At 27.8% G+C, this 57,671-nt stretch carries 47 protein-coding genes (2 of these 47 cut by a window edge); 40 read left to right on the forward strand and 7 right to left on the reverse strand.

All coding sequences use genetic code 11. The annotated features are described in order from the left end of the window. Positions 1 to 854, reverse strand: the 5' portion of a protein-coding gene (locus tag KGF46_RS05075; protein ID WP_227861829.1) for a GGDEF domain-containing protein. Its footprint begins 322 nt before the window's first position; only the first 854 of its 1,176 coding nucleotides appear in the window; it begins with the start codon at positions 852 to 854; the stop codon falls past the left edge of the window. Positions 855 to 1,198: 344 nt separating this feature from the next. Between KGF46_RS05075 and KGF46_RS05080 the strand changes: the two genes are divergently transcribed. The 20 genes from KGF46_RS05080 to KGF46_RS05175 all read left to right on the forward strand — a co-directional run bounded on the left by KGF46_RS05080 (position 1,199) and on the right by KGF46_RS05175 (position 26,907). After that, the gene (locus KGF46_RS05080; protein ID WP_227828859.1) at positions 1,199 to 2,563 is read left to right on the forward strand and encodes a hypothetical protein; all 1,365 of its coding nucleotides are present in this window, start codon (positions 1,199 to 1,201) and stop codon (positions 2,561 to 2,563) included. Between the two features lie 21 nt (positions 2,564 to 2,584). Then, on the forward strand, positions 2,585 to 3,076 hold the full coding sequence (locus KGF46_RS05085; protein ID WP_227828858.1) for a zinc ribbon domain-containing protein: 492 nt from the start codon (positions 2,585 to 2,587) through the stop codon (positions 3,074 to 3,076). A gap of 257 nt (positions 3,077 to 3,333) precedes the next feature. Beyond that, positions 3,334 to 4,005, forward strand: coding sequence for an N-acetylmannosamine-6-phosphate 2-epimerase (locus KGF46_RS05090; RefSeq protein WP_227854522.1), 672 nt, complete (start codon positions 3,334 to 3,336; stop codon positions 4,003 to 4,005). A 69-nt stretch (positions 4,006 to 4,074) separates the two neighbouring features. Beyond that, complete coding sequence (locus KGF46_RS05095) at positions 4,075 to 4,956, forward strand: N-acetylneuraminate lyase (RefSeq protein WP_413840264.1); 882 nt, start codon at positions 4,075 to 4,077, stop codon at positions 4,954 to 4,956. Between the two features lie 33 nt (positions 4,957 to 4,989). Then, positions 4,990 to 6,492 (forward strand): sodium:solute symporter, encoded by a 1,503-nt coding sequence (locus KGF46_RS05100; RefSeq protein ID WP_227828856.1) that lies wholly within the window; start codon positions 4,990 to 4,992, stop codon positions 6,490 to 6,492. Between the two features lie 157 nt (positions 6,493 to 6,649). Beyond that, entirely contained in the window at positions 6,650 to 7,102 is a 453-nt protein-coding gene (locus KGF46_RS05105; RefSeq protein ID WP_227828855.1) for a YhcH/YjgK/YiaL family protein, read from the forward strand. A 162-nt stretch (positions 7,103 to 7,264) separates the two neighbouring features. After that, positions 7,265 to 8,068, forward strand: coding sequence for a sialate O-acetylesterase (locus KGF46_RS05110; RefSeq protein ID WP_227854523.1), 804 nt, complete (start codon positions 7,265 to 7,267; stop codon positions 8,066 to 8,068). Between the two features lie 56 nt (positions 8,069 to 8,124). Continuing rightward, entirely contained in the window at positions 8,125 to 9,012 is an 888-nt protein-coding gene (locus KGF46_RS05115) for an ROK family protein (protein WP_227861830.1), read from the forward strand. An 18-nt stretch (positions 9,013 to 9,030) separates the two neighbouring features. Continuing rightward, positions 9,031 to 9,879, forward strand: a complete 849-nt coding sequence (locus KGF46_RS05120) for a MurR/RpiR family transcriptional regulator (protein WP_227482491.1) — start codon at positions 9,031 to 9,033, stop codon at positions 9,877 to 9,879. Between the two features lie 62 nt (positions 9,880 to 9,941). Next, positions 9,942 to 10,631 (forward strand): Crp/Fnr family transcriptional regulator, encoded by a 690-nt coding sequence (locus KGF46_RS05125; protein ID WP_227840630.1) that lies wholly within the window; start codon positions 9,942 to 9,944, stop codon positions 10,629 to 10,631. A 185-nt stretch (positions 10,632 to 10,816) separates the two neighbouring features. Next, positions 10,817 to 13,456 carry a diguanylate cyclase gene (locus tag KGF46_RS05130; RefSeq protein WP_227861831.1) on the forward strand — a complete coding sequence of 880 codons (2,640 nt, stop codon included), beginning with the start codon at positions 10,817 to 10,819 and terminating at the stop codon, positions 13,454 to 13,456. Between the two features lie 108 nt (positions 13,457 to 13,564). Next, positions 13,565 to 16,441: an EAL domain-containing protein gene (locus KGF46_RS05135; protein WP_227861832.1), complete on the forward strand. Its 2,877-nt coding sequence runs from the start codon at positions 13,565 to 13,567 to the stop codon at positions 16,439 to 16,441. A gap of 172 nt (positions 16,442 to 16,613) precedes the next feature. Beyond that, positions 16,614 to 17,621, forward strand: a complete 1,008-nt coding sequence (gene asrA / locus KGF46_RS05140; RefSeq protein ID WP_227828849.1) for an anaerobic sulfite reductase subunit AsrA — start codon at positions 16,614 to 16,616, stop codon at positions 17,619 to 17,621. Further along, positions 17,622 to 18,413 carry an anaerobic sulfite reductase subunit AsrB gene (asrB, locus tag KGF46_RS05145; RefSeq protein WP_227828848.1) on the forward strand — a complete coding sequence of 264 codons (792 nt, stop codon included), beginning with the start codon at positions 17,622 to 17,624 and terminating at the stop codon, positions 18,411 to 18,413. Positions 18,414 to 18,425: 12 nt separating this feature from the next. Then, the gene (gene asrC / locus KGF46_RS05150; protein ID WP_227854526.1) at positions 18,426 to 19,397 is read left to right on the forward strand and encodes a sulfite reductase subunit C; all 972 of its coding nucleotides are present in this window, start codon (positions 18,426 to 18,428) and stop codon (positions 19,395 to 19,397) included. A 56-nt stretch (positions 19,398 to 19,453) separates the two neighbouring features. Then, entirely contained in the window at positions 19,454 to 20,239 is a 786-nt protein-coding gene (locus KGF46_RS05155; RefSeq protein WP_227861833.1) for a formate/nitrite transporter family protein, read from the forward strand. Between the two features lie 264 nt (positions 20,240 to 20,503). Further along, a complete protein-coding gene (locus KGF46_RS05160; RefSeq protein WP_227861834.1) occupies positions 20,504 to 22,522 on the forward strand; it encodes an FUSC family protein in 2,019 nt (672 codons plus the stop codon). A 225-nt stretch (positions 22,523 to 22,747) separates the two neighbouring features. Continuing rightward, entirely contained in the window at positions 22,748 to 23,605 is an 858-nt protein-coding gene (locus KGF46_RS05165; RefSeq protein WP_227861471.1) for an alpha/beta hydrolase, read from the forward strand. A 97-nt stretch (positions 23,606 to 23,702) separates the two neighbouring features. After that, positions 23,703 to 24,572 (forward strand): radical SAM protein, encoded by an 870-nt coding sequence (locus KGF46_RS05170; RefSeq protein ID WP_227841054.1) that lies wholly within the window; start codon positions 23,703 to 23,705, stop codon positions 24,570 to 24,572. Positions 24,573 to 24,906: 334 nt separating this feature from the next. Beyond that, positions 24,907 to 26,907: an FAD-dependent oxidoreductase gene (locus tag KGF46_RS05175; RefSeq protein ID WP_227850072.1), complete on the forward strand. Its 2,001-nt coding sequence runs from the start codon at positions 24,907 to 24,909 to the stop codon at positions 26,905 to 26,907. A gap of 225 nt (positions 26,908 to 27,132) precedes the next feature. Here KGF46_RS05175 and KGF46_RS05180 read toward each other — a convergent pair whose 3' ends face one another. Then, positions 27,133 to 27,765, reverse strand: coding sequence for a CatB-related O-acetyltransferase (locus KGF46_RS05180; RefSeq protein ID WP_227842331.1), 633 nt, complete (start codon positions 27,763 to 27,765; stop codon positions 27,133 to 27,135). A gap of 412 nt (positions 27,766 to 28,177) precedes the next feature. Here KGF46_RS05180 and eis point away from each other — a divergent pair, with 412 nt between their 5' ends. Continuing rightward, positions 28,178 to 29,389, forward strand: coding sequence for an enhanced intracellular survival protein Eis (eis, locus tag KGF46_RS05185; RefSeq protein ID WP_227828840.1), 1,212 nt, complete (start codon positions 28,178 to 28,180; stop codon positions 29,387 to 29,389). Positions 29,390 to 29,467: 78 nt separating this feature from the next. Here the strand turns inward: eis and KGF46_RS05190 are convergent, their stop codons facing one another. After that, entirely contained in the window at positions 29,468 to 30,376 is a 909-nt protein-coding gene (locus KGF46_RS05190) for a LysR family transcriptional regulator (RefSeq protein ID WP_227828839.1), read from the reverse strand. A gap of 496 nt (positions 30,377 to 30,872) precedes the next feature. Here KGF46_RS05190 and aroD point away from each other — a divergent pair, with 496 nt between their 5' ends. From aroD to KGF46_RS05240, 10 genes are all read left to right on the forward strand, one after another. Continuing rightward, complete coding sequence (gene aroD / locus KGF46_RS05195) at positions 30,873 to 31,640, forward strand: type I 3-dehydroquinate dehydratase (RefSeq protein ID WP_227856407.1); 768 nt, start codon at positions 30,873 to 30,875, stop codon at positions 31,638 to 31,640. Between the two features lie 225 nt (positions 31,641 to 31,865). Then, a complete protein-coding gene (locus KGF46_RS05200; RefSeq protein WP_227828837.1) occupies positions 31,866 to 32,432 on the forward strand; it encodes a beta-class carbonic anhydrase in 567 nt (188 codons plus the stop codon). Positions 32,433 to 32,741: 309 nt separating this feature from the next. Next, complete coding sequence (locus tag KGF46_RS05205) at positions 32,742 to 33,203, forward strand: MarR family winged helix-turn-helix transcriptional regulator (RefSeq protein ID WP_227841331.1); 462 nt, start codon at positions 32,742 to 32,744, stop codon at positions 33,201 to 33,203. A 67-nt stretch (positions 33,204 to 33,270) separates the two neighbouring features. Further along, complete coding sequence (locus KGF46_RS05210) at positions 33,271 to 35,517, forward strand: ABC transporter ATP-binding protein (protein ID WP_227861835.1); 2,247 nt, start codon at positions 33,271 to 33,273, stop codon at positions 35,515 to 35,517. Next, a complete protein-coding gene (locus KGF46_RS05215; RefSeq protein ID WP_227434881.1) occupies positions 35,510 to 37,342 on the forward strand; it encodes an ABC transporter ATP-binding protein in 1,833 nt (610 codons plus the stop codon). The genes KGF46_RS05210 and KGF46_RS05215 overlap by 8 nt, the downstream gene beginning before the upstream one ends. A gap of 652 nt (positions 37,343 to 37,994) precedes the next feature. Continuing rightward, on the forward strand, positions 37,995 to 39,266 hold the full coding sequence (gene hflX / locus KGF46_RS05220; RefSeq protein WP_413840276.1) for an HflX GTPase family protein: 1,272 nt from the start codon (positions 37,995 to 37,997) through the stop codon (positions 39,264 to 39,266). A 232-nt stretch (positions 39,267 to 39,498) separates the two neighbouring features. After that, on the forward strand, positions 39,499 to 40,038 hold the full coding sequence (locus KGF46_RS05225) for a flavodoxin domain-containing protein (RefSeq protein WP_227842339.1): 540 nt from the start codon (positions 39,499 to 39,501) through the stop codon (positions 40,036 to 40,038). A gap of 209 nt (positions 40,039 to 40,247) precedes the next feature. Then, entirely contained in the window at positions 40,248 to 41,612 is a 1,365-nt protein-coding gene (locus KGF46_RS05230) for an aldehyde dehydrogenase (protein WP_227828832.1), read from the forward strand. Between the two features lie 146 nt (positions 41,613 to 41,758). After that, complete coding sequence (locus tag KGF46_RS05235; protein WP_227828831.1) at positions 41,759 to 42,925, forward strand: AI-2E family transporter; 1,167 nt, start codon at positions 41,759 to 41,761, stop codon at positions 42,923 to 42,925. Between the two features lie 98 nt (positions 42,926 to 43,023). After that, positions 43,024 to 43,806: an alpha/beta hydrolase gene (locus tag KGF46_RS05240; protein ID WP_227856405.1), complete on the forward strand. Its 783-nt coding sequence runs from the start codon at positions 43,024 to 43,026 to the stop codon at positions 43,804 to 43,806. 121 nt (positions 43,807 to 43,927) lie between these two features. Here the strand turns inward: KGF46_RS05240 and KGF46_RS05245 are convergent, their stop codons facing one another. Next, positions 43,928 to 44,581 carry a TetR/AcrR family transcriptional regulator gene (locus KGF46_RS05245; protein WP_227828829.1) on the reverse strand — a complete coding sequence of 218 codons (654 nt, stop codon included), beginning with the start codon at positions 44,579 to 44,581 and terminating at the stop codon, positions 43,928 to 43,930. Positions 44,582 to 44,604: 23 nt separating this feature from the next. Further along, positions 44,605 to 45,969 (reverse strand): sodium:solute symporter family protein, encoded by a 1,365-nt coding sequence (locus KGF46_RS05250; protein WP_227828828.1) that lies wholly within the window; start codon positions 45,967 to 45,969, stop codon positions 44,605 to 44,607. A 674-nt stretch (positions 45,970 to 46,643) separates the two neighbouring features. Between KGF46_RS05250 and KGF46_RS05255 the strand changes: the two genes are divergently transcribed. The 7 genes from KGF46_RS05255 (at position 46,644) to KGF46_RS05285 (ending at position 54,103) form a co-directional block, all read left to right on the forward strand. Continuing rightward, positions 46,644 to 48,074, forward strand: coding sequence for an MFS transporter (locus tag KGF46_RS05255; protein WP_227828827.1), 1,431 nt, complete (start codon positions 46,644 to 46,646; stop codon positions 48,072 to 48,074). A gap of 99 nt (positions 48,075 to 48,173) precedes the next feature. Further along, positions 48,174 to 49,277, forward strand: a complete 1,104-nt coding sequence (hisC, locus tag KGF46_RS05260; RefSeq protein WP_227842343.1) for a histidinol-phosphate transaminase — start codon at positions 48,174 to 48,176, stop codon at positions 49,275 to 49,277. 32 nt (positions 49,278 to 49,309) lie between these two features. After that, on the forward strand, positions 49,310 to 49,528 hold the full coding sequence (locus KGF46_RS05265) for an indolepyruvate ferredoxin oxidoreductase subunit alpha (protein ID WP_227828825.1): 219 nt from the start codon (positions 49,310 to 49,312) through the stop codon (positions 49,526 to 49,528). Positions 49,529 to 49,544: 16 nt separating this feature from the next. Further along, positions 49,545 to 50,594: a 3-methyl-2-oxobutanoate dehydrogenase subunit VorB gene (gene vorB / locus KGF46_RS05270; protein WP_227434866.1), complete on the forward strand. Its 1,050-nt coding sequence runs from the start codon at positions 49,545 to 49,547 to the stop codon at positions 50,592 to 50,594. Between the two features lies 1 nt (position 50,595). Beyond that, positions 50,596 to 51,336, forward strand: coding sequence for a thiamine pyrophosphate-dependent enzyme (locus KGF46_RS05275; protein WP_227842348.1), 741 nt, complete (start codon positions 50,596 to 50,598; stop codon positions 51,334 to 51,336). 2 nt (positions 51,337 to 51,338) lie between these two features. Continuing rightward, positions 51,339 to 51,878 carry a 2-oxoacid:acceptor oxidoreductase family protein gene (locus KGF46_RS05280; protein WP_227828823.1) on the forward strand — a complete coding sequence of 180 codons (540 nt, stop codon included), beginning with the start codon at positions 51,339 to 51,341 and terminating at the stop codon, positions 51,876 to 51,878. A gap of 125 nt (positions 51,879 to 52,003) precedes the next feature. Continuing rightward, on the forward strand, positions 52,004 to 54,103 hold the full coding sequence (locus KGF46_RS05285) for an acetate--CoA ligase family protein (RefSeq protein ID WP_227861836.1): 2,100 nt from the start codon (positions 52,004 to 52,006) through the stop codon (positions 54,101 to 54,103). A 269-nt stretch (positions 54,104 to 54,372) separates the two neighbouring features. Here the strand turns inward: KGF46_RS05285 and KGF46_RS05290 are convergent, their stop codons facing one another. Next, positions 54,373 to 54,888 carry a ferritin gene (locus KGF46_RS05290; protein ID WP_227842351.1) on the reverse strand — a complete coding sequence of 172 codons (516 nt, stop codon included), beginning with the start codon at positions 54,886 to 54,888 and terminating at the stop codon, positions 54,373 to 54,375. Positions 54,889 to 54,987: 99 nt separating this feature from the next. Beyond that, positions 54,988 to 56,199, reverse strand: a complete 1,212-nt coding sequence (locus KGF46_RS05295) for an ROK family transcriptional regulator (RefSeq protein ID WP_227828820.1) — start codon at positions 56,197 to 56,199, stop codon at positions 54,988 to 54,990. Positions 56,200 to 56,445: 246 nt separating this feature from the next. Here KGF46_RS05295 and KGF46_RS05300 point away from each other — a divergent pair, with 246 nt between their 5' ends. Continuing rightward, entirely contained in the window at positions 56,446 to 56,784 is a 339-nt protein-coding gene (locus tag KGF46_RS05300; protein WP_413926878.1) for a hypothetical protein, read from the forward strand. Positions 56,785 to 57,342: 558 nt separating this feature from the next. Continuing rightward, positions 57,343 to 57,671: the start of a cell wall-binding repeat-containing protein gene (locus tag KGF46_RS05305; protein ID WP_227828819.1), read on the forward strand. The gene runs 1,114 nt beyond the window's last position; only the first 329 of its 1,443 coding nucleotides appear in the window; its start codon is at positions 57,343 to 57,345; the stop codon falls past the right edge of the window.

Below are 57,671 nucleotides of genomic sequence, written 5' to 3' on the forward strand. Positions count from 1 at the left end.
AAACAGTAGTCACCTTTTTGATGTCCGTAAGTGTCATTAAATTGTTTAAAATAATCTATATCTATCATCATCCCTGTTATAGGCTCTTGATTTGAATGGGTACTTAATTTTTTTTGAAGAACATCTTCTAGATACCTACGATTATTCATTTTAGTTAGGTCATCGGTCATAACCTTAAGATTTAATAAATTATTCATATGAGAGATTTCTTCGTATTGTTGATGGATTAGCATTTTATCATAATAAGTAAATACACGACTTCTATATAACATTGTAGAAACAAAAATAGCAAGTGATGTTATAAAAAATGTGTTTACAATATTACTGAACTCATTACCTGATACAGTTTGAATTCCTGGTAAGAGTAGATTAAGAAATAAAAAACATCCTCCAAAAACTACTATTGATTGACCTAATTTTAATACTGAAAAAGCAGCAGCTGTTAACATTATATAACTGAATACACTCAAATCATTTCCACCTAACTGGTCAAGCAAAGTAATTACACAACCCCATAAGCAGAAAAAAGTTACATAAATCACCCATAAGTTTATATAACAAGTGCAATGTTCCTTTTTTTTATTCCAAAGATAAGAAAAAACAAACATAAAAATTAAAGAGATACAAAGTAGTATTATATACATACAAAAATACCATTGACGTCTTGGGGTGGCAAAAGGGCCACCATCTCTAGCTGATATTGATATCATCATAATTAGTTGAGATATTATTATTATGATACAAATAATTTTGCCTGTATGATAAAGATAATTGCAAAGTTCTCGTTCAACATTTTCTTTGTGTTTTTTATCTAGAGGGAATCCAAAGAATTTTTTGAATTTTTCTAAGTTCATATAAGCCTCCATTAAAAATAAAACATAAAAATAAGTATTCCTTTTCTTTTCTTAGATACTCGGAATACTTTGTTTACAATTTAATTATAGCAAAATATGATATATGTAACAATCTAAATTTATAATAGGTGATATTTATTAGTTAATATTAAATAAAGTTTTGTATTAGTATCTTATTATAATTAAGATGAGTAAGTTATTTATTTTTGAATATTAGACAATTATAATGAAATACTAATATAAGACAAACAAAATAGATAAATATATCCAATTAAGGTATAATTAAGTTTTATATGATATAGTTATAATTGATAATTGATAATGGTAAAATTTGGAGGGAAAAAATGGATGAAAAAAAAATAGATAACATGAATTATTCATATAGCAACTATTCTAAAAAAACAGGTAAGCCAACTAGAAAAATAAAAAATAATAACCTTACACTCGAAACTAAAGAAGATAAAATTTGCTCTAGTTGCAACAAAGAAAATAATCCTAAAGATAATTACTGTAAATTTTGTGGAAATGAACTTTATGAAATAGTATCCTTAAAGTCAAGCGAAACAAAACTTGACTTAAAATCTAAAATAAAAGAACACTCATATCACGCAAATACAAGAGGGATATTTTTAACGACCTTTTCAACTATATTTATATTGCTTGTTATTTCATTAATATTTAAGGCTATAATTACTGTTCAATTTAATGATATCAGTTACATGATAAATCCAGCACATATAATTTTAGCTCTTAATCTAGGACAAATTAGCGTATCTATGTCTACTATGATGGGCTCTGGATTTATAAGTGCAAATATAGGCTTGTTAATATTACTTATAATTCCTGTTTTAGGATTAATTATATCAAATTTAATTTTTATGAGAAAAAGATGTAAGGATTCAAAAACTACACTAGCCAATTCTCTTGGAGTTGGAATTTTATATGGATTAATTTTAGCTATTTTATGTACTTTTACTAATGTTAAAACTAGCTCACATAGTATGCTAGAATATGGATATGCTTTAGAGTATAGTTACGAATTTTTTAGTGCACTACTAAATGGATTTGTATTAGGATTTATATGTACATATATAACTAATTATAGAAAAAGCTATGAAAAAGAAAATATATATATGTCCCTTTTTTCAAATGCTATTAAAATATTCATATTAGGATATGTTTTAGTGTTAGCAATACTTTTTGTATTAACTATATCTGATAGTAGTTATTTAAATGAATTGAATATGAGTGGATATTCAAGTGGCATTGATTTATTTGCTATATTGCCACAAATTGCGAGCTATATGTGGGCTTTTGCAAATGGAATTTCAGTAACAATAATAAATTCAACATTGTCAATGTTTAGCTTAGGTTCATCATCTTTATTTGGAGATACTAAATTAATGTTTTATGCAATGGGGGCTTTGTCTGCATTAATAATTTTATTAAATGGATATAAGTTAAGATTTAAATATGAAACACATAGTATTAAACCTGTAATAATATTTAGTATATATTATGCATTTTTAATGGGTATGTTAGCTTTGTTTAGCACATTTATACTTGATAGTAATATTAATTTCTTTAATACAACTAGTTATGGAACAACTCTAGTTATGCAATTTAAAGTGTTCTCGACTATTATAATTTCATTTATATACAGTTTTGTGATATCTTTAATAGGATATAAACTAAACTCAGCTGATTAAATATGATTGGAGGAAACTTCTGTGGAAGAAAATAATAAAAAGACAGTGGATGATAAATTTTCTAAGGTTAAAAAAAGATTTGGCAATGGAAAATTTAAGATTGAATTATATAAAGAAAAATCAAAGATAAATAGAGAAATTGATGATATTCAAGAAAAGAAGAGTAAGCTCTTTTTAGAAATGGGAATGTTGACTTATCAAAAAATTAGAGAAAATTCTATTGATGATGAGTGTTTTGATAAATTCTGTGATGAGTTATTAGAACTTGATAAGATAATTTATGAAAAAAATATGGAAATCAATGATATGGAAATTGCAGAAAGCAATGTAACTTGTGAATGTGGCTATGTTGGAAATATAAATGACAAATATTGCGCTGAATGTGGTAGAAAATTTGAATTAGATAATGATTGTGATGATTTTATAGTTTGTGGCTATTGTGAAAGTGAGATAGATTCAGAATCTGAGTTTTGTCCATGTTGTGGTAGAAAAATTATTATGGATTTAGAATAATATTGGGAAACCTATGTATTGTATACATGGGTTTTTTTATTGAAATCATTTGTATCTATATAGGAATGAAAATAAAAACCAAAAAAATGAAATAAATTTTCTTAAAACTATAAAATACAAGGAAATACTTGGAATAAATCTATAAAAAAATAGAATTGATAAAAAAATATGAAAAAATATTGCAAAGAAAAAGTTTTCATGTTATTATTAATACATAAATTAAGAAAATAAATTTCAGAAACGAGGTAATCAAAAAAATGCTAGATAAGGTAAAGGGAAGACTAATAGTATCATGCCAAGCTTTAGAAAATGAACCTCTTCATAGTTCTTTTATAATGAGTAGAATGGCTAGAGCTGCTCAGGAAGGTGGAGCAGTTGGAATTAGAGCTCAAGGAGTTGATGATATTATTGAAATAAAAAAAGTTACTGGACTTCCTGTCATAGGTATTATAAAGAGAAATTACGAAGATTCAGATATATATATAACACCAACTAAAAAAGAAGTAGATGAGCTTTTAACAACAGGATGTGAAATGATAGCACTGGATGCTACTAATAGAGTTAGACCAAACAACGAAGATTTGAAAGAAATTATAAATTATATAAAAGAAAATAATGTTTTAGTAATGGCTGACATTTCAAATTATGATGAAGCTGTTAAGGCACAAGAATACGGTGTAGATTGCGTTTCAACTACATTATCTGGGTATACTCCATATACAGAAACTTTAGATGGTCCAGATTTTGTACTGATGGAAAGACTGGTTAAAGATTTAAAAATACCTGTAATAGCAGAAGGAAAAGTAAATACTCCACAAGATTTAAAAAAAGTATTTGAACTTGGAGTTCATTCATCAGTTGTAGGTTCGGCAATAACAAGACCACAATTGATAACAGAAAAATTTGTTAAAGCAATCGAAATTAATTAAAAATTAATTTATAAATTAAAAATTTATTATATTTAACTATATTTGAAAATTAAAATTGGAGGTAAAGATATGAGAACAACAGATATGAAAGGAATTTATTCAGCATTATTAGTTTCATTTGATAAGGAAGGAAATATAAACGAAAAAGGGTTAAGACAAATAATTAGACATAATATAGATGTTTGTAAAATAGATGGTCTTTATGTAGGTGGAAGTACAGGAGAAAACTTCATGCTTTCAACTGATGAAAAGAAAAAAATATTTGAAATAGCTAAAGATGAAGTGAAAGAAGAAATAAAGTTAATAGCTCAAGTTGGTTCAGTTAATTTAAAAGAAGCTGTAGAACTTGCTAAATTTACAACTGATTTAGGATATGATGCTATAAGTGCTGTTACACCTTTTTACTATAAATTCGATTTTGAAGAAATAAAACATTATTACAATACAATAATAAATTCTGTAGATAATAGATTAATAATATACTCTATACCATTTTTAACTGGTGTTGATATGAGTTTAGATCAATTTGGAGAATTATTTGAAAATGAAAAAATAATAGGTGTTAAGTTTACAGCAGCAGATTTCTACTTATTAGAAAGAATGAGAAAAACATTCCCAAATAAATTAATATTTGCAGGTTTCGATGAAATGATGTTACCAGCTACAGTTTTAGGTGTAGATGGAGCAATTGGTTCTACATTCAATGTAAACGGTGTCAGAGCTAGACAAATATTTGAACTAACTAAGAATGAAAAAATATCAGAAGCACTTGAAGTACAACATGTGACAAATGATTTAATAACAGATATATTAGGAAATGGTCTATATCAAACAATTAAATTACTACTTGAAGAACAAGGTGTTGAAGCTGGATATTGCAGACAACCTATGAAAGAAGCAACTGATGAAATGAAATCAAGAGCGAAAGAAATATACAGAAAGTATTTTTAATAAAAATACTTTTAGTATGGGAGGATTAGTCAAATGGTAGGATTTACTTGGATAGATTTTGCAATACTAGTAGTTTACTTATTGGCAGTTTTATTTGCAGGATTGTTATTTTCAAAGAAGGAAATGAAAGGAAAAGAGTTCTTCAAAGGTGATGGAACTATTCCATGGTGGGTTACATCAGTGTCAATATTTGCCACATTATTAAGCCCAATATCATTTTTATCACTAGCAGGTAATTCTTATGGTGGAACATGGATTTTATGGTTTGCACAATTAGGTATGTTTATAGCTATACCTTTAACAATAAAATTCTTCTTGCCACTATATAGTAGGTTAGAAATAGACACTGCATATGAGTACTTAGAAATGAGATATGAAAGTAAAGGTCTTAGAGTGCTTGGAGCTTTAATGTTTATAATATACCAAATAGGACGTATGTCTATAATAATGTATCTACCATCAGTAGTTTTAGCAGGTCTTACAGGAATACCTGTAAATGTGTTAATAATAGTTATGGGTGTAATAGCAATAATTTATTCATATACAGGTGGATTAAAAGCTGTTTTATGGACTGACTTTATACAAGGTATGGTACTAATAGTAGGTGTTACAGGTACGCTATTCTATCTAATATCAAGTATAAATGGTGGATTTGGAACAGTGATGGATACTCTTACAAGTGGTCATAAATTCTTAGCAACAAATGAAGTTATGTTTGATAAAAATATACTATCTACAAGTGCATTTATAATATTTGTTGGAGCTGGTCTTAATACTTTTTCATCATATGTATCAAGTCAAGATATAGTTCAAAGATTTACTACAACAACTGATATAAAACAACTTAACAAAATGACATATGGAAATGGTGTTTTATCAATGGGACTTGCAACAGTATTTTATCTAATTGGAACTTGTTTATTTATATACTATACTCAAAACCCAGATTTAGCTCAAACAGTTCAACAAGACCAAGTATTTGCATCATATATAGCTTATGAATTACCAGTAGGTATAACAGGAATACTACTTGCAGCAATATATGCAGCATCTCAATCAACTTTATCAACAGGACTTAATTCAGTTGCTACAAGTTGGACTTTAGATATACAAACTATTATAACAAAAGATATGAGTATGGAAAGACAAACTAAGGTAGCACAATATATATCATTGGGAGTAGGTATACTTTCTATAGTTGTTGCAATAATCTTAGCAAATGGAGAGATAAAGTCAGCATATGAATGGTTCAATAGTTTTATGGGTCTAGTTTTAGGAGTTTTAGCAGGAATATTTGTACTTGGTGCGTTTTGTAAAAGAGCAACTAAAATGGGAGCATATGTTGGATTTGCAGTATCAGCAATTTTAGTTGTTTATCTAAAATACAGAGTACCAGAAGTAACTTCTTGGGCTTATTCTCTAATAACAATAACTACTTCTGTAGTAGTAGGAACAGTATTTAGTGCAATAGAATCTAAAGTTAAAGCAAAAGTATATTTACCAAAAGCTGAAACTACAGTTTATTATGAAAAATAATATAGAATTTAAATAAGAAATTATCTTATAGAGTGACTAGATTAGAGTGATTAGATATATAAATAATCTAGTTACTCTATAAGAATGTATAAAGAACTTTATATGTAAAAAATTTGAAAGTAGAATGTATTTAAAATTATATAGGGAGATAGTGCTTATGATATTTGGAAGTATAAATCATAGTAAGACATATTCAACATTACATGAAGATTTGCTTAAGTGTTTTGAATATGCTAAAGAAAATTCATTGATAGATTACGAAAAAGGGACTCATACAATAGATGGTGATGACATCTTTGTAAATATCGTTGAGTATAAAACTTGTGAAAAAGAAGAAAGATTCTGGGAAGCTCATAAGAAATATATAGATGTACACTTGATGCTAGATGGATGTGAAAGAATAGATTTGAATTTTATAGAAAATCTAGAGCAAAAGACATATGAGGAAGATGGTGACTTTCTACCTCTTGATGGACAAAATAATGGATATGTTGAACTTAGAAAAGGTGATTTCCTAGTATGTTATCCAGAAGATGCACATATGACAGCAATAAAAGTTTCAGAAAAAGAAAATATCAAAAAAGCTATTTTTAAGGTTTTGGTTAGATAATGAAAATTTATATAACCGCTAAGGCTGAAAATAGTGATTTAACTTTCAGCGATTAGTGAGATTTCGTAAATTTTAGTTAGATTACTATTTTCAGCCTTAGTTTTTTATAGGAAAGTTTAAATAGACATTAAAAAGTTTAGAATTGTATAGAGGAGTTAATTTATGGATAATATAGATGTATTTTTATTAATAGGACAAAGTAATGCTAGAGGTTTGGGAAATCCAAAAGACAGTGTTATTCCAAATGAGAATTGTTTTGAATACTTAAGTACTGACGAGATTATAAACATGAGATGTGAATTAGAGACTTCTGAAGGGGATGGGACTATAGCACCTGCATTTTCAAATGAGTGGAATAGACTTACTGGTAATAAAGTTTGTTTTATACACAATGCAAAGGATGGGTCAAGAATAAAAAATTGGAATCATGATAATAACTGGTTTTTAGATGATACTATAGAAAAGTTTAATGCAGGGTGTAATACTTTAAGCAAGGATTATAAAATATCAAATAAATATGCTATTTGGATTCAAGGTGAAAGTGATGCAAAATATGGTAGTGGTGTTTTATACTATAAAGAGAGTCTAAAAAAAATTGCATATAGACTTAAGGAAGAATGTATGATTGATAAAATGTTTGTTAGTTTAACTGGTTATTGGCTTGGAGAAGATGAATATTTTGTTAGAACAAGACGAATTGCAGCAGCGCAAGAATTTGCTTGTAATGAGTGTGACATATTAAGTATAGGAAGTAAAATTGCTATGAAATTTCATGATCAAGGTCTAACTATTGATGATGTACATTATAGTCAAGAAGGTCTTAATATGTTAGGAGAAGATTTATGTAAGAATATTTATAAATATCATATAACTGAGGAAAAAATTATATTAAAGGATACCATAGATTTATCAGAAGCGAGAAAATATATCTATGAGTTAGAAAAAATAAATAAAAAATTCATGTAATATAAAGTTTTAATTAGTAATATTGGTTATAAAAATAATTTGTATGGAGATATGTTATGAAAAATTACGTTTGTATAGATATTGGAGGTACTTCAATAAAATATGGATTTATTAGAGAAGATGGGTTAATAATCGATAAATCAAGTTTAGATACTGAAGCAAAAGAAAAAGGTGGACCAGGAATATTATCTAAAATAAAGAAAATAGTTAAAAAATATATGAAAGAAAATAATATTGATGGGATATGTATATCAACTGCAGGTATGGTTGACCCAATTGAAGGTAAGATAGTATTTGCGTTAGAAGAATTAATTCCAAACTATAAAGGTATGGAATTAAAGAAAGAGATAGAAAAAGAATTTAATATAAAATGTGAAGTTGAAAATGATGTTAATTGTGCTGGTCTTGGTGAAATGTGGCTTGGAGCAGGTAAGGAAGCAACTTCTTCTATCTGTATGACAATAGGTACTGGTATTGGTGGTTGTGTTATAATAAATAATAAGCTTATAAATGGATTTAGTAATAGTGCTGGTGAAGTAGGATATATGAATATGAATGGAAGTACTTTTCAAGAGTTGGCATCAACTAGTAGCTTGGTAAAAAAATTAGCAAAAATAAAAAATATGGATGAAAATGACCTAAATGGGAAAATAATTTTTGATTTAGCAAAGAATAATGACGAAGATTGTTTAAAAGAATTGGATAATATGATAAAATCATTAGCAATTGGTATTGCAAATATATGTTATGTAATAAATCCAGAAGTTGTAATTTTAGGTGGCGGAATAATGGCACAAGAAGAATTTCTAAAACCTAAAATAGATAGAGCGTTAAAGGAGATTCTTATAGAAAGAGTTTATAAAAATACTAATATAGAATTTGCAAAGAGACAAAATGATGCAGGTATGCTTGGGGCATTATATAATTTTTTAAACAAAATATAGAGAATAGAAGGTTTTTTAATGAGTATTTTAGAACAATTAGAATCACCAACTTTTAAAGTCACAAAGTCAGATAAATTACTGATAGCTTATATAAAAGAAAATATAGAGGATGTATTTTATAAACCAATATCACAAATTGCTAAAGAGAGTAATATTGGTGAAGCAACTATAACTAGATTTGTTAAAAAAATGAAGTTTAATGGGTTGCAAGACTTTAAAGTTACTTTAGCACAAGAAATATCAAGTAGTAATAAAAAAAATATTATAAATAAGAATATACAAAATGATGAGCCAGCTTTAGATACAGCCAAGAAACTTTTAAACTCAAATATAACTACTTTAGAGAATACTGTTGAGATAATCAATAGTGTAGATGTTCATGATTGTGCAAGACTTATAATAAATGCTAAAAAAGTTTACTTTATAGGTATTGGATATTCAGGAATAATAGCACAAGATTCAAACTATAAGTTTATGAGAATTGGACTTAATTGTGTAAGTTTTGATAGTAGTCATACTATGATAATGATGTCTTCTATAATGGAAGAAGGAGATTTAATAGTTGCAATTTCTCATTCTGGCGAAACTGAAGAAATTATAAAAACTGTAAAACTTGCGAGAGCTAATAATGCTAAAATTATATCTATTACTGAAAATAAAAATTCTGAATTGAAGGATATTTCAGATGTGCACTTATCTTATGTATCAGGGGAAACTGTATTGGAAACAGGTTCAATATCTTCTAAATTAGCACAATTTTTTATTATTGATTTAGTATATACACAGGTAGTAAAAGAGCTTTCAAATGAAGCTATTGAAAGAAAAATCAAGACTACAAATGCTATAAAACTGTTTAAAAATGAATAAAATCAGATATTTGTAATACTTTATGTGGTTTTCTTAAAAATTTAGTAATGGGGAGATTTTACATGTCTAAATTAAAAGACTATGATATTGACAAAGTAATGCTTTTTAATAATTTATGTAGTGAAACTAAGAATCAACTTAAAGAAAAAGCTAAACTAAAAAGATTACAAAGAAAAGAAATTTTATTTTATGAAAAAGAACAATTAGACAGGGTATATGTACTTTTAGATGGGAAAGTATCTATTTTTAAGATAAGCGAAAATGGCGAGAGAAAGGTGATTTTTATATTAAATAATGGAGAAATTATAAATGACATTACCTTTGATTTTACTAAGAATTCTGCTGTTGGATGTGAGGCATTTGAAAATTCAATTGTGTTTTATTATAGTATTGAAGAATTTACAGAAATTATGAAAAATGATTTTCAGCTTACAAAAGATATTATTTCTTATATGGAGAGAAGGACAAGACGTTTATATAGACAGTTAAAAAATTCAATATCTATAAAAGTAGACAAGAAATTAGCAGCAAAATTATATAGATTAAGTAAAGAATTTGGAGTTTGTTGTGGAGAATGGACATTATTAAATGTAAATCTTACAGTTACATACTTAGCAGATATGCTTGGTTGTAAAAGAGAGACAGTTTCTAGAATGATAAAAGTATTGCAAAAAGAAGAACTTATAAAGATTGATAATAAAGGTTTTTATGTAAAAGAGAGCGAGCTATCAAAATACTTTAAAAATAATTAATTATAATTAAATAAAGGTATTATTAAGAGAATCTATGTATAGATTCTTTTTTATTTATCTAAAATGGTAATATTTACCTTAAGTTTATTGAAACAGCTGAGTTCTGATAGTATAATTAATTTAATATGAACAGTAAATATACAGATGTTGACACAGCTTCTATGCGCAGAAAGGGATGTATCAAAATGAAAAATAAAAAATTCATAGGTTATGCTTTAGGTTTGATTTTTATATGTGTATTTGTGATGTTTTCTCTTTGGGATTTTACCTATAATGTTAATTCACTAGTAGAAAAAAGCAAAAAGATGCATTTAGAAGAGTTATCATTGCAAAGTTCAAATACTATAAATGTTAAGCTTAATTCACTAACAAAGTTTATAAATAGTATTTCTAAAGTTATTTCAGAGTCAGAGGGTATGAAGAAAGAAGATATAATGAAATTATTAAATGATGTATCAAAGGAATCTGATTTTGAAAAAATCTACATTGCATATCCAGATGGTACAGCCTATACAGGTGATGGAAAGGTCTATAATATATCGCAACATAGCTATTTTAAGAAGGCAATGAAAGGGGAAAGCAATATTTCAGAAATCATAAAATCATCTGTTAACAATGAAAATAGTTTTATAGTAGCGTCTCCTATGTACAAAAATGGTGAAGTGATTGGAGTTCTGTATGGTTCTTATTATACAAGTAAATTAAGTGAATTTATAGATGTGACTAGTTTTAATGGAGAAGGGAGTACATATATATTTGAAAAGTCAGGAAATCTTGTCTTAAAATCTACTCCAGGAAAAACTGATGATGCCATAGATAATGTTAGTGGTTTTTTTGATTTTATTTATATTGGAGAAAATTACAGTTATAAAAACTTTATTGAAGATATATCAAATGAGAAAAGTGGATTTTTAGAATATAAATTTGAAGGAAAAGAGGAATATGCCACGTATACTCCAGTTGGTATAAATGATTGGTATGTATTGTCTTTTATTCCAAAGACTTTAATAGTGAAAGAGATTTCTAAGATAAATAAACTTGCAATTATATTAACAACTAAAAACTTCATAGCACTTTCAGTTTTGATTTTAATTGTATTTTATAAAGAGAAAAAATCCAAAGGAAAGCTTGTAAAAGCAAATTTAGAGATATCTTCACTAACTAACAATATACCAGGTGGTGTTTTTAAATGTAGTGTAGGTGAAAAATATGAATTTGTGTTTTTAAGTGATGGATTTATTGACCTGTTTGAATATACTAAAGAAGAGATAAAATCTATGTTTAATAATAATTTTTATGATGTAATTTATAAAGATGATGTAGATAGAGTGAAAAGGGAATTTGCACTTCAAATATTAGAATCAAAAGTAGTTGAAATAGAGTATCGAATGATTACTAAGAGTGGTAATTTTGTGTGGGTTGTAAATAAGTGTGAGCTAATAAAAGATTCTGATGGAAAAGAGTATTTCTACTGTGTGTTGGTTGATGTAACAGATTTAAAAAGAGCAGAAGAAGAACTTAAGATTAATGAAGAAAGGCTTAGAATAGCCTTATCCAAGACATCTAACATAGTATTTGACTATTATGTGCATACAAAATCTATACATATCTCTAGTGATATCTCTTTAATATATGGAGTACAAAAAAATATTGAAAATGGTATAGAATATTTTATAGATTCTGGGATAATACATCCTGACTTTGTTGATGTGTTTAAAGAATCTTTTAACAAAATAGAAAAAGGTGAAGAAAGTGTAGTATCTGTAATAAAAACAAAACTAGTCAATGGGAAATATATATGGAATAGAATGACTCTAACTAATCTATTTAATGGAGCAGAAATTCCAATTAGAGCGATAGGTCTATTAGAAGATATAAATGAGCAAAAAAAAGCTGAAATGCAATATAATCAAGAAGAACAATATAGAAAAGCTATGTTGTCTGAAGCAATTGCTATATATGAAATTAATTTTTCTCAAGATAAATTTATATCAAGCAATATAAAGCCTAATAATAATTTAGGTTTAAGAACTACTGGAAAATATTCTGAAGTAATGGAGGATATTGTTGACGATATAGTTTTTATTTCAGATAGGGAAAACTTTAAAAAAGTATTTTATTATGAAAATATCTTAGATTCATATAATAAGGGAGTAAATGAGTTAAAGTTAGAGTATCGAAGATATGACAATGATGGTAAGATTTTGTGGGAACTTTGTACAATGCATTTACTTAAAGACCCACAAAGTAATAAACTTAAAGGATTTGCGTACATTAAAGATATAGATAAACAGAAAAAAGAAGAGATTGAGCTTAAATTTAAAGCTGAACGTGATATATTAACAGGAATTTATAATAAAGGTACAACTGAAACTCTAATAAAGAGGTTTTTAAGTTTAGACAAGGCTAAAGAAAGTAGTCATGCATTTTTTATTATTGATTTAGATGATTTCAAAGCCATTAATGATAATTTAGGACATGTCTTTGGTGATAAAGTTTTAGTTGAAGTCTCAAAAAAATTGACTTCTATTTTTAGAGAAGATGATATAATTGGACGTATTGGTGGAGATGAATTTGTAGTTTTCATAAAAAATATGAAGAATATGAAATTTATTGAAAACAAAGCGATTGAGTTATGTAATGCATTTAGAAATTATTATACTGGAGTAAATAAGTCATATAAAGTTTCTTGTAGTATTGGAATATCTATTATGCCAAATCATGGAACAACTTTTATTGAATTATATGAAAAAGCAGATAAAGCTCTTTATTATTCAAAAAAACAAGGAAAAGATAGATTTATTATATTTAATGACTCTATTTAAAGTTTAAATGCAAATGGAGGGTTTAAATATTTAAATAGAAAGAATATTAAGTTAAATAAGAATACTTTAACTATCTTGATATGATTTAGTTATAAATGGAGGAATACTATGAATGGAAAATATAGATTTACTATTACTATGGTTATTTTTTTACTTATATTAAATACATCATTTGTTTTAGCCGCTTCTGAGAAAGAAAAAGTGAGAGTTGGATATTGGCCTAGTTATGGAATTTCTATTACAAAAGATGGTCAGTTATATGGATATACATATGATTATATGAATGAAATAGCTAAAATAAATAATTGGAAATTAGAATATATACCTTGTGGATGGGGTCAAGGTCTAGAAATGCTTAAAGAGGGACAAATTGATATATTTGGAGCATTGCAAAAGGATGAAGAACGTGAAAAATACTATGATTATACGAATTTAAATTTTGGATATGAATATGGAGCATTGTATGTGAACTCCAAAAACAATACAATATCTTATAATAATCTAAAAGAGATTGATGGAAAAGTAGTAGGTACAGTTTCAGATAATCATTTTAAAAGTGTATTTGATGAATACTGTAAAAAAAATAAAATATCTGTAAAATATAAGTACATAGAAGGTGCAGAAGAACTTCAAAGAGAACTTGAAAAAGGAACCATTGATATGATACTTACAGGAAGCATTAGAGATATACCAAATACAAAGGTAGTATTACGTTTTTCATCAGAGCCTGTCTATTATGCAACAACTAAGGGAAACAAAAAAATACTAGATGGTTTGAATTATGCATTAAATGAGATTAAGCGAGAAGATATATATTATGATGGTAATTTATTTAATAAACATTATAAAGATACTGCAATAGCCACAGAAGTATTTACTTTGGAGGAAAAAGAATATATAAAGAAACATCCTATAATAAAAGTTGTATCAGGCCCTGATACATCACCACTATCTTTTTATGATAAAAATACAAATTCCTACAAAGGTATATCAATAGATATATTAAAATCAATTTCAAATAACTCAGGTTTAAAGTTTGAGTATATAAAGGTAGATAATTTTTCTGAAGGTTTAAAAATGGTTGAAAATGGTGAGGTAGATATCTGTGCAAATATGTTTATGTCACGGAGTACTGAGTTAGAGCATAATATTGTATTTACTGATGGATACCTTGAAACTACTATGTTAGGTTTGGCAAAAAATGATATTAGAATGAATGAAAAAACTAAGGTAGCAATGATTAAATGGACAGGTATAGAATCATTCGTAAAAGAATATTATCCAAATCAAGAAGTAAGTTTTTATCCAAATGCTAGTAAATGTATTGAAGCTGTCAAGAAAGAAGAATGTGATGTATTTATAGGAAGCAACTATATACTAAATAATATAATTAATACTGAAGAATTTGATGAGCTTATGTTTATGCCAATAAAAAATCAAGTCGTGGATATTGGAATAGGGGTTTCTGGAAAAGCAAATCCTGCATTGTTGTCAATACTCAACAAATCTATTAATAGAGTTACAGAAGAAGAGGTTGCAATTGCAATTACAGGTAGTACAAAGTACTTAGAACATAAGGTCACTCTATTAGATTTTATACAGCATAATATTATGGCATTTGTTTTAATAATATCATTTCTTATATTTATAGTTTTTGGAATATTTATTGTAAATTATAAGATACAAATGAATAAATTAAAAAAGATAGCATATGTTGATGAAGTAACAGGCATAAGGAGTTTACTAAAATTTAAAATTGATGCTAACAAGCTTTTTGAGAAATATGGAACAGATAACTTTGTTATATATTATATCAATATAGATAAATTTAAATATATAAATGATATGTTTGGTTTTGAATTTGGAGATAATATTTTAAAATACATAGCAAAAAAAATAGGTGAAAATGTTTTTAAGGATGAAATATATGCAAGGTTATCAGACGATAGATTTATTGTAATGACTAAAAAAAGTAATATAGAAAATTTAAGAAAAAGAGCAAATGATTTTTTTGAGATTGTCAATAATGATAAAAAAAATACATTTAAAATAGATATAATACTTAAATGTGGAGCATATTTAATTGATAAAGAAGATGTAAATATTGATGTAATGATTGATAGAGCTAAGATAGCTTGCCAAACAATAGAAACCAATTATAAAAGTAAAGTTGCTTTTTATGATGATAAAATAAGGATTTCTATACTTCATGAAAAAGAAATTGAAAATAATATGGATAATGCACTTTTAAATAAAGAATTTGTAGTTTATTTGCAACCTAAAATTAACCTTATAACAGAGGAGGTTGTAGGTGCAGAGGCTCTTGTTCGTTGGATTCATCCAATTAAAGGAACTATACCACCTAATGATTTTATTCCACTATTTGAGAAAAATGGATTTATAGAAAAACTTGATTTGTATGTTTGGGATAATATATTTAGTACAATGTCAAAATGGATAAAAAATGGAATAAAGCCACAACCAATTTCTATAAATGTATCAAGAATTCATTTAAATAATAGAAATATAGTAACTAGTTTAAAATCTTTAATAAATAAGCATAATATACCAGCACATCTAATAGAACTTGAGTTAACAGAAAGTTTATTTTTGTCAAATATAAGTATGATTTTAGATATTTTAAATGATTTACATGATATTGGATTTATCGTATCTATGGACGATTTTGGAAGTGGATATTCTTCGCTCAGTCTTTTGAAAAAATTGCCAATTGATGTATTGAAGATTGATAGAGAATTCTTAAATGAGACAATTACATCTGTACGTGGAGAAAAGGTTATAAAGAATATAATTACATTAGGTAAGGATTTAGATATGCTAATTGTAGCTGAAGGAATAGAAACTGAAGGTCAATTAAATTTATTAAAAAATGCAGGTTGTGATATTGGACAAGGATTTTACTTTGCAAGACCTATGGATATAGAAGCTTTTGAAAAGCTTGTATTTAAAAGAATAGATTTTTAATTTAAAGTTATAAATAATAAAAAAATATTACTAGAGCTGAATAAGCTATAGTAATATTTTTTTTATTATTTTTAAAACTGTGATAATTATCACAGAAGTATCTAAAAGAAAGTGTTAAGATTTAAACAAGATAATAAGCAAGCAAAACTAAAATATAAGAAAGGTGATAAAAATGAAATTAAAATTAGATTCATCCAAATTCAATGAAGGTCTGAATTCCCTAAAAAAAGACTACAAAATATTTGCACCAGTCATAATGCCATTTAAAGGTACTTTTTCAGATACTGACATGATAAGATACAAGGAAGTAAGCACTTTTGAAGAAATGGAATTTGCTCAAAAATCAAACTTTTCACCAAAAGAAGTAGTGCTTCCTATCAATCAAGTCTTATTTTACTTTACTGAAAAAGAATTTAAGGAAAGCGATTTAGACAATAAAAAGATTTTAATTTTTCTAAGAGCTTGTGACATAAATGGAATAAAGAGACTCGATGAAATATATTTAAATAATGGAGAAGAAAAAGATTATTTTTATAAACATATTAGAGAAAAAATAAAATTTGCACTTGTAGGATGTAAAGAGAGTTTTAGAAATTGTTTTTGTGTAAGTATGGATTCTAATAAAACTGATAACTATTCACTTGGATTGAATATAGAAGGAGAAAAATTGTACTTAGATATAAAAGACAATGAATTTGAAGTGTTTAATGGAGAGCCAGCAGAATTTGATGTTAGTCATGTAACGGAAAATTTAATTTCTGTAGATGTACCAGAAAATATTGATTCTAATGAGATGATAGGAAATCCAATATGGGATGAATATGACACAAGATGTATTGGATGTGGAAGATGTAATTTTGTATGTCCGACATGCTCATGCTTTACAATGCAGGATATTTTTTATAAGGAAAATGAAAATGTAGGAGAAAGAAGAAGAGTTTGGGCTTCATGTCAAGTAGATGGATATACAGATATAGCAGGTGGAAATTCTTTCAGAAAAAAACAAGGAGAAAGAATGAGATTTAAAACTATGCATAAAATAAATGATTTCAAAAAAAGATTTGGATATAACATGTGTGTTGGGTGTGGAAGATGTGATGATGCCTGTCCACAATATATATCATTTTCAAAATGTATAGAAAAAATAAATGATTTAGTAACTAGTAAGGAGGAGATATAAATGAACTCATATATACCAGTAAGTGCAAAAATACTAGATATAGTTAAACATACTGATAAAGAATGGACATTTAAAGTGAATTGCAATACAAAAGGGGTACTGCCTGGAAAATTCTATGAAATATCTATACCTAAATATGGTGAAAGTCCAATATCAGTATCAGGATATGGAGAAGATTATATTGACTTTACAATAAGAAATGTAGGTAAAGTTACTAGTGAACTATTCAATTATAAAGAAGGGGATTCGTTTTTTATAAGAGGACCTTATGGAAATGGATTTGATGTATCTTTATATGAAGGAAGAGAAATCGTAGTAGTAGCAGGAGGGAGTGCATTAGCTCCTGTAAGAGGAATAGTTGAATATTTTTATAACAACAAAGATAAGTGTGAAAAGTTTAAATTAATAGTAGGATTCAAATCACCAAAAGATGTCCTATTTGCAGACGACTTAAAAAGATGGAATGAAAAACTAGATGTTTTAGTTACTGTGGATGGAGCGGATGATGGCTATAGTGGAAATGTAGGGTTAGTAACAAAGTATATCCCAGATTTAGATATAAAAGATATAAATAATACTTCTGCAATTGTAGTTGGTCCTCCAATGATGATGAAATTTACAGTAGGAGAGTTTTTAAAAAGAGATTTAGACGAAAAAAATATTTGGGTTTCTTATGAAAGAAAAATGTGTTGTGGAATAGGAAAATGTGGACACTGTAAGATGGATGATACTTATATATGTTTAGATGGACCAGTATTTGATTATTCATATGCTAAAAATCTTATTGATTAGGGGGTGGAGTTTGTGATAAGAGATTTAAATACTAAAAAAGTAATGAAAAATGCTTACAGAATTACAAAAACAAAATATAAAACTTCTTTAAGAGTTAGAGTACCAGGAGGTCTTATTGACCCTGAAAGTTTAATCACAGTTTCTAAGATTGCAAATGAATATGGTAATGGTCAGATACACATAACTACAAGACAGGGATTTGAAATCTTAGGAATAGATATGGAAGACATGGAAGAAATAAACAATATCATACAACCTGTTATTGAAAAGATGAATATAAATCAAAATGAGAAAAATGCAGGTTATCCAGCAGCAGGTACGAGAAATATAGCTGCCTGTATAGGTAATAAAGTCTGTCCAAAAGCGCAGTATAATACAACTGAATTTGCAAAAAAAATAGAAAAAGCAATCTTTCCAAATGACTTACATTTTAAAGTAGCCTTAACTGGATGTCAAAATGACTGTATAAAAGCTAGAATGAATGATTTTGGAATTATAGGAATGACATTGCCACTATATGAAAAAGATAGATGTGTGAATTGTGGAGCGTGTGTAAAAAAATGTTCAAAATTATCTGTTGGGGCGTTAAAAACAGAAAATAATAAAGTAGTAAGAGATGGAGATAAGTGCATAGGTTGTGGAGAATGTGTACTGAATTGCCCAACAAATGCATGGACTAGAGATGAAAAAAAATACTATAGATTAGCTATAATGGGTAGAACAGGGAAGAAAAATCCAAGACTAGCAGAAGATTTTCTTTTATGGGCAGATGAAGACAACATAATAAAAATAATACTTAATACTTACAAATATGTAGAAAAGTATATAGATAAAGACGCACCAGGAGGGAAAGAGCATATAGGATATATAATTGACAGGACTGGATTCATGGAATTTAAAAAATGGGCACTTGAAGGTGTACAATTTGAAGAAATAACTAAAGTACATGAAAATATATACTGGAGTGGAGTTAAATATCTATAATTAATAAAAACATATATTTAAATAAATTATAAATTTAATAGAAGGAAGAGGGAATTATGCATAAAGAAACTTTGGATAAATTAACTAATGCAGCTATAAATAAAATAAATTTATTAAATACAAGTAAGATAAAATATTTAGTGTCTTCTGCTTTTGCAGGACTTTATGTAGGTATTGGTATACTTTTGATATTTACTATTGGAGGAATTTTGACAGATGCAGGTTCTCCTATGACAAAGATAATGATGGGATTATCGTTTGCAGTAGCACTTAGTTTAGTTGTAATGACAGGAACAGAATTGTTTACTGGAAATAATATGGTAATGTCTGCAGGTATGCTAAATAAAGGGGTAAGTATAAAAGATACTTCTAAAATATGGATATACAGTTGGGTAGGAAATTTAATAGGAGCTTTGATTTTAGGTATAATGTTTGTAGGAACTGGTTTAGTAGATAAAGGTCCTGTAGAAGAATTTTTTGCAACTACAGCAGCAGCCAAAGCATCTATGCCGTTTATGTCTCTTTTCTTTAGAGGAGTTTTGTGTAATATTTTAGTTTGTGTCTCAGTTTTATGTTCATTTAGAACTAATAACGATAGTGCAAAAATAATTATGATATTCCTATGTTTATTTGCTTTCATAACAACAGGGCTTGAACATAGTGTGGCAAATATGACAATCTATAGTGTTTCATTATTTTCTCCAACAATTCAAACAGTTAGTATTGGAGGAGCTATTTATAATTTAGTAGCTGTAACACTTGGAAACATTGTTGGAGGAGCTTTATTTATGGGACTTGGTACTTATATACTAGGTAAAGAAAAAATTAAACAAGTTTGCTAAATAAATCTTACAACGCTCTCAATAAGTACAAATATCGTATTATTGAGAGCGTTGTTTTTAATTTCTAAAAAAATATTTGAAAGAAAAAAAGTATGATAGCATATGAATATATATGATGTATGTGATTATAAAGTTCGTTAAATTATGAATTAAAATTAGTATTATAAATAAAAAAGTTAGAATCCTCACGTAGAAAAGACGATTTTGAATACGATAATAAGTGTGATAAAATTGACTTTGTTGAAATTTTGAAGGAGGTATTTGATGACAAAAAAATTAATAATATCAAAAACTAAATTGTTTATTTTTATAATAGCATTTATATCTGCATTTATAGCTTTATTTGGAAGTAAAAATACACTTATAGGTGTGGCTATAGTAACAGCTATGCTAATGCTTTTGGAAAGGGATTTAACTATTTCTCCAATTAAAAATTTACTAAAGTACTTGATAATAAATGTAATGTTAGGAGTATTATCGTTTTTTGCAGTACAAAATATGTATTTAGGAATTTTATTAAATTTTATAGCATTATTTATAATAGGATATTTATTTAGTTATGACTTGAAAAGGGCTGTATATGTACCTTTTGGTCTTATGTATATATTTATGATAAGTATACCTGTAGGATTAAGTGAATTTCCTATAAGATTATCAGCTTTAGCTAGTGGTTCACTTGTCATAATGATTGCTCAATTTGTTATGAATAGAAATAGAATGAAAAAAATTGGTGACAAAGAATTAATATCTATATGTGATGAGTTGTTGGAAAAAATAAATCTTTTAAAAAATATTATGAACAATGATAATTCTGTAAGTAAGTCTAATATGAGAAAAATAGATAGTTGTAATCACACAATAAATTCTATATCAAAAGGTCTTAAAATGGTTATATTTGATAATAGAAAAGATGACTTTTTTATTAGTATTAAAGGAATGGATATAATAAATATCTTATTTTCATTAGAAAGAATAAGTTTAATCTTAGATAGATATAAAGCAGATACTAAGGAATTTGAGGATGAAGACATAAAAAATATTCTAGAAGAAAGTAGTACAAATGGTAAAGAAGATGTTTTAGTTGTAGTATCTAAAGAAGTAAATTATATCAAGATGTGCTTAGAAAATAAAGATAATATAACTGATAAAGAAATACTTGGATTTAGAGATTATGTTATCGCTCAAGATACTAAAAATATAAATTTGAAAGAAATTTACAGTGTTTTAGAAAATCTATACGAATTTTTATTAGAGTACAAAAAAGTAAAATCAAAAGAAGAAAAAAGAGTTGAAAGAAAAATAAAGATACCACATGAATTTAAAAGAATATCAATATATAAGCAACATTTTAATTTAAAATCTATAAGATTTTCTTATGCAATAAAAATCGCTTTGGCTACAGCAATATCAGGTTTTATTATGGATTATTTTCACTTAAAAGATGGAAGATGGATAATGTTAACTGTATTTTCATTAACACAACCTTATGCAGAGAATTGTTTGCAGAAATCCAGAAAAAGAATAGAAGGTACACTAGTAGGAGCGGTAATATTTATTGTTTCATTTTCAATAATAAAAGATAACACATTAAGGTCATTAATTGTACTTTTAGCAGGATACATAAACTCATATGTAGTTGATTATAGAAAATTGATAGTGTGTGTAACTGTTTCAGCTCTTGGTTCCGCAGCAGTTATGGGAGACCCTAATGTTTTAACTATGAGTAGAATTTCATATGTGGTATTAGGTGCAATTATTGCATTAATAATAAATAAATTTGTTTTACCATATGATGCAAAAATGGGGTATCAGCATGTTATAGATGTGTATAAAGGTATAGTTAAAAATATAATTAATGAAGCTAATAAATCTATTGAAAACTCAACCAATGTTCATTATATAAAGAATCTATTATTAGTGCCATCACTTATTGAAGATAGACTTATGTTGATAAATACTATATACAAAGATGAACATCAAGATGATTTCTTAGAAAATCAACAATTACTAATAAGTAATATGTACAATTTATATATAAATGTCAAAAAGAATAATATTAGAGATGAAGATATAGAAAGAATATTGAGAGATACTAGTTATATTTCAAATTATGATGCTGATAAATATGATGAAGGAAGAAGTGTAATTTTAGATAGTATTGAAAATACAGTAAGCTTGGGCGATAAAATAATTTGTCTCAATTTACTTCAAACTTTAAATGGTGTAAAAGAGATGTATAGAATAAGTAATACCAGTAAAATGTTAGTGCAAGAAGTTGCATAATTTTCTAATCTAATTAAATTATATAATAAGTCATAGCTTTAAAGCAAAGTATATGACTTTTTCTTTTATACAATGTTAAAAGAAAATAGTATATTAAAAACAAAAAACATATATTTATGAATTTTGTGTGAAAAAGGTTAAAATATTGATTTTTTTCATTAGTTGAAAAAACAATTTACTTAGGATAAACTATAATAGTATTCAAATATTATGGGGGTTAGATTTATGAGTAAAGATGTAAAGGTAAAGCGCGATAAGAAATATGATACATTTAGTATAACTATGGAACTTGAAAGACCTTTACTTTATGATGAGGTTGAAAACGAAGATGATAAAAATGATAATAGAAAATTTAATATAAAAAAGAAAATATTCATGGGAATAGGTATACTGTTTGTATTGATTCTGCTTAGTTTTTTCATATGGATAAACAAAACATATGAACCTCAAAAACTAGCAAAAGAAGCATTAGTTAGTAATAGTAAAGTCGAGGTAACTATAAATGAAAATATTTCATTTACACCTAAGGGTAGAAAAGTTTCTAAAGGTCTAATTTTTTATCCAGGAGCTAAAGTAGAAATTGAATCATATGCACCACTTGCAAGAAAAATAGCAGAAAGTGGATATGAAGTGGTAATTGTAAAAATGCCACTTAATCTAGCTATACTTGGAACTAATAAAGCACAGAAAGTTATGGATTCTTACAGTAATATAGAACATTGGGTAATAGGAGGGCACTCATTAGGCGGAGTTGTTGCATCTAATTTTGCACGTGACAATAAATTAATTGATGGAGTTGTGTTTTTATCTTCTTATCCAATGGGCAATGAACTAAGACAGTTAGGCAAAAAGGTTATATCTATATGGGGAAGTAAAGATGGAGTAGTTAATTTTAAAAACCTTATAGAAGCAAAAGAAAAACTTCCTGATGATACAACTTATGTTGAAATTGAAGGGGGAAATCATGCACAATTTGGAGATTATGGAAAACAAAAGGGCGACAATGGTGCTATTATAAGTCAAGAAAAACAGCTTAAGATTACTGCAAATAGTATTATTAAATTTTTAAATAATATATCTTAAACAAAAGCTTGAAGTTTATAATATATATAAAGTATTATTTTAAGTAGATATTATTAATATAATAAAACTAAGATTGGATTACAAGGGGGATTTTAATATGGAATATGATATGCCACTTTATAGACCACCAAGTGAGGCTTATAGTCTTATAATACAAGTCACACTAGGATGTTCTCATAATAAATGTACATTTTGTAGTATGTACAAATCAAAGAAATTTAAAATAAAACCATTAGAAGTAATAAAAAATGAAATTGATATATTTAGAAGACATTATAAAAATGTAGATAGAATATTTTTAGCAGATGGAGATGCATTGATAATACCAATGGAAAAATTAAGAGATATAATATTATATATAAAAGAAGTTTTTCCAGAGTGTGAAAGAATTACTCTATATGGCTCTCCTAAGTCTATAGAGAAAAAAACTGATGATGAACTTAAAGAGTTAAAAGAACTTGGTGTTAAGATGATTTATCTAGGGCTTGAAAGTGGAAATGATGAGGTATTAGAAGATATTAAAAAAGGATTTAATAGCGAACAACTGATAAAAGTTGGTAGAAAAGTTAAGAAAAATGGTATTAAATTATCAGCTACTGTAATAGCAGGTCTTGGAGGAACTAAAAAAACACATCAACATGGAGTTGATACAGGAAAAATGTTAGGAGCAATTTCCCCAGATTATGTAGGTGTATTGAGTTTAATGGTAGAACCTAATACTGAACTTTACGATTTACTTCAATCTGGTGAATTTAAAGTATTGGAAGATAAGGCTGTGCTACAAGAAATTAAAGAAATGATAAAAAATATAGATACCAATGAAAAAGTTGTATTTAGAAGTAATCATGCGTCAAATTATGTTAACTTAAAAGGAATATTACCTGAGGATAAACAACGTCTGATTGATGAGATAGATTATTATCTAAGTAACTTAAAATTAAAAAGAGAAGAATATAGAAGACTGTAAAATTTAAATATCATTAATATATATGTATAGATGTAAAATATTTAAATTATCTAGATTTTAAGTGGGGTGTCTCAGAATGAACTTTTTAGTTCATGAGGCACTCTTTTTTGTATGAAATCAAATATATTTTCATCATTTCAACAATGAAAAGGAGACTTATCTCTATTTTGAGACAGCTCCTTTTTTGTTAAGGAATATAATTATGAAATCATAGAAAAAATCTATCAATAATGATAAAAATATGCACTGGATTAATAGATTTCCACGCATTATAATAGAGACATAAATTTAAATTACAAAAACTATAAACATAAAAACGTGTGGAGGAATAGAAATGAAAATATATCAAAATATCTTTGAACCATTAACTATAAAAAGGATGAATGTAAAAAATAGAATAGTTATGCCACCGATGGGAACAAACTTTGGTGGAGAAAGTGGAGAATTTAAAGATGAGCACATTAAATATTATGAACAAAGAGCTAAAGGTGGAACTGGACTTATAATTGTAGAAAATGCTTGTGTAGATTTTCCTTTAGGTTCTAATGGAACTACACAAATAAGAATAGACCATGACAGATACATACCTGCCTTATATAAGTTAACTGAGAATTTACATAAACATGGTGCATGTGTAGCTATACAAATTAATCATTCAGGTGCTTCAGCTATGCCAGAGAGAATAAATGGATTAACTCCAGTATCTTCTTCTAATATACCTTCAAAAAATGGAGGAACAATACCCAGAGAATTAAAGAAAGAAGAAATACTAAATATAGCTAAAAAATATGGTAAGGCAGCAAAAAGAGCTCAAATAGCTGGTTTTGACGCCGTAGAGATACACGCTGGGCACTCATATCTAATAAGTCAATTTTTATCCCCAATTTACAATAAGCGTACAGATGAATTTGGTGGAAGTCTTGAAAACAGAGCGAGATTTGCAAAACTAGTAATTGATAAAGTTAGAGACGAAGTGGGAGCATTATTTCCTATATCTTTAAGGGTAAGTGCTGATGAATTTATAGAAGGAGGAAATACTTTAAATGATACCTTAAAGCTTCTTGAATATTTAAATGAAGAAGTAGATATATATAATGTATCAGCAGCATTAAATGATTCTATACAATTTCAAATCGATACAATGACATTAGAAGATGGTTGGCGTTCATATATGTCTAAAGCAGTTAAAAAAAGATTTGGAAAAGCAACAATAATAACTGGAAATATAAGAAACCCAGAAATAGCATCAAAAATACTTAAAAATAATGAAGCGGATTTTATAGGTATGGGAAGAGGGCTTATAGCTGACCCTAATTGGGTTGAAAAAGTGCAAAATGGAAAAGAAGATTCAATAAGAAAGTGTATTTCATGCAATATAGGATGTGCAGGTAATAGAATTGGAGCAAATAGACCTATAAGATGTACAGTAAATCCAGACTTAATAAATGGAGAAGAATATAAACAGAGAAAAGTAAATAAGACAACAAATGTAGTTGTTGTAGGTGGAGGAACGGCTGGTCTTGAAGCAGCAGCCACAGCAGCAGAGGTGGGATGTAATGTATTTTTATTAGAAGAAAAAGCAGATATAGGAGGGCTTGCTGAGACAATATCAACTTTTCCAGATAAAAGTAGAATAAATGATTTTCCAAAGTATTTAAAACAGAGAGTTAAAAAATTAAAAAATTTAATTGTTTTTAAAAATACAAAAGCTGATATTAAATTTATAGAAAATTTAAAACCCGATATAATTATAAATGCTACAGGTTCAAAACCATTACTTCCACCAATAACTGGTTTGTTGGATAGGATAGACCAAGAAAATGGAAAGGTGAGTTCAATATTTAGGCTATTTAATGATATAGAAGATTTTCAAACAAAAGACTTAGAAAATAAGAAAGTAGTAGTTGTGGGTGGTGGAGCTGTTGGATTAGATGTTGTAGAATTTTTCTCGGAAAATAAGGCTAGAACTTCTATAGTTGAGATGTTACCAGTGGTAGGAAAAGATTTAGACCCTATAACAAAGGTTACAATGATGAAGATGTTAAAAGATTATAATGTTGATGTTTATACAAATACAGCATTATTGGAAGTTGAGGATGATAATTTTAAAGTTAAGAAGGATAAAGAAGAGTTATTGCTAGATTTTGATTATGGATTTATATGTTTAGGAATGAAATCTAATAATCCAATTTTGAATGATTTAAAGAAACATTTTGAAGCTAAAAATGTGGAAGTTATAAATATAGGAGATAGTAAAATAGCTAGAAGAATAATAGATGGAGTTAGAGAAGGAAGAAATATAATAACAACTTTAGAAAAGTTAAATCTTCTATGATAATAGATAAAAAAGACAATTTTAGAAAAGTCAAATCTTTTGTAGAGAATAAATAATAAAAATAAAGTAATCTTAGAAAAGTTAATTCATCTTTGTTTTATAACTTTAGTACTATTTTTAATTTTAACTATATCAAAGAGTACTATTGGTAATATAGTAGATTTAAGGGAATTCCTAAAAAGATTTCCCTTAAATCTCGTTTTAAGATAAATTAGTCATAAAATATTAAACTAATTTATCAATAGCTCCTGATTGAATATGTTGAATATTTGATTGGATTTTTTCATATGACCAATCCCACCACTTAATTTTTAATAATTTTGAAATTATATCATCGTTAAATCTTTTCTTTATAATTTTTGCAGGTATTCCACCAACAATAGAATATGGAGGGACATCATTAGTAACTACAGCTCCTGTTCCAATAATTGCACCATCACCAATTTTTACACCTGACATAATTACAGCATCATAGCCTATCCATACATCATTTCCAATTACAATATCACCCTTATTGTCCCAAGCATCTGTTATATGATTTATGTCTAAACCCCAGTCTTCATAAAAGATTGGAAATGTATAAGTAGAGAGTGATTTCATTGTGTGGTTTCCACTAGTCATTAGAAACTTTGCTTTACATGCAATTGAACAAAATTTTCCGATTATTAATTTGTCATTGTTTATAGGATACTGATATAGTACATTATTTTTTTCAAAATCTCTTGGGTCATTATAAAAGTCGTTATATATTGTATAATCTCCAACTTTTATATTGTCTCTTGTAATCACATTTTTAAGATATACAGTTTGATAATCGTTACTTCTTGGATATATTTTATCTGAATTTGGAATAGTCATGTTTAAATCTCTCCTTTATATTATGTTATTTTCCTGACTATCCCATTATTACAATACATCTCTTCATAGAATCACTCCTTACATATTACTTATTTATAGTTTATTATTTTATTTTCAATAAAATATTTTTAACTAAGTCGTATTTTATGATAATTGTCTATTTATTTGATTATATCAAAGTGATAAAAAATTACAAGTATTTAAGATATAATAAATAGAAAGTATTTTTTATTAAGTTAAATAACGTTATTATTGAATTAAACTTTAATTTTCAATAGTGATTTGACTAGAATATATTGGGTATGATAGAATTATGCTTATATAAATATTTATGTAGTATTTATGTAAATTTATTATCTATATTATATAAATAGATAGTATTTATATGTATTTATTTTTAGGAGGTTTTATTATGAGTCGACTAGAGAGACTCGAAATGAAGAAAGTAGAAACTAAGCATTTACAACAATTCAATCAATTGTTACGTTATGTATTTCAAGTGACAAACCATGATTTACAACAAGTAGGTTGGGAGGAAAGAGAAATAACCCTTGCTAAACTACCTGTATTAAGACAAGCAGATGTATTTGGTTGGTTTGATGAGGATAAATTAGTATCTCAAATAGCTGTTTATCCATTTAAAATCAATATATTTGGTCAAGAATACGATATGGGTGGTCTTACTGGTGTTGGAACATATCCAGAATATTCTAATTTAGGTCTTATGGATAAATTGATGCGACAAGCATTAACAGATATGAGAGAAAGAAAACAATCTATATCTTATTTATTTCCATACTCAATTCCATATTATCGTCGTAAGGGATGGGAAATAATATCAGATAAGATATCTTTTGAAATTAAAGATACTCAGTTACCAAAACCTAAAGTGGTATCAGGAGAAGTTGAGCGTGTAAGTATAGAACACGAAGATGTCAGAAATGTTTATGAACGCTTTTCTAAAAAGAGCCATGCGTCTATGATTAGAAGTGAGTTAGCATGGGAAGAATACTGGCGTTGGGATTTAGATGACTTAACATGTGCAATTTATTATGATAAAAACCATGAAGCACAAGGTTATGTGTTATATTGGATTTCTGATGAAATATTCTATATTAAAGAAATGGTATTTGTAGAAGAAGAGGCACGTACAGGATTATGGAATTTTATAAGTGCTCACTTTTCAATGATAAATAAAGTGGTTGGGAATACATATACAGATGAACCATTGGCATTTTTACTTGAAGATGGAGATATAGAAGAAAATATAAAACCATACTTTATGGGTAGAATTGTTGATATAGAACAATTTATAAACCAGTATCCATTTAAAGAACAGGAAAATGAAGTAAAGTTAGTCTTTCAATTAGAAGACCCTTTATTAGATTGGAATACAGGAGTGTTTACATTAAATGTTTCTAAAGAGGGTAAAGGTATGTTAATTGATGGTGGTGATAAGTATGACTTGAAACTTGACATACAAACACTTACAACTATGTTGCTTAGTTACAAAAGACCAACTTATCTTCATAGAATAAAAAGAATTATTTGTGATAAAGAAGTAGCAGATTTATTAGAAAATCTTATTGAACGTGAAAATCCATATTTCTCAGATTATTTCTAATAAACTTTAATAAGTTTTAAAATATATCTGGGATTGTACAGAGTATTTACTTTGAAACAATCCCTTTTTAACGTATTTTTATTCCATTTTATCAATTAGATTATTGTTTTTACTATAATTAATAATAAAGTTTTTAAAACTATTAACAGCAGGAGTTAAATATTTATTTTTCATTGTAGCTAAATATATGTATCTTTCATGTATAGGATTTGTTATTGATAAAACCTTTACATTAAAATATTTAAGAGCAAAAATATTGGGAACGACTGCTATACCGTAGTTAATAGAAACTAAACCTGCAACAGCTGTATCTTCTTCTGTTTCACATATAATTTGTGGCTTTACATCAACTTTTTCAAAGAGATTATCAATAATTGGTCTAACTCCACTATCTTCACTAAAGAATATAAAAGGGTAATCCTTTGTATCTTTTAAGTCTACACTATCATTTGAGGCCAGAGGGTGGCTATATGGTACTATTACAACCAATTCCTCCTGAAGTATAGATGTAAAATCTATGTTGGGTTCATTTGGAACAAAAGAGCAAAATGCTAAATCAAACTTTTCATCTTTTAAACCCTGGATAATCTTTTTAGTGGTACCTTGGCCAAATGAAAATGAAATATTTTTATTTAACTCTTTTTCTAAAAACTTACCAAGTATATCTGGAATGAAGTAAGCTCCCAATGTATAAATAAATCCTAAGTCTATAACACCTTTTGATATACTGGTATATTCTCTAAGCTTTTTTTCTCCTCTTTCTAATTCACCCAATGCTTTATCAACATAAGTTAAAAAAAACTTACCATATTTAGTCAAACGAACATTTCTACCTTGTTTTTCAAATAAAAAGGTTCCCAGCTCTTTTTCAAGAGCAGATATAGCATGACTTAAGCTTGGTTGAGTTATAGACAATTGTGTAGCTGCTTTTGTATAGTGTTCAACTTTGGCTAAAACTCTAAAGTAATGCAAATGATTTAGGTTCATTGATATTCAATCCCTTCATAAGTAATGAAATTCGAGTTATTTCTACATAATTATACCATATTATACCATAATTCATAGATTAATTCTATTAATATTAAGAATAATATGCATTATATTAATAATACTTAAATAATATAATGAAATTACAAGAAAGAGTGTAAAAAAATTAAATGTAAGTATATTTAACCTTTATGGTTATATAGATTATAAAAAAATATATAGTACTGAATTTTTTAAACACTTAAAAATTTAAATATATTAATGGATTTGAAATTACTATAAGTTGAGTAATACAAACTTTTAAAATATAGATATAGCAAAAATACATGTGATTAAATGATTTACATACTATAAGAATTGTTACTTTAAGGATAAAATGAAATATTACTGTAGAATTAGTATTGTTATGACTTATAGTATTTTTACGATATAATAATACTGTGAAATAAAATGAATATAAAATCTGATAAAACTTCTATATTTGTGGAGGAGAAATATGAAAAATATAGTACAAGTAAAAAATATTAGAATAGGAGAAGGTATACCTAAAATCTGTGTACCAATAGTTGGAAAAACTAAAGAAGAAATTATTGAAGAAGTTAATGACTTAAAGGGAATTTGTTTGGATGTTGTAGAATGGCGTGTTGATTTCTTTAAGAATGTAGAAAATATTCAACAAGTTAAAGAGGTTCTTAACGAATTAAGAAAATATATGCCAGATATACCTCTATTATTTACATTTAGAAGTATAAAAGAAGGTGGAAAAAAATTAATATCAAAAGATTATTATACTATTTTAAATAAGGAAATTTCTAATACAGGATTAATAGACTTAATAGATGTAGAGCTATTTATGGGAGATGAAATTGTAAATGAAATAGTCGAGTTTGCTCATAAAAAAGAAGTAAAAGTAGTCATGTCAAATCATGATTTTAATAAAACTCCCAAAAAAGAAGAAATTATATGTCGTTTATGCAAAATGCAAAAACTAGGAGCAGACTTACCTAAAATAGCTGTTATGCCACAAAATGAAAGAGATGTTCTAGTGTTGCTTACAGCTACAAATGAAATGGTTCAAGTTTATGCAGATAGACCAATAATAACTATGTCTATGGCAGGAATGGGAGTTATAAGTCGTTTGTGTGGAGAAATATTTGGCTCTTCATTGACTTTTGGAGCAGCTAAAAAGGTTTCTGCACCAGGGCAAATATCAGTTGAAGAACTAAATTCAATACTATACATATTACATAAAAGTATTAATTAATTTAAAAGTATTGATTATATATGATGAAGGTTTATGATGTACTATAAAATATGATTTTGTAGATTTAGTAGGTAATATTATTAATATAACTAATATGTGAAATTATGGAAAAATAATAATTTTATAAAAATAATTGATAAATATAAATTAAATTATATATGTATATATTGTAGTCCAATAGTGATATAATAATATAAAAAATTTTTATAGAGAGTGAGATTACATATGCGAAAACTTGAAGAGATATTAGAGTATAATAAATCATTTGTGGAAAATAAAGAATATGAACAGTATGCAACATCAAAACATCCAAATAAAAAAATAGTAGTCTTATCTTGTATGGATACAAGATTAACTGAACTTTTACCTAAAGCTATGAATCTTAAAAATGGAGATGTTAAACTAATAAAAAATGCAGGTGCTACTATAATGCATCCATTTGGAAGTATTATGAGAAGTATTTTAGTTGCAATTTATGAATTTGATGTGGATGAAGTTATGGTTGTAGGACACCATGGATGTGGTATGTGCAATGTGGATACGGATAAATTACTAAATAAAATCTTAGATAGAGGAATATCAAATGACGTAATACTTACACTTCGTAGTGCCGGAATTGATACAAAACAATGGTTACATGGATTTGATTCAGCAGAAGATTCTGTAAAAGATAGTATTAATTTAATAAAAAATCATCCTTTAATTCCAGAAGGAATTATTGTGCATGGTTTGATTATATCACCAGAAACTGGAAAAATAGATGTTGTTGTAAATGGATATGAGGATAAATAATATACTGTTATAATATATAAGTAATATATTATTAAATAAGAAGTTGTTTCAAAATTTATTTTATTTTGAGACAACTTTTTTTATTGATAAATTTATGAAAAGGTTTATCTTAAGGTTTTTAATGAAAAATATAAGTAGTTAGCTAATTAAAAAACTTACTATTATTTATTAAAATCATAATCAATTAATAAAAAAATATTTAATAAATGAAATTTATATGAATTTTTTATAAATATATTGAAAAAATGCATATGTTATAGTAAAATAATCATTAGCCGACTAAGTAATATAAAAATAAGGAGGGTAAGTATGAATAGTAATTCTGAAGAAAAATTAAATGATGTTTTTTTGCAATTGATGCGAATATATTTTATAAGAACTCATTTTTATTTTGATAAATTAGGTTTGTACCATGGTCAGCCACAAATACTATTTTCTCTTAAGATGAAAAATGGCCAAAGTCAAAAAGAATTAGCAGATAAAAGAAAAGTAAAAGCATCTACAACTACAGTTATGGTAAAGAGAATGGAAAAAGCTGGGCTTGTAGAAAGAAAACAAGATGAAAAGGACCAAAGAATTTCTAGGATTTTTTTAACAGATAAAGGTCTAGAAGTATGTAACAAAGTAGAGGAATTTAACAAAGAATTAGAAAGAGAATTCTTCTTAGGGTTTAGTGAAGAAGAAAAGATAGTACTTAGAAGACTCCTAATGCAAGTTAGAGACAATTTGAAAGCAGGATGTCATAAACATGAGCATGAAAAATATTTTTAAGGTTTAAAACAATGTTTTTCAATTTAATGCTATTAGACTAATTAATATTACAGAGGGGAAGAAGTGTATGTTTAAATTAATTAAATATTTAAAGAAGTCAGCCTTATCAATAGTAGTAATAGTATGCTTATTGGTGGTTCAAGCAGTATGTGACCTTTCTTTACCAAAATATACATCTAATATAGTAAATATAGGTATACAGCAAGGTGGAGTAGAAAACTCTGTTCCATCTATAATTAGAAAAAGTGAACTAGATAAGATTACTTTATTTATGGATAAAGATAATAAGGATAAAGTATTAGATAATTACACTTTACTGAATAAGGAAGATTACAGCAAGTATAAAGATAAGTATCCAAATTTAAAAGACGAATCTCTTTATGAGTTAAATACTAAAGACAAAGATACTATAGATGAGTTAAATAGTATTTTTGGTAAATCTATTTTAATTGTATCAGGTCTTGAAGGAGATAGTAAAGAAGTAAAAGCAATGAAATCTCAGATAATGAGTCAACTTCCTACACAAGGGACTCAAGGTGGAGAAGTTGATATATTTAAAGTGTTATCAATGATGCCAATAGAACAACTAGACAAATTAACTAAAGAGATGAGCAAAAGCTTTGAAAGTATGCCAGAAAGTATGATAACACAAAGTTCAGTATCATATGTAAAAGCAGAATATGAAAAAATAGGTATTGATACAGAAAATATGCAAAATAATTATATCTTACTTACTGGTGCAAAAATGCTTGGTATAGCTATGATTAGTATGGTAGCTACAATTACAGTTGGATTTTTAGCAGCAAGAGTAGCAGCAAGTGTAGGAAGAAATTTAAGAAGTGGAGTTTTTAGAAAAGTTATGTCATTTTCAAATAGTGAAATGAATGAGTTTTCTACAGCATCACTAATCACTCGTAGTACAAATGATATTCAACAGATACAAATGTTGATGGTTATGCTACTTAGAATAGTTTTTTATGCTCCAATAATGGCTATAGGAGGAATAATAAAAGTTTTAAATACTAATACTTCAATGGCTTGGATTATAGCAGTTGCAGTAGTAGCTATTTTATCTTTAATAATTGTATTATTCTCAGTTGTTATGCCTAAGTTTAAATTGGTTCAAAAGCTTGTTGATAAGTTAAACTTAGTAAGCCGTGAGATAATTACAGGTATTCCAGTTATCAGAGCTTTTAGTACTGAAAAACATGAAGAAAAAAGATTTGATGAAGCAAATAAAAATTTAACTAAAACAAATCTTTTTGTAAATAGAGTTATGACATGTATGATGCCTGCTATGATGCTTATAATGAACCTTATTACAGTTCTTATAGTTTGGAGAGGTGCATATAGTGTTGATTCTGGAGCAATGCAAGTTGGAGATATGATGGCATTTATACAATACACAATGCAGATAATAATGTCATTCTTGATGATATCAATGATATCTATTATGCTTCCAAGAGCGTCTGTTTCAGCTACACGTATAGATGAAGTATTGGTATCAGATATAAGTATCAAAGACCCAGAAAAATCAAAAGTACAAGAATTTAAAGAAGATAAAAAAGGTCTTGTTGAATTCAAAAATGTTTCATTCATGTATCCAGATGCAGAAGAAGCTATATTGACAGATATATCCTTTACAGCAAAACCAGGAGAAACAACTGCATTTATAGGAAGCACTGGTAGTGGGAAGTCTACTCTTATAAATTTAATTCCTCGTTTCTTTGATGTTACTGAGGGGGAAATATTATTTGGTGGAGTTAATATAAAAAATGTTTCTCAACATGATTTAAGAGAAAAAATTGGATATGTACCTCAAAAAGGAGTATTGTTCTCTGGTACTATAGAATCCAACTTGAAATATGGTAGAAAAGACGCAACAAATGAAGAAATGAGAGCTGCAGCTGAAATAGCTCAAGCTACAGAATTCATTGATTCTAAACCAGAAGCTTTTAAAACTGAAATTTCTCAAGGTGGAACAAATGTCTCTGGAGGTCAAAAACAAAGACTTTCTATTGCAAGAGCAATAGCAAAAAATCCAGAAGTTTATATATTTGATGATAGTTTTTCGGCTCTTGACTTAAAAACTGATGCAGCTCTTCGTAAAGCTTTAAAATCACAAACTGCTGAGAGTACAGTATTAATAGTTGCACAAAGAATTAGTACCATCTTGCATGCAGAACAAATAGTTGTTTTAAATGAAGGAAAAATAGTTGGAATAGGAACACATAAAGAGCTTCTAAAAAATTGCGAAGTTTATGAGCAAATAGCTTTATCACAACTTTCAAAGGAGGAGCTAGCTAATGAGTAGAATGGGAAAAGGTCCTATGGGAAAATCTATAGGAGCAGGACAAAAAGCAAATGACTTTAAAGGGACCATGCGAAAACTAATTGCATACTTATCTAAATTTAAAATATCAATAATTTTGGTAATTGTATTTGCTATTGGTAGTGCATCGTTTTCTATAGTAGGTCCAAAAATTTTAGGTAAGGCAACTACAAAGATATTTGAAGGATTAGTGAGCAAAGTTTCTGGAGGCAATGTAGGTATAGATTTTGATGCAATTGGAAAAATTTTAGCATTATTACTTTGCCTTTACTTGGTAAGTGCACTATTCTCTTTTATACAAGGATTCATAATGAGTGGAATTTCTCAAAAAGTATCCTATAATTTAAGACAAGAGATTTCAGTAAAACTAGATAGATTGCCAATGAAGTATTTTGACACTAAAACACATGGTGAAATACTATCAAGAATTACAAATGATATAGATACTCTAAATCAAAGTTTAAATCAAAGTATGACACAACTTATAACATCAGTAACAACTATGATAGGTGTTTTGATAATGATGCTATCTATAAGTGGTATTATGACATTAGTGGCAATTTTAATATTACCAATATCAATGTTTGTAATTTCAAGAATAGTAAAGAAATCACAAAAATACTTTAGATCTCAACAAGAATATTTAGGGAATGTAAATGGGCAAGTTGAGGAAACTTATAGTGGTCAAACAATAGTAAAAGCATTTAATCGTGAAGAAGAAGCAATTAATGAATTTGATAAATTAAATGATAGTTTGTATAATTCAGCATGGAAATCTCAATTTTTGTCAGGGATAATGCAACCACTTATGATGTTTATTGGAAACTTAGGGTATGTAATGGTATCAATCTTAGGAGGTTGGCTTGCAATCAAGAAGACAATTGAGGTTGGAGATATACAGTCATTTATACAATATGTAAGAAACTTTACACAACCAATGACTCAGATTGCACAGGTTGCTAACTTACTACAGTCAACAGCAGCAGCTTCTGAAAGAGTATTTGAGTTTTTAGAAGAGGAAGAAGAAGACCAAGTTGTTGAAAATGCAGTTTCAATAGATGGTTTAGAAGGTAAGATTGATTTTGAAAATGTCAATTTTGGATATAATTCAAATAAGACTATAATAAATGATTTCTCAGTAAATGTTAAACCTGGTCAAAAAGTTGCTATTGTTGGACCTACAGGAGCAGGTAAAACTACTATAGTTAAGCTTTTAATGAGATTTTATGATGTTAATAGTGGTTCAATACTAATTGATGGTCATAATATTAAAGATTTCAATCGTAGTGAGCTTAGAGAAATGTTTGGTATGGTTCTTCAAGATACATGGTTATTTAGTGGCTCGATTATGGAAAACATAAGATATGGTAAACTAAATGCTACAGATGAAGAAGTTATAGAAGCAGCTAAATCTGCACATGTTCATAGATTTATCAAAACATTGCCAGATGGATACAACATGAAATTAAATGAAGAAGCAAGTAATGTTTCTCAAGGTCAAAAACAATTATTGACTATAGCTCGTGCCATTTTAGCAGACCCTAAAATCTTAATATTGGATGAAGCTACAAGTTCTGTTGATACTAGAACAGAAGTATTAATTCAAAAAGCTATGGATAATCTTATGGAAGGTAGAACAAGCTTTGTTATAGCACATAGATTATCAACTATACGTGATGCTGATATGATTCTTGTTATGAATGAAGGAGATATAGTTGAACAAGGAAACCATGAGGAACTTCTAAAGAAAGGTGGATTCTATGCTAATCTTTACAATTCTCAATTTGAAGAAGACGAAGCAATGTAGTAAGAATTTACTTTAAAATATTAGTATCGTTATGAGATAAATATAGAATAAACTAGGTAGATAAGATTATATTTTGTAAGATATAATCTTATCTATTTTTTATGTATTTACAAAGTATGTATTTTGTTATAATATATAGTAAGGAAAATGTTGGAGGTGATTATCAAAATGTATATTTAATCGTATTCTTTAAATTTTATTAATAATAAAATTTAATTTTAATAGTTAACAATTATGTAAAGTTGTGTATTTTAGTTACTTTTATTAGTTGTGTAAAAAACTACTTAAATTTAAGAATTGGGTTAAATATAATATAATAATCACATATTAGTCAACTAGATTGGCATATTTTTAATATATATTTAGAATTTTAATCCTTCTTATAATGTAAGTAGCTTGTTTTGTATTACTTAGATTTATAAGGAGTTTTTTTATTCAAAAAACTACATAATATAATTGAGGAGAGGTGTTTTAAAGTGATTTTTTATATAAGATTAAGAAAATAACGCACGATTATGGTTATTATAATATTAAATTAGAAGTATAATTTAAGGATAAAATTAAACAAGCAAATTCTTAACGAATTTAATTATAGAGCCATAATCTCGTGCTATATATTAAATAAAAAATAGTATATAAGGAGAATATGGATATGGCAAAAAAAGGAATAATAGTAGGACTAAATATAAATAATAAATCTGAGGATTTTAATGAACTAGTGATTGAGCTTGAAAACTTATGTTTAGCATGTAATATTGATGTTGTAGGAAGTATAACTCAAAATGCAAAGCAGGTTAATAGAGCATATTATATTGGTACAGGTAAAGTTGAAGAATTATTAAATTTAATAGAGCAAGAAAAAGCGGATATAGTTGTATTTTATAATGAGCTTTCTACATCACAGCTTAAAAACCTTGAAGAAAAATTTAACTGTGAAATTATAGATAGAACAGCATTAATACTTGATATATTTGCACAAAGGGCAAAAACTAGAGAAGCCAAGCTTCAAGTGGAAGTAGCAAGCTTAAGATATATGTTACCAAGACTTATAGGCTCAAATGAAAATTTAGGGCGTCAAAGTGGTGGAGTAGGTACTAAAAATAGAGGTTCTGGTGAAAAGAAATTAGAGCTTGATCGTAGAAGAATAGAAGAAAAGATAACTTCTCTAAACAGGGAATTAGATGATTTAAAATTCCAACGAGAAACTCAAAGAAATATGAGAAAAAAATCGAATCTTCCAAATGTAGCTTTAGTTGGATATACAAATGCTGGAAAATCTTCAATAATGAATGAATTAGTTGATATATTTAAAAACTCTGAAGAAAAGAAAGTATTTGAAAAAAACATGCTATTTGCGACATTAGAAACTTCTATTAGAAACATAGTTCTTCCAGATAATAAAGAATTTTTATTGTCTGATACAGTTGGATTTGTAAGTAATCTACCACATGATTTAGTAAAAGCATTTAGGTCAACATTAGAAGAAGCATGCGAAGCAGATGTGTTATTACATGTTATTGATGTTTCAAATCCAAGCTATAAAAATCATATTAAAGTAACAGAAGATACTTTAAAGCAAATTGGTGCAAATGATATCCCTATAATAAATGTTTACAATAAAATTGATTTAGTTCAGGAAGAATTATTAAATGATATTGTAGATGATATAGGCAAGGAAGGGATATTTGTTTCAGCCAAAAAAAATATAAATATAGACAAAATGATAAAATGTATTTGTGATAGTATATTTAAAGATTATGTAAGATGTAAGCTTTTGATTCCGTACAGTGAAGGGCATGTAGCTTCTTATTTTAATAATAATACAAGTGTCATAAATACAGAATATATGGAAGAGGGAACTCTTTTAGATGTAGAATGTAGTAATATAGAATATAACAAGTATAAAAAGTATGTTTTAGAATAAACTTTGTAAAAGGTATTGTAATCTAGAATTTACTTAAAGCAGTTAATTTAGAGTTAAGTTGTAAAATTATTATAAATTATAATTTGTATAAAGCGGTATAGCTATCTAAGCTATACCGCTTTATTATATATAATAAAAAATAAGATTATTGACATAAAAGTAATTAATTAATATAATATAAGGTAACTAGTTACTGATTATAGCTACTATCAATATTAAGGAGATAATTGACATGAAAAATACAGTGATAATTTATAAAAGTAAGTATGGTTCAACAAAAAAATATGCTAAATGGCTTTCAGAATCATTAGCTTGTGATATTTTTGAAATTAAGGATATTAATCTAGAAAAGATTATAGATTACAATACAATTATTTTAGGAGGAGGTCTTTATGCTTGCAATATAGCAGGAATTTCTTTTTTTAAAAAGCATTATGAGAAATTAGCAGGTAAAAATCTAATTGTTTTTGGTGTAGGAGCATCTCCATATGATGATTCAGTGATAAGAAAATTGAAAGAAGTTAATTTTAAGGATAAGTTGAATAATATTCCTTGTTTTTATTGTCGTGGTGAATGGGATGAAACAAAAATGTCATGGCTTGATACTACTCTTTGTAGTTTTCTTAAAAAGTCAATAGCTAAAAAACAACATCAGGGTTTTAATCCAATAGAAGCTCCTTTATTATTGGGAGAAGATTTTGATTGGTGTGATAAAAAGTATCTAAATCCAATACTTGATTATGTGGATAAACTTCAAAACACAAATTTATAACTATATTGTAGTTTATAGAGTAGTTAATTCTTAAAAATACAATTTCTTTATTAGTTCTCCTGTATCTAAAAGGGGGGGCTTTTTTTATTTGTAAATTTATGTTATATTGATAAGAATTTATTATTGTATAAAAATGATATTAATAGAAATTTAAACAATTTGTTTTAAAAATAGAGTAGTCTAAATTCTTAAAGAGGGGGTTTTAAATAGTGGATATAAATAAGCTAGTAATGATGCAAAGGGAATACTATAATACAGGTAAAACAAGAGATGTATCATTTCGTTTAGAACAGTTAAAAAGGCTAAAGTCAGCTATATTACAAAATGAAGATAAAATACTTGTGGCATTAAAACAGGATTTAAATAAATCAAATTTTGAAGGATTTATGACAGAAGTAGGTATTTTATATAGTGAGTTGAATTTTGCTATAAAAAATATAAAAAAATGGAGCAAAACGAAAAGAGTTCGTTCAAGTATGGTCAATTTTCCATCTATATCTAAGATTATTCCTCAACCTTATGGTGTCACACTTATAATGTCACCTTGGAATTATCCATTTCAATTAGCTCTTATACCATTAGTTTGGTCATTAGCAGCAGGAAATTGTGCAATAATAAAACTTTCTGAGTACTCTGTATCAACTTCACATATAATTAAAGATATACTTGAAAGTATATTTTCAAAAGAATATATTGCAGTAGTTCAAGGTGACCAAGAAGAAAGCGAAAAAGTACTTTTAGAAAAATTCGATTATATATTTTTTACAGGAAGTACTGCTGTAGGTAAAGTAGTTATGAAAGCAGCATCAAAGCATTTAACTCCTATAACTTTAGAGCTAGGAGGAAAAAGCCCTTGTATTATATTAGAAGATGCAGATATAAATCTTACTGCAAAAAGATTGACATGGGGAAAACTAATAAATGCAGGACAAACTTGTGTAGCTCCAGATTATATTTTAGTACATGAGAATAAAAAAGATGAGTTAATAGAGAAAATAAAATATTATATTGAACAGTATTTTGGAGAGAATCCATGTGATAATGAACAATTTCCTAAAATCATAAATGAAAAACATTTTAAACGTATAATATCCCTTATTGATATGGAAAAGGTAGTATATGGTGGTAATTATAATAACCATACATTAAAAATAGACCCAACTATAATAGGTGATGTTAGTTGGGATGATGATATAATGAAGGAGGAAATATTTGGACCAGTATTTCCTGTTTTGACATATAAAAACTTAGAAGAAGCTATACAAGAAGTTATACAAAGACCAAATCCACTAGCTCTTTATATATTTACAAAAAATAAGTATCTGGAAAATAAAGTTTTAGAAATGATTCCAGCAGGAGGATGTTGTGTAAATGATACAGTTATCCATATAGCTACTAATTACTTACCATTTGGGGGTGTTGGTGAAAGTGGTATGGGCTCATATCATGGTAAAGCAGGATTTGATACATTTACTCATTATAAAAGTGTATTAAAAAAATTAAATTTAGATATTCCTATTAGATATGCACCATATAATGATAAATTAATTAAAATTCTTAAAAAAATGATGTAAACTATATTGTAGAAAAAATACAAATCAAATTAAAAATATATATTTTGATTATATTTTATCAAATTAAAAATTTTAATTTGGCATATTTGTTATAAAAGTAGTAATTTTGTGATAAAATTTAATTATATAGAAATAAGGAGGAACAAATGAAAATTAATTGGAATACAAAGTACACGACAATAGCAATTTATACGTTTATAATAGCTGCTTGTAGTATTATATTCTATCTTGTATCATCACAAATTGATGTATTCTCTAACAATTTAGATATTATGTTTACAACATTACAGCCATTTATAATAGGGTTTGCTATTGCATATCTTCTGAATTTTATTCTGAAATTTTATGAAGAAAGGCTTTTTATCAAAAGTGAAAAATTAAAAAAACTAAAACAAAAATCAAAAAGAGGATTGGGCCTTTTATTAACATATGCAACAGCTGCATTGATACTCTACTTATTTATGCAATTCGTATTACCTCAAGTAATTGAGAGTATTGTTGGATTAGCAAATGATATACCTATGTATGTAAACAACGCAACTAAGCTTCTTGATAAATTAATGACTGATTTAAATCTTGATGAACAATACTTTAATTTAGCAGTAGATAAATGGAATGAATTTGTCACATACATTATAAAATTTGTAACAGACTTAATACCAATATTAGGAAACATGTTGAAGAATATAGCTTCTAGCATATGGAATATTGTACTAGGATTGATTGTTTCAGTATATTTACTAATTGATAAAGAAAAATTCTATGGATTAAGTAAAAAAATAACTTATGCACTTTTTACAGAAACACAAGCTGCTAAAATTCTAGAATTAACTCACAGAAGTAACTATACATTTGGTAGATTTTTAGGTGGTAAGATATTAGATTCATTTATTATAGGTATTTTGACATTTGTAATACTTACAGTAGTAAAAATGCCATATGCATTATTAATATCAGTAATAATTGGTATTACAAATATTATTCCATTCTTTGGACCACTGTTTGGAGCAATACCATCTACAATAATAGTAATGTTTGTTTCTCCAATACAAGCACTATGGTTATTGTTAATTATATTAATAATACAACAAATAGATGGAAATATTATAGGACCTAAAATACTTGGAGACTCAATTGGGATATCTGCATTTTGGATTTTATTCTCATTGTTGGTTGCAGGTAAATTATTAGGCTTTGTTGGAATGGTAATAGGAGTTCCTCTATTTGCAGTAATTTATTCTATAATTAAAGATGTTATTGAGGGTAAATTAGATAAAAAGGGGTTACCAACAGATACTTCTGATTATATGTAGTTGAAAATATATAAATTAATAAAATATTTAAAGCACTGAGACAGCTAAAATCTTGGTGCTTTTTAGATAATAAATTCATTATAGAAGAGGTGTTTTTTGTGGCATTTATAGAATGTAAATTTAAATCAAAATATACAGGAGGAGAAACTGATATAATCGTAGTTTTACCTGTAGCAAATGGAAAAGAACTTTTTACTGGTAAAGAAATATATGATTTTGAAGGTAAGTTTAAAACTTTGTACTTATTTCATGGGCTGGAAGATGACCAAAGTTCATGGATTAGATACACTAATGTAGAACATTATGCCAAAAGTAAAAATATAGCTTTAGTAATACCAAGAGTAGAAACTAGTTTTTACACAGATATGGTGTATGGACATAAATATTTCACCTTTGTAAGTGAAGAGCTACCTAAATTTGTTAGAGCTATATTTCCTTTATCAGATAAGAGAGAAGATAATTTTGTAGCTGGGATGTCTATGGGAGGATATGGGGCTTTAAAATTAGCACTTTCAAAACCAAATGAATTTTCAGCTGTAGCAAGTTTTTCTGGTTCACCTGATATGATTCACGAGTTGGAAAATCAGCAAATAGAAACAAATGCTGATATTCTATTCCATGACTTTGGAAAACCAAAAGATGCTAGAAATAGTGAGAATGATTTACTTTACATACTTAAGAATCTTAAAGAGAGTAATAAAGATATTCCCAAAATTTATCAATTTTGTGGTGATAGGGATTTTTTATATAAGAATAACCAAACCTTTAAAAAATATGCAGAATCTTTAGATGTTGATATTGTATATGAAGAGTGTGTTGGTGGTCATGAATGGCGTCTATGGGATTTGTGGATAAAAAAATTTATAGATGTAATTGGATAAGTACTTTATTGTCATTAGGGCAAAACACTATAAAATATTTTTAAACGTAATAAAGACTGAAATATTAAAATGCAATTATGATTTCAAAATTTCAGTCTCTAAAAAGTTCAATAAAATTTTATTAAGTTCTTATGCGAGTTATTATTGGAGTAAAATTATCAACTATATCTATATAGTATTTACTTAATTCCTCTAAAATATCTTCGCATAAATCAGTGCTGTGACCAAGGTTAATTAGAAACTGTTTTGTAAAATATTTTATTACAGATTGAGAAGATATATCATATTTATGTGAAGTATAGACCCTAATTATCTCTGGTTTCATAGCGAGTATACCAATACAAGAAAGTATCAATTCGTCATGTTCTATAGATTCTTTTTCATTAACATATCTTTTCATGACCATTTCAGTTACACTTCGTTGATAGCTTAAAATAGCTTCCTCATAAGCTATATCTAAATAAAAGTTTCTATACGCTTCATTTTTTAAAAGAAAACAAAGGTCAGCATTCATAGCAAGAAAGAACATCATCATTGTACCTTCTTCATGATAATTATAGATTAAAGATTGCATTTCATTCCTTATATCTTCATATATTATAGCTCCGATTTCACTTTTACTTGAGAAATAATAACTTATTAAGCCTAAATTTATATTGGCTCTTTCTGCAATTTGCCTAGTTGTTGTCTTGTGATAACCTTGTTCAAAAAATAATTCTCTAGCAGCACTTATAATACTAGCTTTTGTTTCCTTACCTTTTTCTGATTTTGACATATTTACTGTGTATACCTTTCTTTTCAATCTTTTTTTGAAAATTTGCTAACTATAAGTATCGTAACCGAACCACCTATTATAGGTACTAGGATTCTGTCAAAGACAGTGAGGATGCCAATCATATTTAAAAATGCTAATATTGCACTTACTATAACAGCACAGATAGCTCCTTTTTTTGTAGCACCTTTCCAGGAAAGACCAATGACAAATGGTGCAAATATTACGCCTGTACATAATGGTGCTGGCCAAAACAATAGTTCTAATAAACTGTCAAACTTGAGTGCTATAACTGCTCCTATTATAGCTGTTAAAGCTGAGGCAATTTGAGAGTATTTAAGAGTATTTTTTAAATCATTAAACTCTATATTAGGATGCAATAATTTATTATAAATATCTCTCGATATTATGGCACTCATTGAGGTCATTAATGAGTCAGCTGTAGACATTATGGCAGCTAATATAGCAGCTAAGAATAATACCGAAATTAAAGGAGGTAGAGTTGTTGATATCATTTGAGGTAAAACCTGAACAGATGATATGTTTGGAAATAAACTACCACCAATAGCTCCAATTATGCCTATAGGGAAAGCAAGAAATAATAGTATAAATCCTGCAATAACACTGCTTTTAACTGCATTTTTAGCATTATCAGCACATTGGTATCTCAAAAAACTTTCATAAGAAAATATTGAGCCTAAAACCAATGGTAAAACTGTATACATAAAATCACTAAGCGACTTATTTCCTGGGAAGAATGGTTCTTTTACCATTGATTGTAACATAAGTAAAGGGTTGTCGCCAACTAATTTTAAGCTTATATAAGCCACTATTGGCAAAAATACTACACAAATAGCTAGTTGAATAAATGCTGATACTGCAACTCCCCACATTCCTGATGCATAAGTATATATAATGATTACTATGACTCCTACAATTACAGCTATATCATAAGGAATACCAAATGCAGTAGATACAGAACCAAAAGATATTAATTGACTGCCCATAATAGCTAATATTGATATTGGTGTTACAAGACATTGATAAGCTCTTAAGAATATACTATGACCATATCTAGTTTCAATATAGTCAGCAGGTGTTATATCACAGGATAAGCTTCTTAATTTTCCTGCAAAAAATGCATTTACAAAACAAGCTAAAGCCGCACCTATAGTAGAGTACATACCAACCCATAGTCCTCTTTCGGCTCCCCATTGAACTCCACCAACCAAACATCCTCCCCCAAAAGATGTAGCAGCAATAGTTGCAGCAAGTATGGGTAAAGGAAGATTTCTACCCGCAATTAGGAAATCGGATGCTGTTTTAACTTTTTTAGAAAAATAAAAACCAATCCATATGTACACTGCACACGTAGCAATTAAAAGTAACATAATTTTTTCTCCTTATATAATATTTTTTAAATAAAATTTATAAAATATATTTTAAATATATTTTATATAAAAGTAAGACAATATTGATTTTAACTGGCTTTGGATTAGTGTAGCTACAATAATTTAACATATGATGTTATGTAAAAGTTAGATAAAATAAGAAAATTGAAAATTCTGAAATTAAAGATTATAATAAACGTTTACTTGATATATTCTTTTTTTGTAATTGTAACATGCTTTTATTTTAAAATCAATAGTACATGTATAAAAATAAAAGGGATTTAAAAGGCGGAAAAATATTTTTAATATCTACTTGTAGTATATAAATATAGCATAAAAATTATTCTTGAATAAATTTATGATGATTTAAAATAACTAGAATTTTGATGAAATAATTTGAAATATATGTTTTAGTGCCACTTTAGATGCATATATTAATAAAAATATATATTTAAATTAAGTATAAATGCCTTTTTAGTTCATTTAAGTAACAAAAAAATAAATCCAAAAAGTGTTTGACAATTATGAATTTTGAGAATATAATTAAATTAAAATTATACACATATAAAAATTTGATTCGAATTATAGAAAGTATGGAGTAGGGTTTGAAATTTAAATTATTATACGTGAATAAAAATAAAATAAAGAATAAATTATGTTAAGGAGGGGTAGATGTGAGTAGTCAAGAAAGCAAACCAAAAGGAAATCTTATATCAAACTTTAGAGATGATATGAGAGACCCTAAAAAGAGAGCAGTATACACTTACTCAGGTTCTATAAATTTGGCATATAATTTTATAGGCTACTTTGTATCAACAGTAACAAACATATTTTTAACTGATGTAGCAAAGCTTGGTGTAATTATGGCAGGTGGTATGCAAATAATACAATCTTTCATAAAAATGGCTGTGGCTCCGATAACAGGGACTATATTTGACAAGCAACCATTTAAAAAAGGAAAATATTATCCTTGGCTTAGGTATGCACCTGCAGCATTAGCACTAACATATGGAGTATTTTTCATAGTTCCATTAATGAAAATAAGTCCAACATTACTTTTACCTTTAATGACAGCATTATTGTTAATAGCATCTTGTGCTCAACAAGTAGTTTTCACTATAATCTATGCTATTTACCCTGTGGTTACTAAAACACCTAGAGACAGAGTTATAGGTTCAACTACTACAAATATATTCAAAGAAGTTGGAAAATTTTTAGTAGGTTTTTCATATCCGTTATTATTAGTTTTATTTGCAGATGTACTAGGTGGAGAAGGAATGGGTTATTTAGGTACTTATCTATTCTTTGCAGTAGGATGTCTTCTAGTATTTTGGTTTTCTTCAACAGAAATAATAAAGTCTGGAGCAGAAGCTGAAGTACTTCAAAAAGAAGAAAAACCAAAAATTAAAGCAAGTGAAATGCTAAAAGCTTTATTTACTAATGTACCACTTATGATGGCATTCTGTTTAGAGTTTCTTATATGCATAAGATCTATAGGGCTAGGACCTTTAGCTCCTTATTACTTTAAGTATGTAATAGAAGATGAACGTGGCTTGGCAGTATTTTTAGCAATAATGCCTTTGGTAAGTGTAGGATTTATGTTTTTCGCACCAGTGTTTATAAGAATTTGTAAAGAACAAAAATTAGCTTCAATAATTTCTTTCTCTATATGCGCATTATGTCACTTGTTAGTTGCATGGACTCCTTGGGGGAGAACAACTTTAGGGGTAACTATGCTACTGGCAATTGGTGGAGGTTTCTCAAATGTAGTATCAATAATAAATCTTAACTTCTTTGCTGGTTCTTGTGATTATGGACATTGGAAATCAGGAAAAGATTTACCAGGTCTAAGTATGTCACTATATCCAGTTGCAATACAAGTAGGTGTACTACTTGCGACTACTATAAGAACAATTTTAATGAATTCAATGGGATATCAAGCTGATATGGTAGTTACAGCAGCAGTTAAAACAGGTTTTATAAATATGATTTCTTACTCTATGGCAATACCTTTAATAATAGCTATTGTTATAGCAATCTTATATCCAGTAAGTGATAAAAAATTAAATCAAATAAGAGAAGAATTAAATCAAAGAAATGCTTAATAAAAAATTTGAGTAAATGACTTAGTTTAGTTGTTAGAGTAAGTAGACGCAATAGCGTTTATATAAATGAAAATACATATACAGGGGGGGCTTTTAAAAATGATAGAAAAATTATTGAGAAATACAGTAAAAGAATTACATCAATATGTTCCAGGTGAACCAATAGAAAAAGTAAAAGAAAAATATGGTGTAAAAGAAATAATAAAACTAGCTTCAAATGAAAATCCTCTGGGACCATCACCAAAAGCAATGGAAGCTATGATTGAAATGTTAAAACAAGGTCAACTTTATCCAGAGCCAGAAGCTAATGAACTTAGAAGAAAATTGGCTGAAAAATTGGATTTAAAACCAGAAAATTTCATTGTTGCTAATGGTGCAGATAACGTTATCACACTAATAGGTGAAGCATTTATAAATAGAGGAGATGAAGTTATATACTGTGACCCAACATTCCCATCTTATAGAACAGCAACTGTTAAAAATGAAGGAATACCAGTAGAAGTACCTTTAACAGAGGATTATAAGTATGATTTACAAGGTATATTAGATAAGATTACAGATAAAACAAAATTAATATGTATATGTAATCCTAATAATCCAACAGGAACAATTGTAGATGATAAAGAATTGGAAGAATTTTTAAAGAAAGTCCCTGAAAATATTATAACTATATTAGATGAAGCATATATAGAATTTTTAACAGTGCCTAATTATGTGGATGGTCTTAAATATGTAAGAGAAAATTATAATGTTATAGTGACAAGAACTTTCTCTAAAATATATGGTCTTGCAGGACTTAGAGTAGGGTATGGTATTGCTAAAGATGAGATAATAAGAACTTTATTTACAGTAAAAGAACCTTTCTCTGCTAATCGTGTTGCGATAAGTGGAGCAACAGCCGCACTTGATGATGATGAATTTATAAAGGAAACATATGAGTTAAATAGAGCTGGAATGGCTTATTTCAAAGAAGAGTTCACAAAAATGGGATTTGATGTTGTAGATTCACAATCAAACTTCCTTTATGTAGATATGAAAACAGATATACCTAAGTTATTTGAAGACTTAAAACAAAGAGGTTTTGTAATAAGACCAAATGCTACACATGTGCGTGTAAGTATTGGAACTATGGAAGAAAACAAGAAATTTGTAGCAGTTTTAAAAGAAATATTAAATCTTAAAGAAGAACCAAGTATTAGCTAATAGATAGAAATATTACGAAATGGGGTGTAACTATGAGTTTAAAAATAAACGCAGAGAGATGTAAAAGCTGTGAATATTGCGTTATATCTTGTAAAAAAGGAGCATTAAAAATATCCGATAATATAAACACAGAAGGATATACTCATGTAGAAGTTGATGAAAGCAAATGCATACTTTGTGGAATTTGTTATCAAGTATGTCCAGATAATGTATTTGAAATAATTAAAGAAGAAGCAAGTCAAGAGGCTTAAAAGGAGTTGGGAGAATATGAAAAAAATGTGGAAGGGAAACCACGCCATTGCAGAAGCAGCTCTAAGAGGTGGTTGTGAATTTTATGCAGGATATCCAATCACACCACAAACCGAGGTAATGGAATTTTTATCACATAGAATGTCTGAACTTGGAAGAACTTTTATACAATCTGAAAATGAAATGGCTGCTATATACATGGTATATGGAGCATATGCAAGTGGAATGAGGTCTATGACAAGTTCTTCAGGGCCAGGAATATCTTTAAAACAAGAAGGAATCTCATATTTATGTGCAAACCATTATCCTTGTGTAATTGTAAATGTACAAAGATGGGGACCTGGTCTTGGTTCACTAGATTCAGCACAAACAGACTACCTAAGAGACACTAGAGGGGGAGGAAATGGAGATTATCATCTAATAGTTTATGCACCAAATAGTATTCAAGAAACTGTAGATTTAATGTATAACTCATTTGATGTAGCGGAGAAATATAGAGTGCCTGTTGAAATTTTGACAGAAGCAGCTTTAGGTCAAATGATGGAACCAGTAGAGTTTCCTGAATTTAAGAAAAGAGAAGAAGACTTAGGTTGGACTTATGATGGTAGTAATAGAGACCATGCAAAAGTTCCAGATAACCAAAAACCAGCTTTTTGTATGGAGAAGCGTATGAGAATAACTGAAAATGAACAACAATGGGAAGATTATCAAGTTGAAGATGCAGAATATGTGTTTGTAGCGTTCGGTATACCATCAAGAACAACTATGAATGCTGTTAGAAGACTTAGAGAACAAGGAGAAAAAGTTGGAATAATAAGACCAATAACAGTGTGGCCTTTCCCATATAAAGCATTTGAAAAGGTAAATAAAGATGTAAAAGGATTTATCTCAGTAGAGTCAACTGATACAGGTCAGTTAGTAGAGGATGTTGCATTAGCTTCAAAGAAAATATGCAAAGAAAATGTACCTGTTTATGGATTATTTAGTGGAAATCATATACCAAAAACATTACAAGTAATGGACACTTACAGCAAAATAAAATCTGGCGAAATTAAGGAGGTGTTCTAATATGGCTACAGATAGATTAACACCTAGCATTGTTTCAATACCAAACAAATTTTGTCCAGGTTGTGGTCATGGAATAGTAAACCGTATAATAGCAGAAGTGATAGAAGAAAATGGATATGAAAAAAATCATGTATTAACTTTAGGCGTTGGCTGTGTTTGTAATATGAATTTTAGCTGGAATGGTGATAAGATGCAAACTGCACATGGTAGAGCTTCATCTACAGCCATAGGAGTTAAAGTAGCACGAACAGATATGTTAGTTATGACTTATCAAGGTGATGGAGATGCATATGTTATAGGTCTTTCTGAAACATTAAATACTGCATATAGAAATCATAATATAACTGTATTTGTAATAAATAACAATAACTTTGCAATGACTGGTGGTCAAATGTCATGGACTACTATGCCAGGTCAAGTTACAACAACAAGTGTAAATGGAAGAGATATAAAAACTACTGGTAGTCCATTAAAAGTTCCTGAAATGGTGGCAAATTACTTTGATGTAGCCTATGTAGCAAGAGGTTCAGTTCATAGTCCAAAAGAAATAATTAATCTAAAAAAATATATAAAGAATGCTATAGAAGCTCAATTAAATGGAGAGGGATATTCATTGGTTGAAATATTAGCACCTTGCCCAACTAACTGGGGTGTATCATTAGAAAAATCTATCCAGTGGATGGAAGAAGAAATAGTGCCATATTATACTCTTGGCGAATTTAAGCAAAGGGATGGTGAATAGTTATGGAAAAAGAGTTAGTATTTGCAGGATTTGGTGGTCAAGGAGTTTTAACTTTAGGTTTAATTGTAGCTGAATCAGCACTTGAATTAGGAAAACAAGTTACTTGGATGCCAGCATATGGTCCAACTATGAGAGGTGGAAAAGCATATAGTGTGGTTAAGTTTTCTGATGAGAGTATAGGTGGACCTGATATGGAAGAAATAGATGTTTTAGTAGCGATGAATAAGCCATCCTTAGATTATATAAATTTAGTAAAAGAAGGAGGAACAGTAGTTATTAATACGTCTGCGATAGATGAAAATATAGCATTAAGAGAAGATGTAAATGTAGTTAAAATAAATTGTCAGGAATTAGCTCAAAAGGCAAACAATCCAAAAGCTGCAAATGTAGTAGTTCTTGGAGCATTGATTGCAAAAACAGGATTATTTGAGAAAGAATTAGCCATAAAAACTATGTGTGATTTCTTTGAGGAAAAAGGAAAAGGCAAATTTAATGTTCAAAATGAAGCAGCATTCATGGAAGGCTATAATAACGCCATTTAATAAATTACCCTTATCTTAAGTGGTTCATCTCAAGATTTAACAAATCTTAAGTGCCAAGAGAAGCTTTATCTTGAGATAGAATTCACTTAAAATCACAACTATAAAATATATAGGAGAGTGAATTTATGAGTTTGGAAAAACTTATTAGACCAAAGAGTATTGCTATAGTAGGAGTTACTGATAAACTTGGCTTTGGTAGAAGTGCAGCACTTAGCATAGTAAAAAGTAAAAATACAGACAGAGTATATTATGTAAATCCCAAAAGAGAAGAATTATTTGGGAGAAAGTGCTATAAGACAATACAAGAAGTTCCAGAAGTTGTAGACTGTGTGGTAGTATGTACACCTAGAAATGTAGTTCCATCTGTGTTAAAAGATTCTGGAGAATTAGGAACAAGGGCAGCAGTGGTATATGCTAGTGGATTTGCAGAAGAAGGAACAGAAGATGGAGTAGATTTAGAAAATCAACTTATAGAAATATCTAATACATATGATATGAAAATATTAGGTCCAAACTGTATGGGATTACTAAACTGCATAGATAAAGTTAATCTATGGGCTGGTGGTTCTAAGTGGGATTTGGATACTAAAAAACCAGGGATAGGAATTGTAGGGCAGAGTGGATTTATAACTGCAGAAATTGTTTCAAGTGATTATTTTAATATATCTTATGGTTTTTCAACAGGAAATGGAAATATAGTTACACTAGAAGATGCAGTAGACTTTCTTGTAGATGATAATTATGCATCAGTAATAGCTATTTATCTTGAGGGGCTAAAAAATCCTCAAAAATTTATAAATGCACTAAAAAAAGCAGCTCAAAAAAGAAAACCAGTAATAATCTTGAAGTCAGGAAGGTCAGAAAAAGGAGCTATATCAGCTGCTTCTCATACAGGAAACTTAGCTGGTTCAAGTAAAGCTTTTGAGAGTATTTTTGAAAAGTATGGAGTAATTTCTGTAGAGAATTTAGAACAATTTATGAGTTTAGCTCAGGCTTTTAGTGTTTTAGATGGTAATTTGCCTAAAAATTCTAATTTTGCAGCAATAAACTTCTCAGGGGGAGAAAATACTATTTGTGCAGATTTAGCAGAAGAAAATTGTGTAGAACTTGCAGAAATATCCACTGAAACTAAAGAAGAGATGAAAAAATATCTTCCAGGATTTGCAACACCTAAAAATCCATTGGATGCTACAACTGCATTATTTCATGAAAAAGATATGATAGTAGGTTTATTACATACATTTGATAAAGATGATAGTGTTGGATTTACTATGATAGGTGCAAATATAAGAGATGAAGAAAATGAAATGCATGAGACTCTTTGTCAAGCTGTAAGTGAAGCTAGAGAACAAGGATTGAAGAAGCCTGTATTTGCAGTTCCTACACTTGAAGGAAATAGATATCTAAATTATAGGGCTAGATTAGAAAATAGTCAAGTACCTATAATGTCATCAGTTGGAACTACATTTACTTGTTTCAATAAAATGGCTAAATTTGTAGATTATGATTATTCAAAGAGAACTTTAGAATTTGAAGCTGTTAAGAAAAGAGACTCAAACAATGTAGTAGCCTTATCAGAATTAGATAGTAAAATTGAAATGAAGAAATATGGAGTACCAGTGCCAGGTCAAGGTATTGCAAAAAGTATTGATGAATTAGATAAAATTTTGAAGTACATCAACTATCCTGTTGTATTAAAAATAAACTCTTCAGAGATATTACATAAATCTGATGTTGGAGGAGTCGAAGTAGGAATCAATAATAGAGAAGAGGCAGTAAGTGCATATAATGAGATTTTAATTAATGTAAAAGAAGCAAAACCAAATGCCAAGATTGATGGTATACTGGTTCAAGAAATGGTTGAAAGTGGAGTAGAAATAATTATTGGTATAACTAATGATGACCAATTTGGACCAATGCTATTAGTTGGTTTAGGTGGAGTATTTGTAGAAGTATTTAAAGATACTACTTTATATCCATTACCTATAAATCATGATGAAGCTATAATGATGCTTAAAAAATTAAAATCATTTAAGCTTTTAAATGGATACAGAGGCAGCGAACCTTGCGATGTTGATGCTCTTGCAGATATGATGGTTAAATTAGGGAAATATGCTTATGAAAACAAGGATGAGGTTAAGGAAATAGATTTAAATCCTGTATTTGTATATCCTAGGGGAAAAGGTGTATGTGCAGTAGACGCTTTAATAGTTAAATATAAATAGTTAACAAGTTTTGGTATTCAACCATAATCAAAGTACCGACTGAAAATTACACTAATTTATAGATTGTGATTTTCAGTCACCCCACATTTAATTATAGAATACTTTAAGTTAAAAATAGAGTTTTAAATATGATTGTAAAATAGCAATGTATAAAAAGTAAAATACTACATATAAGACAAATCATAAAGGGTGTTTTAATGAATAGAATCAATCTTGATTTTCATTAAAACACCCTATCTATTATACTAAAAATTTTAACGTTAATATTTTTATATTGTTACAGGTGGATTTGTTGGTGCTGAATATATGCGAGTAGCCAATTCTTGGTCTACAAAGAATAACCCACCTTCTCCAGCAAGTTTAACACGTTTTATATTGTCTTCGCAAGTTGTCTCTTCTTCTGCTTGTTCAGATATAAACCAAAGTAAGAATTGAGAAGTTCTAAAGTCTGTTTCAGAGTTTGCTACAGCAGCTAGATTGTTTATTAAAGCAGTAACCTTTTGTTCATGAGCTAATGTACGTTCAAGAATATCCATTGCAGAAGTGAAGTCTGCATCTGGCATTGGTATAGCATCAAGTTGAACCTTTCCTCCTACATTATGTAAGTATTTGTAAAAATACATAGCATGGTCTGTTTCTTCTTTATATTGAACATAAAACCAATTAGAAAATCCTTTAAGTCCTTCTGCTTCAAGGTAAGAAGACATAGAAAGGTAAAGATATGCAGAATATAATTCATGGTTAATCTGTTCATTAAGTAATTTTTCCATTTTAGCTGAAATCATTTTTATACCTCCAAATTTTAAACGCTCTTATAAGATATAATAATATTAAATGGAAAAATATTCAACAAAACTAATTAAATATTTTAATATTTTACATGTTTAATCAAAATTTATACTACCATTAAAAAAATTATAGCTTACTATGGCTACAGAGCCAATTAGTGGTGCATTTGCTCCAAAATTTGAATGTCTTACATTTATTTTTTTATATTTAGAAAAACTTGCTGAAGCAGTCAATTTTTTTAATAATGTATTTTCTATAAATGTACCAGGGATATTAAAGTCATAACCTATTATTATAGAACTACAATCAATTAAGGTAAGTGTATTTACTAATGCATATGATATATATGTACAAAATTCATCAAGCAAAAACATCCCTAGATTATCTTTGTTATTGGCTTCATCTATTAACTTGACTAGAGAAAAATCTTTACAATTAATTAGTGGAGAATCTGGATAAATATGACTTAATGATTCAATTCTTTTAATTAACTTACTCACACTTGTATAATAGTCTAGACATCCATTATTTCCACAACTACATACTGGACCACTAAAATTAATAGATGTATGTCCTATTTCACCACTTTGACCTAAATTACCAGTGTGAAGTTTATTTTCTAATACTAAACCAGCTCCAATTCCATTCATTATATGTAAATATATATAATTTGGAATATCTTTGCCTAGACCATACATTTTTTCAGCCAAAGCACCTGCATTAGCATCATTTATCAAAAATATAGGTAAATCAGATATTTCTCCTATAAAATTTACTATGTTTAGGTTTGATACATTTCCAAAGTCTGGAGGATTTAATATTATACCATTTATATTATCTACAGGACCTATTGAAGAAATGCCAATTCCAATTATATCTCTTTTGTTATTTTTCATTATTTTAGTAAACATTCTTTTTATTATATCTTTTAAAACATCATTTGACAGATATTTAGGGTAAGTCTCAAAAAGTTGTTTGACAATATTACCTTTTAAATCCGCAATGATTACCTTACAAATATTTCTTCTTATCAAAATGCCACAAACACAAGGAGATATATTAGAAATATCTAATAAAATAGGTTTACGACCTGATGAATGTGCATTTAAAGTTGATGATTCTATCTCTCTAATCATGTTTTCATTAATAAGCTCAGTGACTAGATTTGATAAAGTCATTTTAGTAAGACCTGTAGATTTAGCTAAATCAACTCTAGACATAGGAGTATTTGTAGAAAGTAGTTTCAGTATTATTAACTTATTTTTAATTTTTACATCTTTTATGTTAGAACCTTGTTTGTTGCTCATTGGAAATCTCCTTAAAAAAGTTAAGTATTTTTATGTATTTTCATATATATACTATGACCTTATAATAGAATAACATTTGATTAAGTTCGAAAATACCATTAACTAGAATATATCACATTATATATTAGAATAGCACTAAAAATATGTTATAATAGGGTGAAAAAATATTGAAGTAAATTAAGGTATATAATAATGAATTAGAATTTGAGGTGAAATACTATAGATAATTATACAAAAGAAGAATTGGTGGAAACACTGAGAGTAGTATCTTCAGTTATCAGTAGATGTGAAAAAGCACAACTAAAGTTTATGGAAGGGTCTTCTCAACACTCACTCCTTAAGAATAGGATAAAAGCGATGTATATTTCGAAATCATTAATAACAGAGGAAAGTATAATCGATAAATATACAAAAGAAGAATTAATAGAAGCACTACGACCTGTATCTTCAAGTATAAACAAATGTGAAAAAGCACAGTCAAAATTTGCAGAGGGTACTACTAATTACAAACGATTTAGAAATATAATAAAAGCAATGTATATTTCTAAATCATTAATAACAGACGAAATTAATAGAAGAAATTAAATTCCAGATTTTTAAGTTATTAGAAGCTTATTTTTTAGGTTATTTTGAAAAAATAATTATTTATATTTCTAAAATGAGAAAATCACTTTATATAATCAATTGGAATAATAGAAAGCCACTTAAATGCTAGATTTTGTGGCTCTTTTTGATTTATTATACTTAGAATTTCCTAATAAATTTGTCAAATTACTTATTTAAATTAAGTTTTAATTTTTATAATATATTTATTCAATAATAAAAGTATTATATAATTTATGATAAATTTTTATATGCAATAAATTTCATTATTGTATAATTTTAAAATAAATATAAGGTGTATTTATCAATTTTTATTACAAATTGTTACCGAATATGTATGTATTAGAACTGAAATATGGGAAATTGTAACTAAAATGTAAATTTTTTCTCTAATCTATCTAATATTATGGAAACTTTTTGTAATTTATGATATAATAAGAAACATATAATTATTAAATTATAATAAATGACTATAGCGTAGATGTATTACTATGTTATAGTCATTTTTGGATTAAGCTTGATATATCAAGGGGGAAGAATATGAGAACAATTAAAAGAGTTTTAGCATTAGGTTTAACATTAGCTATATTTCTAATGAATGCACCTAATGTAAGTGCATTAACATCAGATACCATTAAAGGTAAGAACATATATGAGACGGCTGGATTAATAGCAGATAAAACGAGCTATGATACAGCCATTGTGGTAAATATGGATAGTTCTATAGCAGATGGTCTTTCAGCAAGTGGTCTTGCTGGTGCTGTAGATGCTCCAATTTTGCTTGCTCAAAAAAGTAACATACCAAATGAAACAAAACAAAGATTAAAAAATGTAAAAAAGATATACATAATAGGTAAAGAGTTGTCAAT

Origin of the sequence: Clostridioides sp. ZZV14-6153, from assembly GCF_020657855.1 — a bacterium.
Taxonomy (GTDB): Bacteria; Bacillota; Clostridia; order Peptostreptococcales; family Peptostreptococcaceae; genus Clostridioides.

Bases quoted from the DNA above. Each gene is read 5' to 3' on its own strand.
- eis (WP_227828840.1), top strand. From the start codon at position 28,178: ATGAGTCGACTAGAGAGACTCGAAATGAAGAAAGTAGAAACTAAGCAT.
- KGF46_RS05225 (WP_227842339.1), top strand. From the start codon at position 39,499: ATGAAAAATACAGTGATAATTTATAAAAGTAAGTATGGTTCAACAAAA.
- hflX (WP_413840276.1), top strand. From the start codon at position 37,995: ATGGCAAAAAAAGGAATAATAGTAGGACTAAATATAAATAATAAATCT.
- KGF46_RS05125 (WP_227840630.1), top strand. From the start codon at position 9,942: ATGTCTAAATTAAAAGACTATGATATTGACAAAGTAATGCTTTTTAAT.
- KGF46_RS05250 (WP_227828828.1), bottom strand. From the start codon at position 45,969: ATGTTACTTTTAATTGCTACGTGTGCAGTGTACATATGGATTGGTTTT.
- KGF46_RS05205 (WP_227841331.1), top strand. From the start codon at position 32,742: ATGAATAGTAATTCTGAAGAAAAATTAAATGATGTTTTTTTGCAATTG.
- KGF46_RS05290 (WP_227842351.1), bottom strand. From the start codon at position 54,888: ATGATTTCAGCTAAAATGGAAAAATTACTTAATGAACAGATTAACCAT.
- KGF46_RS05130 (WP_227861831.1), top strand. From the start codon at position 10,817: ATGAAAAATAAAAAATTCATAGGTTATGCTTTAGGTTTGATTTTTATA.
- KGF46_RS05235 (WP_227828831.1), top strand. From the start codon at position 41,759: ATGAAAATTAATTGGAATACAAAGTACACGACAATAGCAATTTATACG.
- KGF46_RS05280 (WP_227828823.1), top strand. From the start codon at position 51,339: ATGGAAAAAGAGTTAGTATTTGCAGGATTTGGTGGTCAAGGAGTTTTA.
- KGF46_RS05165 (WP_227861471.1), top strand. From the start codon at position 22,748: ATGAGTAAAGATGTAAAGGTAAAGCGCGATAAGAAATATGATACATTT.
- KGF46_RS05095 (WP_413840264.1), top strand. From the start codon at position 4,075: ATGAGAACAACAGATATGAAAGGAATTTATTCAGCATTATTAGTTTCA.
- vorB (WP_227434866.1), top strand. From the start codon at position 49,545: ATGAAAAAAATGTGGAAGGGAAACCACGCCATTGCAGAAGCAGCTCTA.
- aroD (WP_227856407.1), top strand. From the start codon at position 30,873: ATGAAAAATATAGTACAAGTAAAAAATATTAGAATAGGAGAAGGTATA.
- KGF46_RS05175 (WP_227850072.1), top strand. From the start codon at position 24,907: ATGAAAATATATCAAAATATCTTTGAACCATTAACTATAAAAAGGATG.
- KGF46_RS05275 (WP_227842348.1), top strand. From the start codon at position 50,596: ATGGCTACAGATAGATTAACACCTAGCATTGTTTCAATACCAAACAAA.
- asrB (WP_227828848.1), top strand. From the start codon at position 17,622: ATGAACTCATATATACCAGTAAGTGCAAAAATACTAGATATAGTTAAA.
- asrA (WP_227828849.1), top strand. From the start codon at position 16,614: ATGAAATTAAAATTAGATTCATCCAAATTCAATGAAGGTCTGAATTCC.
- KGF46_RS05090 (WP_227854522.1), top strand. From the start codon at position 3,334: ATGCTAGATAAGGTAAAGGGAAGACTAATAGTATCATGCCAAGCTTTA.
- KGF46_RS05245 (WP_227828829.1), bottom strand. From the start codon at position 44,581: ATGTCAAAATCAGAAAAAGGTAAGGAAACAAAAGCTAGTATTATAAGT.
- KGF46_RS05115 (WP_227861830.1), top strand. From the start codon at position 8,125: ATGAAAAATTACGTTTGTATAGATATTGGAGGTACTTCAATAAAATAT.
- KGF46_RS05190 (WP_227828839.1), bottom strand. From the start codon at position 30,376: ATGAACCTAAATCATTTGCATTACTTTAGAGTTTTAGCCAAAGTTGAA.
- KGF46_RS05265 (WP_227828825.1), top strand. From the start codon at position 49,310: ATGAGTTTAAAAATAAACGCAGAGAGATGTAAAAGCTGTGAATATTGC.
- KGF46_RS05155 (WP_227861833.1), top strand. From the start codon at position 19,454: ATGCATAAAGAAACTTTGGATAAATTAACTAATGCAGCTATAAATAAA.
- KGF46_RS05100 (WP_227828856.1), top strand. From the start codon at position 4,990: ATGGTAGGATTTACTTGGATAGATTTTGCAATACTAGTAGTTTACTTA.
- KGF46_RS05170 (WP_227841054.1), top strand. From the start codon at position 23,703: ATGGAATATGATATGCCACTTTATAGACCACCAAGTGAGGCTTATAGT.
- hisC (WP_227842343.1), top strand. From the start codon at position 48,174: ATGATAGAAAAATTATTGAGAAATACAGTAAAAGAATTACATCAATAT.
- KGF46_RS05200 (WP_227828837.1), top strand. From the start codon at position 31,866: ATGCGAAAACTTGAAGAGATATTAGAGTATAATAAATCATTTGTGGAA.
- KGF46_RS05295 (WP_227828820.1), bottom strand. From the start codon at position 56,199: ATGAGCAACAAACAAGGTTCTAACATAAAAGATGTAAAAATTAAAAAT.
- KGF46_RS05120 (WP_227482491.1), top strand. From the start codon at position 9,031: ATGAGTATTTTAGAACAATTAGAATCACCAACTTTTAAAGTCACAAAG.
- KGF46_RS05285 (WP_227861836.1), top strand. From the start codon at position 52,004: ATGAGTTTGGAAAAACTTATTAGACCAAAGAGTATTGCTATAGTAGGA.
- KGF46_RS05215 (WP_227434881.1), top strand. From the start codon at position 35,510: ATGAGTAGAATGGGAAAAGGTCCTATGGGAAAATCTATAGGAGCAGGA.
- KGF46_RS05210 (WP_227861835.1), top strand. From the start codon at position 33,271: ATGTTTAAATTAATTAAATATTTAAAGAAGTCAGCCTTATCAATAGTA.
- KGF46_RS05180 (WP_227842331.1), bottom strand. From the start codon at position 27,765: ATGACTATTCCAAATTCAGATAAAATATATCCAAGAAGTAACGATTAT.
- KGF46_RS05160 (WP_227861834.1), top strand. From the start codon at position 20,504: ATGACAAAAAAATTAATAATATCAAAAACTAAATTGTTTATTTTTATA.
- KGF46_RS05080 (WP_227828859.1), top strand. From the start codon at position 1,199: ATGGATGAAAAAAAAATAGATAACATGAATTATTCATATAGCAACTAT.
- KGF46_RS05135 (WP_227861832.1), top strand. From the start codon at position 13,565: ATGAATGGAAAATATAGATTTACTATTACTATGGTTATTTTTTTACTT.
- KGF46_RS05105 (WP_227828855.1), top strand. From the start codon at position 6,650: ATGATATTTGGAAGTATAAATCATAGTAAGACATATTCAACATTACAT.
- KGF46_RS05110 (WP_227854523.1), top strand. From the start codon at position 7,265: ATGGATAATATAGATGTATTTTTATTAATAGGACAAAGTAATGCTAGA.